Annotated in this window: 52 protein-coding genes and 7 pseudogenes (1 of these 59 running past the window's edge); 40 read left to right on the plus strand and 19 right to left on the minus strand. The window is 60.2% G+C overall.

What is annotated here, in order from left to right; translation table 11 throughout:
* Positions 1-278 (minus strand): IS630 transposase-related protein (locus CGZ66_RS39425; RefSeq protein ID WP_143748874.1); only part of this gene is annotated, 278 nt, incomplete at its 3' end.
* 308 nt (positions 279-586) lie between these two features.
* Between CGZ66_RS39425 and CGZ66_RS28130 the strand changes: the two are divergent.
* Positions 587-1,256: pseudogene (locus CGZ66_RS28130) on the plus strand (transposase); the annotation flags it as partial.
* On the opposite strand, the pseudogene CGZ66_RS28135 reads toward CGZ66_RS28130, so the two are convergent.
* Positions 1,255-1,691 (minus strand): annotated as a pseudogene (locus tag CGZ66_RS28135) (transposase); the annotation flags it as partial. The pseudogenes CGZ66_RS28130 and CGZ66_RS28135 overlap by 2 nt on opposite strands.
* Here CGZ66_RS28135 and CGZ66_RS28140 point away from each other — a divergent pair.
* From CGZ66_RS28140 to CGZ66_RS28255, 25 genes and pseudogenes are all read left to right on the plus strand, one after another.
* A pseudogene (locus CGZ66_RS28140) lies at positions 1,662-1,865 on the plus strand (IS256 family transposase); the annotation flags it as partial. The pseudogenes CGZ66_RS28135 and CGZ66_RS28140 overlap by 30 nt on opposite strands.
* A gap of 383 nt (positions 1,866-2,248) precedes the next feature.
* A complete protein-coding gene (locus CGZ66_RS28145; protein WP_095090099.1) occupies positions 2,249-3,211 on the plus strand; it encodes an NADH-quinone oxidoreductase subunit B family protein in 963 nt (320 codons plus the stop codon).
* A 58-nt stretch (positions 3,212-3,269) separates the two neighbouring features.
* Positions 3,270-4,868 carry a nickel-dependent hydrogenase large subunit gene (locus CGZ66_RS28150; protein ID WP_095090101.1) on the plus strand — a complete coding sequence of 533 codons (1,599 nt, stop codon included), beginning with the start codon at positions 3,270-3,272 and terminating at the stop codon, positions 4,866-4,868.
* Positions 4,869-4,966: 98 nt separating this feature from the next.
* The gene (locus CGZ66_RS28155; protein ID WP_095090103.1) at positions 4,967-5,281 is read left to right on the plus strand and encodes a hypothetical protein; all 315 of its coding nucleotides are present in this window, start codon (positions 4,967-4,969) and stop codon (positions 5,279-5,281) included.
* Positions 5,282-5,299: 18 nt separating this feature from the next.
* A complete protein-coding gene (locus CGZ66_RS28160) occupies positions 5,300-5,623 on the plus strand; it encodes a hypothetical protein (protein ID WP_095090105.1) in 324 nt (107 codons plus the stop codon).
* On the plus strand, positions 5,602-6,123 hold the full coding sequence (locus tag CGZ66_RS28165; RefSeq protein WP_245331252.1) for a hydrogenase maturation protease: 522 nt from the start codon (positions 5,602-5,604) through the stop codon (positions 6,121-6,123). The genes CGZ66_RS28160 and CGZ66_RS28165 overlap by 22 nt, the downstream gene beginning before the upstream one ends.
* Positions 6,108-6,431 (plus strand): hypothetical protein, encoded by a 324-nt coding sequence (locus CGZ66_RS28170; RefSeq protein WP_095090107.1) that lies wholly within the window; start codon positions 6,108-6,110, stop codon positions 6,429-6,431. The genes CGZ66_RS28165 and CGZ66_RS28170 overlap by 16 nt, the downstream gene beginning before the upstream one ends.
* 74 nt (positions 6,432-6,505) lie before the next feature.
* Positions 6,506-7,452 (plus strand): IS630 family transposase gene (locus CGZ66_RS28175; RefSeq protein WP_417568608.1). Its coding sequence is split into 2 segments (ribosomal slippage): positions 6,506-6,847 and positions 6,850-7,452, totalling 945 coding nucleotides; the frame shifts between segments, so codons are not numbered across the junction.
* A 147-nt stretch (positions 7,453-7,599) separates the two neighbouring features.
* On the plus strand, positions 7,600-8,610 hold the full coding sequence (locus CGZ66_RS28180; RefSeq protein ID WP_095090109.1) for a tetratricopeptide repeat protein: 1,011 nt from the start codon (positions 7,600-7,602) through the stop codon (positions 8,608-8,610).
* A 37-nt stretch (positions 8,611-8,647) separates the two neighbouring features.
* A complete protein-coding gene (locus tag CGZ66_RS28185) occupies positions 8,648-8,860 on the plus strand; it encodes a hypothetical protein (protein WP_095090111.1) in 213 nt (70 codons plus the stop codon).
* 18 nt (positions 8,861-8,878) lie between these two features.
* On the plus strand, positions 8,879-9,094 hold the full coding sequence (locus CGZ66_RS28190) for a hypothetical protein (RefSeq protein WP_245331253.1): 216 nt from the start codon (positions 8,879-8,881) through the stop codon (positions 9,092-9,094).
* A 1-nt stretch (position 9,095) separates the two neighbouring features.
* Positions 9,096-9,968, plus strand: a complete 873-nt coding sequence (locus CGZ66_RS28195; RefSeq protein ID WP_095090119.1) for a NifU family protein — start codon at positions 9,096-9,098, stop codon at positions 9,966-9,968.
* Positions 9,965-11,161, plus strand: coding sequence for an NHL repeat-containing protein (locus tag CGZ66_RS28200; protein ID WP_095090121.1), 1,197 nt, complete (start codon positions 9,965-9,967; stop codon positions 11,159-11,161). The genes CGZ66_RS28195 and CGZ66_RS28200 overlap by 4 nt, the downstream gene beginning before the upstream one ends.
* On the plus strand, positions 11,158-13,584 hold the full coding sequence (gene hypF, locus CGZ66_RS28205) for a carbamoyltransferase HypF (protein WP_095090123.1): 2,427 nt from the start codon (positions 11,158-11,160) through the stop codon (positions 13,582-13,584). Before CGZ66_RS28200 ends, hypF begins: the two co-directional genes overlap by 4 nt.
* A gap of 2 nt (positions 13,585-13,586) precedes the next feature.
* Entirely contained in the window at positions 13,587-13,868 is a 282-nt protein-coding gene (locus CGZ66_RS28210) for a HypC/HybG/HupF family hydrogenase formation chaperone (protein ID WP_095090125.1), read from the plus strand.
* A 96-nt stretch (positions 13,869-13,964) separates the two neighbouring features.
* Positions 13,965-14,657, plus strand: coding sequence for a D-sedoheptulose-7-phosphate isomerase (locus tag CGZ66_RS28215; RefSeq protein WP_095090501.1), 693 nt, complete (start codon positions 13,965-13,967; stop codon positions 14,655-14,657).
* Positions 14,654-15,811 carry a hydrogenase formation protein HypD gene (gene hypD, locus CGZ66_RS28220; RefSeq protein ID WP_095090127.1) on the plus strand — a complete coding sequence of 386 codons (1,158 nt, stop codon included), beginning with the start codon at positions 14,654-14,656 and terminating at the stop codon, positions 15,809-15,811. Before CGZ66_RS28215 ends, hypD begins: the two co-directional genes overlap by 4 nt.
* A complete protein-coding gene (gene hypE, locus CGZ66_RS28225) occupies positions 15,808-16,875 on the plus strand; it encodes a hydrogenase expression/formation protein HypE (protein ID WP_095090128.1) in 1,068 nt (355 codons plus the stop codon). The genes hypD and hypE overlap by 4 nt, the downstream gene beginning before the upstream one ends.
* Positions 16,875-17,213 (plus strand): hydrogenase maturation nickel metallochaperone HypA/HybF, encoded by a 339-nt coding sequence (locus tag CGZ66_RS28230; RefSeq protein ID WP_095090130.1) that lies wholly within the window; start codon positions 16,875-16,877, stop codon positions 17,211-17,213. The genes hypE and CGZ66_RS28230 overlap by 1 nt, the downstream gene beginning before the upstream one ends.
* Positions 17,213-18,340 carry a hydrogenase nickel incorporation protein HypB gene (hypB, locus tag CGZ66_RS28235; RefSeq protein ID WP_095090131.1) on the plus strand — a complete coding sequence of 376 codons (1,128 nt, stop codon included), beginning with the start codon at positions 17,213-17,215 and terminating at the stop codon, positions 18,338-18,340. The genes CGZ66_RS28230 and hypB overlap by 1 nt, the downstream gene beginning before the upstream one ends.
* A gap of 174 nt (positions 18,341-18,514) precedes the next feature.
* Entirely contained in the window at positions 18,515-19,522 is a 1,008-nt protein-coding gene (locus CGZ66_RS28240) for a HoxN/HupN/NixA family nickel/cobalt transporter (RefSeq protein ID WP_378920660.1), read from the plus strand.
* A gap of 691 nt (positions 19,523-20,213) precedes the next feature.
* Positions 20,214-20,429, plus strand: a pseudogene (locus CGZ66_RS40960) (hypothetical protein); the annotation flags it as partial.
* Positions 20,430-20,493: 64 nt separating this feature from the next.
* A complete protein-coding gene (locus CGZ66_RS40965) occupies positions 20,494-20,832 on the plus strand; it encodes a glycine cleavage T C-terminal barrel domain-containing protein (RefSeq protein ID WP_245331254.1) in 339 nt (112 codons plus the stop codon).
* A 67-nt stretch (positions 20,833-20,899) separates the two neighbouring features.
* A complete protein-coding gene (locus CGZ66_RS28250; RefSeq protein WP_095090134.1) occupies positions 20,900-22,069 on the plus strand; it encodes a trypsin-like peptidase domain-containing protein in 1,170 nt (389 codons plus the stop codon).
* Between the two features lie 296 nt (positions 22,070-22,365).
* Positions 22,366-22,824: a hypothetical protein gene (locus tag CGZ66_RS28255; RefSeq protein WP_206073790.1), complete on the plus strand. Its 459-nt coding sequence runs from the start codon at positions 22,366-22,368 to the stop codon at positions 22,822-22,824.
* Positions 22,825-22,829: 5 nt separating this feature from the next.
* On the opposite strand, the pseudogene CGZ66_RS28260 reads toward CGZ66_RS28255, so the two are convergent.
* Positions 22,830-23,041 (minus strand): annotated as a pseudogene (locus CGZ66_RS28260) (SMC-Scp complex subunit ScpB); the annotation flags it as partial.
* A 1,490-nt stretch (positions 23,042-24,531) separates the two neighbouring features.
* Here CGZ66_RS28260 and CGZ66_RS28270 point away from each other — a divergent pair.
* Positions 24,532-25,512 (plus strand): LysR family transcriptional regulator, encoded by a 981-nt coding sequence (locus CGZ66_RS28270; protein ID WP_095090136.1) that lies wholly within the window; start codon positions 24,532-24,534, stop codon positions 25,510-25,512.
* A gap of 71 nt (positions 25,513-25,583) precedes the next feature.
* Here CGZ66_RS28270 and CGZ66_RS28275 read toward each other — a convergent pair whose 3' ends face one another.
* The 8 genes and pseudogenes from CGZ66_RS28275 to xopAG form a co-directional block, all read right to left on the minus strand.
* Positions 25,584-27,194, minus strand: a complete 1,611-nt coding sequence (locus CGZ66_RS28275) for a hypothetical protein (protein ID WP_095090137.1) — start codon at positions 27,192-27,194, stop codon at positions 25,584-25,586.
* Positions 27,195-27,302: 108 nt separating this feature from the next.
* The gene (gene tssM / locus CGZ66_RS28280; RefSeq protein ID WP_245331255.1) at positions 27,303-30,116 is read right to left on the minus strand and encodes a type VI secretion system membrane subunit TssM; all 2,814 of its coding nucleotides are present in this window, start codon (positions 30,114-30,116) and stop codon (positions 27,303-27,305) included.
* A 57-nt stretch (positions 30,117-30,173) separates the two neighbouring features.
* Positions 30,174-31,460 (minus strand): type IVB secretion system protein IcmH/DotU, encoded by a 1,287-nt coding sequence (icmH, locus tag CGZ66_RS28285; protein WP_245331256.1) that lies wholly within the window; start codon positions 31,458-31,460, stop codon positions 30,174-30,176.
* Positions 31,450-31,740: a type VI secretion system-associated FHA domain protein gene (locus CGZ66_RS39430; protein WP_143748875.1), complete on the minus strand. Its 291-nt coding sequence runs from the start codon at positions 31,738-31,740 to the stop codon at positions 31,450-31,452. The genes icmH and CGZ66_RS39430 overlap by 11 nt, the downstream gene beginning before the upstream one ends.
* A gap of 26 nt (positions 31,741-31,766) precedes the next feature.
* Positions 31,767-33,104: a type VI secretion system baseplate subunit TssK gene (gene tssK, locus CGZ66_RS28290; protein ID WP_095090140.1), complete on the minus strand. Its 1,338-nt coding sequence runs from the start codon at positions 33,102-33,104 to the stop codon at positions 31,767-31,769.
* A 431-nt stretch (positions 33,105-33,535) separates the two neighbouring features.
* Positions 33,536-34,834, minus strand: a complete 1,299-nt coding sequence (locus tag CGZ66_RS28295) for a recombinase family protein (RefSeq protein WP_245331257.1) — start codon at positions 34,832-34,834, stop codon at positions 33,536-33,538.
* Positions 34,835-35,214: 380 nt separating this feature from the next.
* Positions 35,215-35,913 (minus strand): annotated as a pseudogene (locus tag CGZ66_RS28310) (IS5 family transposase); the annotation flags it as partial.
* 237 nt (positions 35,914-36,150) lie between these two features.
* Positions 36,151-37,725 (minus strand): XopAG/AvrGf1 family type III secretion system effector, encoded by a 1,575-nt coding sequence (gene xopAG, locus CGZ66_RS28315; RefSeq protein WP_280952831.1) that lies wholly within the window; start codon positions 37,723-37,725, stop codon positions 36,151-36,153.
* Between the two features lie 701 nt (positions 37,726-38,426).
* Between xopAG and tssA the strand changes: the two genes are divergently transcribed.
* The 9 genes from tssA (at position 38,427) to CGZ66_RS41395 (ending at position 48,029) form a co-directional block, all read left to right on the plus strand.
* Positions 38,427-39,416 carry a type VI secretion system protein TssA gene (gene tssA / locus CGZ66_RS28320; RefSeq protein WP_095090142.1) on the plus strand — a complete coding sequence of 330 codons (990 nt, stop codon included), beginning with the start codon at positions 38,427-38,429 and terminating at the stop codon, positions 39,414-39,416.
* 39 nt (positions 39,417-39,455) lie between these two features.
* Positions 39,456-39,989 (plus strand): type VI secretion system contractile sheath small subunit, encoded by a 534-nt coding sequence (tssB, locus tag CGZ66_RS28325; protein WP_095090504.1) that lies wholly within the window; start codon positions 39,456-39,458, stop codon positions 39,987-39,989.
* Between the two features lie 8 nt (positions 39,990-39,997).
* Positions 39,998-41,500, plus strand: a complete 1,503-nt coding sequence (gene tssC / locus CGZ66_RS28330; protein ID WP_095090143.1) for a type VI secretion system contractile sheath large subunit — start codon at positions 39,998-40,000, stop codon at positions 41,498-41,500.
* A gap of 131 nt (positions 41,501-41,631) precedes the next feature.
* Positions 41,632-42,168, plus strand: a complete 537-nt coding sequence (locus CGZ66_RS28335; protein ID WP_095090145.1) for a type VI secretion system tube protein Hcp — start codon at positions 41,632-41,634, stop codon at positions 42,166-42,168.
* Positions 42,169-42,222: 54 nt separating this feature from the next.
* Complete coding sequence (gene tssE, locus CGZ66_RS28340) at positions 42,223-42,726, plus strand: type VI secretion system baseplate subunit TssE (RefSeq protein WP_095090146.1); 504 nt, start codon at positions 42,223-42,225, stop codon at positions 42,724-42,726.
* Positions 42,726-44,612 carry a type VI secretion system baseplate subunit TssF gene (gene tssF / locus CGZ66_RS28345; protein ID WP_095090148.1) on the plus strand — a complete coding sequence of 629 codons (1,887 nt, stop codon included), beginning with the start codon at positions 42,726-42,728 and terminating at the stop codon, positions 44,610-44,612. The genes tssE and tssF overlap by 1 nt, the downstream gene beginning before the upstream one ends.
* Positions 44,576-45,649, plus strand: a complete 1,074-nt coding sequence (gene tssG, locus CGZ66_RS28350) for a type VI secretion system baseplate subunit TssG (RefSeq protein WP_095090505.1) — start codon at positions 44,576-44,578, stop codon at positions 45,647-45,649. Before tssF ends, tssG begins: the two co-directional genes overlap by 37 nt.
* 119 nt (positions 45,650-45,768) lie before the next feature.
* The gene (locus CGZ66_RS28355; protein ID WP_245331258.1) at positions 45,769-47,715 is read left to right on the plus strand and encodes a type VI secretion system Vgr family protein; all 1,947 of its coding nucleotides are present in this window, start codon (positions 45,769-45,771) and stop codon (positions 47,713-47,715) included.
* Positions 47,716-47,906: 191 nt separating this feature from the next.
* Positions 47,907-48,029 carry a hypothetical protein gene (locus CGZ66_RS41395; protein ID WP_280952832.1) on the plus strand — a complete coding sequence of 41 codons (123 nt, stop codon included), beginning with the start codon at positions 47,907-47,909 and terminating at the stop codon, positions 48,027-48,029.
* A 90-nt stretch (positions 48,030-48,119) separates the two neighbouring features.
* Here CGZ66_RS41395 and CGZ66_RS28360 read toward each other — a convergent pair whose 3' ends face one another.
* The 3 genes from CGZ66_RS28360 to tnpC form a co-directional block, all read right to left on the minus strand.
* Positions 48,120-48,698, minus strand: coding sequence for a UPF0149 family protein (locus CGZ66_RS28360; RefSeq protein ID WP_245331259.1), 579 nt, complete (start codon positions 48,696-48,698; stop codon positions 48,120-48,122).
* A 345-nt stretch (positions 48,699-49,043) separates the two neighbouring features.
* Complete coding sequence (locus CGZ66_RS28365) at positions 49,044-50,078, minus strand: IS110 family RNA-guided transposase (protein WP_095090149.1); 1,035 nt, start codon at positions 50,076-50,078, stop codon at positions 49,044-49,046.
* A complete protein-coding gene (tnpC, locus tag CGZ66_RS28370; RefSeq protein WP_280952839.1) occupies positions 49,972-51,042 on the minus strand; it encodes an IS66 family transposase in 1,071 nt (356 codons plus the stop codon). Before tnpC ends, CGZ66_RS28365 begins: the two co-directional genes overlap by 107 nt.
* A 134-nt stretch (positions 51,043-51,176) precedes the next feature.
* On the opposite strand from tnpC, the pseudogene istA (CGZ66_RS28375) reads away from it, so the two are divergent.
* Together istA (CGZ66_RS28375) and istB (CGZ66_RS28380) are read left to right on the plus strand one after the other, a co-directional pair.
* Positions 51,177-52,936 (plus strand): annotated as a pseudogene (gene istA / locus CGZ66_RS28375) (IS21 family transposase); the annotation flags it as partial.
* Positions 52,914-53,681 carry an IS21-like element helper ATPase IstB gene (istB, locus tag CGZ66_RS28380; protein ID WP_095090151.1) on the plus strand — a complete coding sequence of 256 codons (768 nt, stop codon included), beginning with the start codon at positions 52,914-52,916 and terminating at the stop codon, positions 53,679-53,681. The pseudogene istA (CGZ66_RS28375) and the gene istB (CGZ66_RS28380), both read left to right, overlap by 23 nt.
* Here istB (CGZ66_RS28380) and CGZ66_RS28385 read toward each other — a convergent pair.
* Positions 53,635-54,414, minus strand: a complete 780-nt coding sequence (locus CGZ66_RS28385) for an IS66 family transposase zinc-finger binding domain-containing protein (protein WP_245331262.1) — start codon at positions 54,412-54,414, stop codon at positions 53,635-53,637. The two genes, istB (CGZ66_RS28380) and CGZ66_RS28385, sit on opposite strands and share 47 nt — an antisense overlap.
* Before the next feature lie 70 nt (positions 54,415-54,484).
* Positions 54,485-54,661: an IS66 family insertion sequence element accessory protein TnpB gene (gene tnpB, locus CGZ66_RS28390; protein ID WP_095090153.1), complete on the minus strand. Its 177-nt coding sequence runs from the start codon at positions 54,659-54,661 to the stop codon at positions 54,485-54,487.
* 23 nt (positions 54,662-54,684) lie between these two features.
* Between tnpB and CGZ66_RS41785 the strand changes: the two genes are divergently transcribed.
* Together CGZ66_RS41785 and CGZ66_RS28395 are read left to right on the plus strand one after the other, a co-directional pair.
* Entirely contained in the window at positions 54,685-55,014 is a 330-nt protein-coding gene (locus CGZ66_RS41785) for a DUF5372 family protein (protein WP_167392284.1), read from the plus strand.
* 159 nt (positions 55,015-55,173) lie between these two features.
* Positions 55,174-55,596: a helix-turn-helix domain-containing protein gene (locus CGZ66_RS28395; protein ID WP_245331263.1), complete on the plus strand. Its 423-nt coding sequence runs from the start codon at positions 55,174-55,176 to the stop codon at positions 55,594-55,596.
* A 188-nt stretch (positions 55,597-55,784) separates the two neighbouring features.
* On the opposite strand, the gene CGZ66_RS28400 is transcribed toward CGZ66_RS28395, so the two are convergent.
* The 3 genes in view from CGZ66_RS28400 to istA (CGZ66_RS28410) are tightly spaced (each overlapping or abutting the next) and all read right to left on the minus strand, a layout consistent with a single transcriptional unit that may run on beyond the window.
* Entirely contained in the window at positions 55,785-56,033 is a 249-nt protein-coding gene (locus CGZ66_RS28400) for a hypothetical protein (RefSeq protein WP_095090155.1), read from the minus strand.
* Entirely contained in the window at positions 56,030-56,803 is a 774-nt protein-coding gene (istB, locus tag CGZ66_RS28405) for an IS21-like element helper ATPase IstB (protein WP_095090157.1), read from the minus strand. The genes CGZ66_RS28400 and istB (CGZ66_RS28405) overlap by 4 nt, the downstream gene beginning before the upstream one ends.
* Positions 56,796-57,296: the 3' portion of an IS21 family transposase gene (gene istA / locus CGZ66_RS28410; protein WP_095090507.1), read on the minus strand. It continues 999 nt past the right edge of the window; the window shows 501 of its 1,500 coding nt (coding positions 1,000-1,500); its start codon lies off the right edge, out of view — the gene reads right to left on this strand; its stop codon occupies positions 56,796-56,798. The genes istB (CGZ66_RS28405) and istA (CGZ66_RS28410) overlap by 8 nt, the downstream gene beginning before the upstream one ends.

Below are 57,296 nucleotides of genomic sequence, written 5' to 3' on the forward strand. Positions count from 1 at the left end.
TCTGCCGCAAGGCGATCGACGATCTCGGCAAGCGTGATGTCCCGCTCATCGGTCTCGACCAAGGCGAGAATGAAAGTCTCGTGCGCGTCCAGCTTCGATACCTTCGGCTTGCCCTGCCGCCCAGGTTCCAGATTGCCGCTCGAACGCCAGGCCCGATACCATGCACCAGACGTCGATATCCCGATGGCAAACCGCCGTGCCGCTTCTCGGGTCGACAGGCCTGCCTCTATCGCCTCGATAACACGCGTCCGCAAATCCAGGCTGTAAGCTCGTGCCATGCCGCTGCTCCTTCCGCAAATCACTTCGATCAGGGAATCAGAACAAGCCGTTCACTGCAAACAAACGACTCCGATTAAGGGAAAACCGCTCTAGGTGGTCGATCAGTACGGCACCACTGTAAGTCGAACCGTCGTCATCGCCGGTTTCCGCAATCGCGGGTATCGCCAGTCGGAGCAAAAAAGCCAGCCAAAATTCTAGGGCTTGGGCCGGAGCTATGGCGGAAACTGGGTGATGACGGTTTGAGGAGAGCGGCGTATCGAGGCGGGTGACGAAGCCTGCCAGAACCTCTCAAGGAGAGCGATACGCCATGAACAAGACTATCAACATTGTTCGCCTTCGTCAGCCCGACGAAATTGATGATCCACTGACGGATGTGCTTCGCAGCGGCGCGCGCAAATTGCTTGCGCAGGCGATGGAGATGGAAGCCGACGCGTTTCTTGCCGAGATGCGGGATCTCAAGCTTGGCGATGGCCGTGACCGGCTTGTCCGGCATGGTCACGGCCCGGAGCGGAGCATCCAGACGGGCATCGGTCCGGTGCCTGTCAGCCGGGTGAAGGTCCGGGATCGCGGCGCGACCGACGAAGCGGACCGGGTCCGGTTTTTCCTCATCGATCCTGTCGAAATGGGCGCGTCGGACGCGCAGTCTGGATGCGCTGCTTCCCGTTCTCCACCTGCGCGGCGTTTCGACGGGGGATTTTCAGGACGCTCTGGCGGCCCTCTTGGGCAAGGAGGCGCCGAACCTGTCACCCTCGGTGATCACGCGGCTGACGGCACAGTGGAACGCCGAATACGATCGTTGGCAAAAGCGCGATCTTTCGGCGCGCCACTATGTCTATGTGTGGGCGGACGGGATCTATCTGCAGGCCCGGATGGAAGACCATGCCGAATGCATGCTGGTTCTGATCGGCGCCACACCCGAGGGCAAGAAGGAACTTGTCGGCTTCCAGACCGGTATTCGCGAGGGTGCGCAAAGCTGGTCGCAAAGACGCTTTCGATGGGATTGGTAACCGACGTTCGCAGATGATCCCAGTGTTCGGCGAAGACGGCAATTGCCGTCTCGGCGGAGGCCCGGTTGGGAGCGAGATAGATTTCGCGCAGGTCTGCCTTCATGCCGGCCTGCACCGATTTCGGCACCGGGGAAATCGTAGAACGCCAGCAAGGCATTCTGATCTTTCGTCAGGCAGTCGACCGCTTTGGCATATTTCGCGTCATATTTTTCGACGCTTGTTGAGAACGTTGGCTGTCTTGTGCACCCAGCATCGCTGGTGTTTGGTGCCGGGAAGGAGCTCATCGAGCGCCTTCCAGAAGCCAAGCGCGCCGTCGCCCACGGCAAGATCGGGCGCGATCTTAAGGCCACGACGCTTGACGTCGACCAGCAGCTCGCGCCCGTTCGCCACCGCACGGTGCGTACCAAGGGCTCGCTGTCCTCGAAAACCGCCAGGCTGATGGTCTTCAAGCTGGTCATGGCCGCAGCCAGGACGTGGCGACGATTGAAAGGACAAAATCAGTTGCCGAAACTCATCGCAGGTGCCAGGTTCCTGGACGGAATCGAGGTCATCGAAACGAAGCCGCAGAGCGCCGCTTGATCAGCCTCGTCATCCAAATTCCAGCATAGCTCCTTGGGCCGATGGCGACAGTTCTTGGCGCTCCCGAGGAGCAGACCATCGGCCATTGGTGCAGCCGCTGCCGAGGCATCTGGTACGGCTATCTGCTTGAGGTCGCTTGCCCAGTCTGCGGCAACAGGCATGGCTGAGGGCCTTTCTGGCGCGGCAAGCCCTTGGCAGAGAGGTAACCTTCCTTGCACATGAAAATGAAGTATGCGCAAAGCACAGCCTCATTGCCGCAGCGCAATATATTGGTTGGCGGATTTTGCTGGCTTTTTTGCGTTTCCACAGATTGGCACGAAGGTTGCTTTTCTCCTTTTTGAACGGCTGCGCCAAAATGCAGCGTCGATCAGGATGAGGGAACTATGGCCAATCTTCTATGGCTCCAGGGCGGAGCCTGTTCCGGCAACACGATGTCGTTCCTCAACGCCGAGGAGCCAAGCACCTGCGATCTGGTGACGGATTTCGGCATCAATGTGCTTTGGCACCCATCTCTGGGCATGGAGCTGGGCGACAACCTTAAGAAACTGCTGAGGGCGCTGACCTCCGGCCAGATGGCGCTCGATATTTTCGTTTTCGAAGGCACCGTCGTGAACGCTCCAGACGGTACGGGCGAATGGAACCGCTTTGCCGGGCGGCCGATGAAGGACTGGGTTGCCGATCTCGCCAAGGTGGCGAATTTCACAGTCGCGATTGGCGACTGTGCGACTTGGGGCGGTATCCCTGCGACGGCCCCCAATCCGTCCGAAAGCAACGGGTTGCAATTCCTCAAGCGCGCCCATGGCGGCTTTCTCGGCAAGGATTACAAATCCAAGGCTGGCCTTCCGGTCATCAACATTCCTGGTTGCCCGGCCCATCCCGACTGGATCACCCAGATCGTGGTGGCGGTGGCCACCGGGCGTGCTGCCGATCTGACGCTCGACGAGTTCCAGCGGCCAAAAACCTTCTTCACGTCCTTCACACAGACAGGTTGCACGCGCAACATGCACTTCGCCTACAAGGTTTCTGCGACCGAGTTCGGCCAACGCAAGGGCTGCCTGTTCTATGATCTGGGCTGCCGCGGGCCGATGACGCATTCACCCTGCAACCGAATTCTGTGGAATCGGCAGTCGTCCAAGACACGCGCCGGGATGCCGTGCATGGGTTGCACCGAGCCGGAATTCCCGTTCTTCGATCTGGCCCCTGGCACTGTTTTCAAGACCCAGACGGTCATGGGCGTCCCCAAGGACATGCCCAGTGGCGTCGACAAGATTGGTTACGTCAAGCTGACCGCCGCGGCCAAGGCGGCGTCTCCGCGCTGGGCTGAAGAGGACATCTTCGTCGTCTGAGCCAGTTTTGTCCCAAATTCGCTAGCGATCAAACTTCATTTCAGAAAGGTCATCGACCATGTCCGCTGCTATACAGACACTTGATATTTCACCTGTTGGCCGCGTCGAGGGTGATCTCGACGTCCGTGTCGACATCAAGGACGGTGTTGTCGTCAACGCCTGGACACAGGCTGAACTCTTTCGCGGCTTCGAAGTTATTTTGCGTGACAAGGATCCGCAGGCAGGCTTGGTGGTGACACCGCGAGCCTGCGGCATCTGCGGGGCGTCGCATCTGACCTGCGCCGCTTGGGCGCTCGACACAGCATGGAAGACCGAAGTTCCGCGGAACGCTATTGTGGCGCGCAATCTCGGTCAGATCGTCGAAAGTCTGCAGAGTTTGCCCCGCCATCACTACGGTCTGTTTATGATCGACTACACCAACAAGAATTACGCCAAGTCCAAGTTTTATGAGGAGGCCGTCAAGCGCTGGGCACCTTTCACGGGCACCAATTATGAGATCGGCGTGACCATTTCGGGACGGCCAGTCGAGATTTATGCGCTGCTCGGCGGGCAATGGCCGCATTCGAGCTATATGGTACCAGGTGGCGTAGTGTGTGCTCCCACGTTGACGGATGTCACCCGTGCCTGTGGTATTCTTGAGCACTTCAAGCGTAATTGGATCGAAGCCGTGTGGCTCGGCTGCACGCTGGAACGCTACCAAGAAATAAAGTCCTACGATGATTTCATGGCCTGGCTCGATGAACGTCCAGAACATGCCAATTCCGATCTCGGCATGTTCTGGCGCATGAGCCTCGACATCGGCGCCGACAAATACGGCAACGGCGTCGGGAAGTATGTCAGCTGGGGATACCTGCCGCACGAAGACAAGTATCAGAAGCCGACAATCGAGGGCCGCAACGCGGCGTTGATCATGAAAAGCGGCGTCTATGACGGCCACGCCGACACTCACAAGCTGATGGACCAGAAATTCACCCGCGAAGACACGCTTCGCGCCTGGTATGATGAACCGGGCGGCGTGCATCCCTTCGACCGTACAACCAAGCCGACCCGAAAAAACACCGTCGACATGGCCGGAAAATACTCTTGGGCGACCGCCGTGAGACACAACGAGGACGGTCGCCTCGAGGCAGGGCCACTGTCGCGTCAATTGATTGCTGGTGGTAGGCATGGCGAGAGCTTCCAGCATTACGATCCACTGGTTCTTGATATGTACAAGAAACTCGGTGGCGCCAGCGTCATGCTCCGCCACTTTGCCCGGATGCATGAGGGATTGGCGCTTTACCGCCAGGCCGAGCACGCATTGCGCGAATTCAAACTCAACGATCCCTGGTACATCAAGCCGACGGAGAAGGATGGTCGCGGCTGGGGTGCGACAGAAGCAATACGTGGGGCGCTGTGTCACTGGATCGAGGTGCAGGGCGGCAAGATCAAGAACTACCAGATCATAGCGCCGACGACGTGGAACGTCGGTCCGCGCTCGCAGGACGGCAACAGAGGGCCGATGGAGGAGGCTCTGATCGGGGCGCCTATCGCCGACCCGACCGATCCGGTCGAAGTGGGTCACGTCTGCCGGTCATATGATTCCTGTCTGGTGTGCACGGTGCATGCCCATGACGCCAGCACTGGCGAAGAACTCGCGCGTTTCAGAACGGCTTGATTGGAAAAAGTTCTCCTTCAACAGTCGGTATCTCGGCGTCCCGCTTATCAGGATCGCCGACCATCCCGGATGGCGAAGCTCCAGACAAGGCGAGTGAAATGAATAATGAGCAGCAAAAAGCTATGCTGCGAAAGATGGCCCATTTCATGGATAATGGGCTGAAGACGCAGACCGAACCTTTTCCGGAAACGGAAAAGGAGTTCGCAGCTATCCTTGACGAACTGCGCGCTCTCAATCCCGACGACCTGGAAGCCAAGATGGTTATCAGCGGTTTCTTCAATCGTCCCTATGGGCCGGATCGGCAGCGCTGCATGGAGTGCCTGTACTATCTGGTGCATCGCGAATGGTGTGACTTGCCAGAGCTTGCCGTGCCCGTTGATGCGGACTGGTGGTGCCGGCTCTGGCGCATCTGACATTGTGGGGAGGATGCCATGGCGCAAACGGCAGCAACGGATGCTGAGGTCCTCGAGCAGATCCGCTCGATGCTGGCAGGCGGCCTCAAGACCGAGGTTTTCCCGAGAGGTGACACCCACGAAGAGATTGCGCAGATCATCGCCCGTCTGCGAGAATCCGATGGAAGTCTGGAATCCAAGCTGGTGATCGGCGGCTTCACGCTCGAAACGATCGAGCATGGCGGCATCGAGCAACCTTGCGAGACCTGTATGTACTATCTCTTGCATCGCAAGTTCTGCGAATTGCCTGAGTTCGCTGTTCCGGTCGAACCGGAATGGTCATGCAGGCTCTGGCGGATCTGAACGGTGGCGAGATGATCGCAATCATCGGATGCGGCAACCCTAACAGGCGGGACGATGGCGTCGGCCCAGTTGTCATCGACCGGCTGAAGGCGCGCGGAATAGAACACTTAGGCGTCAAATTGTTCGATGCCAGAACAGATGGAATGTCGGTCATGTTCGCTGCGCGGGGCTGCACGACTTTGATCGTTGTTGACGCTTCCAAATCCGGAGTCGAACCAGGAACCATCCACGAGGTGCCGGGGGTGGAACTGGAGCGGGCCTATTCACCGGGGCTGAACCTGCACGATTTCCGCTGGGACGCCGCCCTCTACGCCGGCCGGCAGATTTTTCGCGATGCGTTTCCGCAGGATGTGACCGTGTTGCTGATCGAGGCGTCTGAACTGGACCTTGGCATTGGTCTTTCCGACGTGGTGGCGTGTTCGGCTGAAAAGGTCGTAGGTCGTATCGAAGTCCTGGTTGCAGCACTTATACCGGGGCAACAAGCATGTCCGGTGTCTTAATCGAGCTTAGGCGCGGCGGGCTCTATCTGTCCTGCGAGGTCTATGAGCGCTTCTTCGCGGGGCTGGAGACCGTGGTCCTTCTGCGGCGAAAGAGCGACCTGGTTGTGCTGCCTGTGCGTCACCCGGCGGCGGGCGGTTATTTGCTGAAGCGGCGCAACGGAGTTGGGGATCGCGTTGTCTTCGCCCCCGATTTTTTTCGTGAACATGGGATCAGCGATGATGCCGACTGCAAACTTGAGGCCGACTGGGATGCCGAGCAGGTAGCGCTAATTGCCAGCGAATGTTTTGCTAGAGCGGTTTTCCCTTAATCGGAGTCGTTTGTTTGCAGTGAACGGCTTGTTCTGATTCCCTGATCGAAGTGATTTGCGGAAGGAGCAGCGGCATGGCACGAGCTTACAGCCTGGATTTGCGGACGCGTGTTATCGAGGCGATAGAGGCAGGCCTGTCGACCCGAGAAGCGGCACGGCGGTTTGCCATCGGGATATCGACGTCTGGTGCATGGTATCGGGCCTGGCGTTCGAGCGGCAATCTGGAACCTGGGCGGCAGGGCAAGCCGAAGGTATCGAAGCTGGACGCGCACGAGACTTTCATTCTCGCCTTGGTCGAGACCGATGAGCGGGACATCACGCTTGCCGAGATCGTCGATCGCCTTGCGGCAGAGCGCGGGGTCAAAGCCAGCCTGACGACGGTCCATGCGTTCTTCGCAAAGCGTGGCATCACGTACAAAAAAAGACAGCGCACGCGGCCGAACAGCAGCGACCGGATGTTTTGGCAGCGCGGGAAGAGTGGTTCGAAGGCCAACTCGATCTCGATCCGAGCCGCCTGATCTTCATCGACGAAAGTGGCCTCAATACCAAGATGGCCCGGCTACGAGGCCGCTCTGCGCGTGGACAGCGTTGCCGGGCGGCTGTTCCTCATGGGCACTGGAAATCCACGACCTTCACGGCCGGCCTGCGCCTCGACGGGATCGTCGCGCCCTGGCTCCTGGACGGCGCCATGGATGGCGAAGCATTCCTGGTCTACTTGCGCCGCGTCCTCGTGCCGACGCTTCAACCCGACGATGTCGTCGTGATGGACAACCTGCCTGCTCATAAAGTGGTCGGTGTCCGCGAAATCATCGAGGCTGCGGGGGCTTCCCTTCGCTATCTTCCGCCCTACTCCCCGGACTTTAACCCCATTGAGATGGCCTTCGCCAAGCTGAAGGCTTTACTGCGAAAGGCAGCAGCCCGGTCCATCCCGGAATTATGGGACGCCGTGGCCGTCGCCATCGATCGTTTCCACCCCAAAGAATGCGAAAACCTGTTCGCCCACGCCGGCTACGATGCCTAACCGTGATTATCCAGAAACTGCTCTAGCACGCATTTTGCATACTAAGTTTACTATTCGTAATTTATATAGACAGGTAAAGGAAAGTGCGTTAGCATTTTTGCCAATAAAGTAAGCTGCATCTCACGCGGTCAGTGGAGGAACCCAAGAATGAACGGCGATCGCGTTGGCGACGAAGTGCGGGCAGCGTTGAGTGTGGCGGACGATGCGGGCGCAAGTCCCTCGGAGCGAACCGAAATGCTCATGGAAATCGCCATGGGGCTGCAGCAGCGTCCGAAAAATCCCGAGCAGATCGCCGCCGCCGTTTTTCTCTACGACCGCGCCTTGGCGCTCTGCCCCGAGGACCAGCGCCTGCTTGACGCGCGTATCATGGCGCGCAAGGGCACGGCGCTTCTCGTCCTGCCGGAAGGCGGCACGCTGGCGCTGCAGCAGGCCCGCGAGGCTTTCGAGGCCGCCATCCCGCATTTCACCGATTTCGGACGTCCGGAGGAACTGGCCGAGACAGAGATGAACCTTGGTCTTGCCATCCAGAATCTCGCCGGTCAGCACAAGGCCCGCATCACCGACGCGATCTCGGCCTATCAGCGTGCTTTGCGCACCTTCGACAAGCTGCGGTTCCCCAAGGAATTTGCCATCGTGCAGAACAATGTGGCGACGGCTTTCCTGTCGATGCCGTTCACCGACTCCAGAGCCAAAATGCGGGAGGCGCTGGCCGTGCAGGCGTTCGAGGAAGGCCTGAAGGTTGTCAATCTGATCGATCATCCGACCGAGTACGCCATGCTGCAGAACAATCTCGGCAACGCACTGCAATATGCTTCATCGAGTCGTACGCTGGAAAATAATTTGCGCGCGCTTGACGCTTACGATGAGGCCCTGAAAGTCCGATCGCGTGAAACGATGCCCCTCGAATTTGCCAATACGATCGCCAACAAGGCGAACTGTGTATGGAACCTGCCGGACGATCCAGAGCATCCCGAACGTGGCAATCGAGTTAACCTGCTTCTCGCGCAACAGTATTACCAGGAATGTCGTACTATTTTCAGCCGTAGCGGCGAAGCAGAAAAATCTCGCTTCGTTGCCGAGGCCTGCGACCAGATCGGCCGCGAATTGCTTGCCGTGGCGCCCACGAACGGAACCGGCGCGCACGCGCAAACCGGGTGATGGTTATTTCATCAAGCATACGAAAGGAGAATGGCAAGTGACGGCAGTAGTACTCACAATAGGCAGCGTCGCATTGGCGCTTGCAACAGGGCTCGTGGCCTCGGGTATCGGCGGAGCCATCGGCGGCGTGGCGACCGGTGGCAAGGCTCTCGGCAACGAGCTGGCCGCTATGTTGGGCTCCTTCTATGGCCCGGTTGGCGGATTCTCCGGCGTGCTTGCTGGTATCGTCATCCTGGCTCTTGTCGGCTGAGGCGGCGCCATGTGGGAAATGGCCAAGAGCTCCATCCTCCTGTTTTTGCGCGGGAAACTGTTTTCCGAACCGTCCAAGGTCTATCGCCAATCGGCGATAGGCGCCGTCACAACAGCTGTGCTGGTCGTAGTGCTGGCCAAGCTCGGCCTGCCTGTAGCCGCAGCGACTGCGATCGCCGGCTTGATCGGGGGTGCGTTGCAGCCATATCTCTTCAAAGATCTGCGGTATCGGTGAGATGAACGCCGTCGACCTCATCCCGACTAAACGCGACGATCTCGCCGGTCTTGCCGGCGACATCCTGCGGGTCGAGGCGATCTTCGCCATTTGGGACGAGACCCAGCGTAGCGCCGTCGAAGCCTACCGGCGCGCCATCGAAGACCTGAACGGCGAGGCGCTACGCCGGCTGGTGAAGGCGCTGAAAGAAGAGCCTGCCGCGCTCGCGGCCATGAAGCAAGCGGTGACCGACGAGGTCGTCTACGCCGTGCTTCGCCGTCACAACATCTTGAAACCCAGCCTTAGCGAACGGGTGGGGGCAGCACTTGATGGCGTGCGCCCGATGCTCGCCTCGCATGGCGGCGATGTCGAACTGGTCAGCGTGAGGCCGCCGGCGATCGAGGTGCGCTTTGTCGGCGCCTGCGATGGATGCCCGGCTTCGGCCCTGACCTTTCATGCCGGCGTCAAAAAGGCCATCGAGGAGGCCTGTCCGGAGATCTCCGACATCATCCAGATCAAGAGCATGAGCAATGCGGCCGACAATGACAGCGTCCGCTTCGTCAGCCCGTTCGCGCTCGGCGCCGTCGGCGGCTGGCACCTGGTCTGCCGCCTCGACGAAATCCCGCTCGGCGGCATAAGCACCCTCGTCGTCGGCGGGCAGGACGTGATCCTGTCGCGACAGGATGCGATCGTGTCCTGCTTTCAGAATGCCTGTGCTCATCTCGGCATTCCGCTCGATAGCGGCGATGTCGAACAGGGCATCATCACTTGCCCGCATCACGGCTTCCAATACGACCTTTCCAGCGGCGAATGCCTGACAGCTCCGGAAGTGGCGCTGCAGTCACACGCCGTGCGCGTTATCGGCAATCGCGTCGAGGTGAGGCTATCATCGTGATCCGCATCTCGCTCTCGCCTGACTATCGCCGAGCCCTGCCGCCAGTTGGCATGGCACTGCCGCCGATGCTCGACCCAGCCGGCGCGCGCGTCGTACTTGGCAACCAAGTGGATGCCGACGGGCTGCCTGACTCGGTCGCGCCGAAACCGCATACGCTATTCGGGCCGCGGGGCGTCGGCTTCGCGCCGCACGAAGGGCCGTGCTTCGTTGCCGACACCGGCCATCATCGCTTGATGGTCTGGAACAAGGTGCCGGATCAAGACAATGCACCTGCCGACCTTTTGATCGGCCAGCCCGACTTCTTTTCCGAAGGCCGCAACGCGCGCGGCGTGGTCGGTGCGGCGACCTTGAACATGCCGACCGGCATTTCGACCGACGGCACGATACTCGCCGTCGCCGACGCATGGAACCACCGTGTGCTGATCTGGCGCACTCTGCCCGAGCATTCGAACCAACCGGCGGACCTGGTGCTGGGGCAGGCGGATTTTTTGAGCGGCGTTGCCAACCGTGGCGATGCCGTTGCGGCCGCCGACACGCTGAACTGGTGCTATGGTGTCACCGTCGCCGACGGACGGCTGTTTGTCGCAGACACCGGAAATCGTCGTGTGCTGGTCTGGAACTCGCTTCCTCAACGCAACGGCCAGGCCGCTGATCTGGTGCTGGGCCAGACGGATATGGTAACGCGCGACGACAACGCGTCGGGCTCGGGCGCCGCGGTCGGCATGCGGTGGCCGCACAGCGTGGCTGTCGATGACAGCCGGATCCTGGTGGCGGATGCCGGCAACAACCGCATCATGGTCTGGAACTCGATGCCCAATGTCGACGGCGCGCCATGCAGCTTCGTGCTGGGCCAATCGAGCTTCGACGGCAACGACCACAACCGTGCCGGTTACCATCCCAACTATCGCTCGCTCAACATGCCTTACGGGACGGTCGTTCACGACGGCCTCGTTTTTTGTGCCGACACCGCCAATTCCCGTCTGGTCAGCTATTCCCTTGATGATCTCGGGATGGACCGCGCCGCTTCCGGCCTCGCCGCCCAAACCAGCTTCTGCGACAAGGGCGACAATCGCTGGCGTTTCGCCGCACGCGATAGCGTCTGCTGGCCGTTCGCGCTGTCGGCGTCAGGTACAACGCTGGCGGTTGCCGACACCGGCAACAACCGCGTGCTGTTGTGGGAGGTGGCCGCATGAACACGCTGCTTTGCGTGCCGCGCACCGATCCGGCCGAAACGGTCGAGATCAGGCTGCGCGGTCGCGTGCAGGGCGTCGGCTTCAGGCCGACCGTGTGGCGGATCGCCCGCAAGCTCGGTCTCGATGGCGACGTTCTCAACGACAGCGAGGGTGTGCTCATTCGCCTGCGTGGCGCCGTGTCCGCCGTTTCCGCGCTGATCGACGAGTTACGAACATTGCCACCGCCGTTGGCCGAAATCACCGCTATCGAGACGCGTGGCTACGGTGGCACAATCGAGCCGGGTTTCGTCATCGTCGACAGCGTGGTCGGTGCGGCACGCACCGAAATCTCACCCGACGCCGCCATATGCGACGCATGCGCGGCCGAGATCGCCGACCCGTTCCTGAGCCGCTTCCGCTACCCCTTCACCAACTGCACCCACTGTGGTCCAAGGCTGAGCATCGTGCGCGCCGTGCCCTATGACCGCGCCACGACGACCATGGCGCCCTTCCCGCTCTGCGAAGCTTGTGGTACGGAATACCGCGACCCCGCCGACCGCCGCTTTCACGCCGAGGCGACCGCCTGTCATGTCTGCGGGCCGAAAGCCCGGCTGATCCGTTTCGACGGCCGCGCGCTCTCCTTTGAACAATATTCGATGCTCGACGACGTTGATGCCGCACTCGGCCTGATCCAGAAGGGCGAGATCGTCGCCATCAAGGCACTTGGCGGCTACCAGCTGGCTTGTGACGCCACCCGGCCGGAGGCTGTCGCCATGCTGCGCAAGCGCAAGCGCCGCGATGCAAAACCCTTCGCGCTGATGGCGCGCGATCTGGATGTGATCAGACGCTATGCCACGGTCAGCGACGAGGAGGCTGCCGCGCTGACAAGCCGCGAGGCGCCGATCGTGCTGCTTGCCGCCGACGGGCCGGAGAAACTGCCGGAGGCAATCGCGCCAGGTCTCGGCACGCTCGGCTTCATGCTGCCGTCGACGCCACTGCATCTGCTCCTGCTTCGCAGGATGACCCGCCCGGTCGTCATGACCAGCGGCAACCTATCGGACGAACCGCAGGTTATCGACGATGCCGAAGCGGCAAAGAAACTGTCTGAAATCGCTGCCTACGCCTTGATCCACAACCGCGACATCGCAAATCGCATCGACGATTCCGTTGTGCGCCGCATGGGTGGAAAACTGCGGGTGCTGCGCCGCGCGCGTGGCTATGCACCGGCCTCGATCGCGCTGCCGTATGGTTTTGAACAGGCGCCGGAAATCCTCGCCTATGGTGCGGAACTGAAATCGACCTTCTGTCTGGTCAAAGACGGACGCGCGGTGTTGTCGCAGCACCAGGGAGATCTCGAAGACGCGCTGACCTACGACGACTACCGCAATAACCTTGGGCTCTACCGGGATCTGTTCGACCATCGGCCGGTGGCGCTGGCGGCGGATCTGCACCCGGAATATCTCTCGGCAAAACTGGCGCGAGCGACAGCTGCCGCTGAAAACCTGCCACTGCTGGAAATTCAGCACCATCACGCTCACGCTGCCGCCTGCCTCGCCGAAAACGGCCGCGCGCTCGATGCTGCACCTGTTCTGGCTGTCGTGCTCGATGGGCTCGGCTATGGCTCGGATGGCGGCATCTGGGGCGGAGAATTCCTGCTGGCCGACTATCGCCGCTTCGAGCGGCTGTGCACCTTCAAACCGGTCGCCATGCCCGGCGGCGCGCAAGCCGTGCGCGAGCCATGGCGCAACCTCTATGCCCACCTGATGACCGAAATGGGCTTCGCCGCCTTCAAGATGAATTTCGAGGATCTCGACCTGTTCGCCGCCCTTTCTGCCAAGCCGCTTGCAACCATCGGCGCCATGCTCAAGGCTTCGCTCAATTCACCCAAGGCATCGTCCTGCGGCCGACTCTTCGATGCGGTCGCAGCCGCTGCCGGATTGTGCTTCGACCGGCAGGCCTATGAGGGCGAGGCCGCGGCTCGCCTCGAAGCCGTTGTCTGCCACAAAACCTTTGTCGAGGAAGGCGATCATCTCGCCTATCCCTTGCCGATCCCGAACCTGAAAGGCTCTGGGCTTCCTTATATCGAACCGCTCGGCATGTGGAATGCCATCCTAGGCGACCTCATCCTGAAAACCCCGGCCTCGGTCATTTCGGCCCGTTTTCACAAGGGCCTGGCGAAGTCGATCGCCGCTATGGCGCTGAAGCTGGCACGAGGTGATGAGGACGATGCCCCGCCGCGTTTTGACACGGTCGTGCTGTCGGGCGGATGCTTCCAGAACAAGGTGCTGTTCGAGCAGGTTCTCAGCAGGGTTGAGGCCGTGGATTTCAAGGTTCTGACGCACGCGAAAGTCCCTGCCAATGATGGCGGCATCGCGTTCGGCCAGGCGACCGTAGCCGCCGCTCACCTCATCGACGCCGGGCAAGTCCGGCAGAAAGCGAGCTGACCATGTGCCTCGGAATCCCAGGACGGATCGTCAAGATCGATGACCACCTGAAGAAGCTGGCGACGGTCGATGTCAGCGGCGTCAGGCGGCAGGTCAACATTGCCTGCATCGTCAACGAAACCCATTCCGTCGACGACTGCGTCGGCGACTGGGTGCTGATCCATGTCGGCTTCGCCATGAGCCGCATCGACGAGCATGAGGCCGCCGAGACCCTGAAAATTCTTACCGAACTCGGCGAAGTACAAGCCGAAATGGAGTCGATGAGGCTGTCGTCGGTGCATTAGACCGCCGTCGGCGCGCTTCAAGTTCTGTTTTTATGCACGTCGTTGTCCCAAAACCGCTCCGCACTTTTGGGCGGCATGCAAGAGGAGGACGCCAGAATGTCCAGCGAAAGCGAACTGAAAGCGCTCTATCCGTTCCTGCACGGCAAGGCGCAGGACCCGGAAAAGATGAATGCGGCTTTGCTGCATTCCGTTGCCGAGAAAGCGCGCGACACCCGCGAAACCAATGAGAGCTTCTTCGGCGGCCAGGCCGAAATCCTGGTCGCGGCCGCGCACACGCTGGCGGATGTCTACCGCAACCATGGCCAACTCTTTTCGATGGGCAATGGTGGCTCGAGCTGCGATGCTTCGCATGTCGCCGTCGAGTTCGTCCATCCGGTCACCGCCGGCCGGCCGGCGCTCGCCGCCACCAATCTCGTCGCCGACCTCGCCATGATCTCAGCCGTCGGCAACGACCTCGGTTTCGACCATGTCTTCGTGCGCCAGCTGCTGGCGCACGCCCGCAAGGGCGACGCCGTCATCGGCATTTCGACAAGCGGCAATTCGCAGAACCTGGTGTCGGCCTTCGCCAAGGTCAGGGAGATGGGCGTTCACACGATCGGTCTCGCCGGTGGCGACGGCGGTCGCATGAAATTATCCGGCACCCTCGATCATCTGCTGGTCGTGCCGTCGACCTCGATCCACCGCATCCAGGAATGCCACGTCGCTGCCTACCACATCCTGTGGGACCTCGTGCACACGCTGCTCGCCGACGAACGTGGTTCCGCCGCCGGAAAAGGAAGCGTCCAATGAAATACACCGACGAATTCCGCGACCGCGAAAAAGCAAAAATCCTGATCAAGGAAATCAACAAGCTCGCCGCCACGATCGAGATCGCTAGGACGCGTCCAATCAACATCATGGAAGTGTGCGGCGGTCACACACATTCGATCTTCCGCTATGGGCTTGAAGGCATGCTGCCCGACGCCATCGAACTGGTGCATGGGCCCGGCTGCCCGGTCTGCGTCTTGCCGATGGGCCGCGTCGACGACTGCGTATCGATCGCCGAACGGCCCGAGGTGATCTTCACAACCTTTGGCGACGCCATGCGCGTGCCGGGTTCGAAGAAGAGCCTGCAGCAGGCCAAGGCCGACGGCGCCGATGTGCGCATGGTCTATTCGCCGATGGATGCGCTGACGCTGGCCAGGAAGAACCCGGATCGTGAGGTTGTGTTCTTCGGCCTCGGTTTCGAGACCACCATGCCGTCCACCGCGCTGACCGTGCTGCAAGCTGAAGCCGATGGCATCGAAAACTTCTCGGTGTTCTGCAATCACATCACCATCGTGCCGACGATCAAGGCGATCCTCGACAGCCCCGACCTGCATCTCGACGGCTTCCTCGGCCCAGGCCATGTCTCGATGGTCATCGGCACCGCGCCCTACAAATTCATCGCCGACTTCTACAAGCGGCCGATGGTCGTCGCCGGCTTCGAGCCGCTCGACGTGCTGCAGTCGATCTGGATGGTGCTGAAGCAGATCAAGGATGGTCGCGCCGAGATCGAAAACCAGTATGCCCGCATCGTGCCTGAGGCCGGCAACAACGCGGCACTTGCCGCGGTCGGCAAGGTCTATGAACTGCGTGAATTCTTCGAATGGCGAGGGCTTGGCTCCATCGACCATTCCGGCGTCAAGGTGCGCGACGACTACGCCCGCTTCGATGCCGAGCGCAAATTCGCCATTCCCGGGGTCAAGATCGCGGACCCGAAATCCTGCCAATGCGGCGAGGTGCTGAAGGGCGTCATCAAGCCATGGCAGTGCAAGGTGTTCGGCATCGCCTGCACGCCGGAAATGCCGCTCGGCGCGCTGATGGTTTCGTCCGAAGGCGCTTGCGCCGCCTACTACCAGTATGGCGGCGTCAAGAAGCACACGGCGGCCCGGCCCGATGCCAGCGTGGCGGCCGTGTCATGAACGTGCGGCCACCGCCACCCAAGCGCGTGCTGGGGGGCGTTTTCATCCCGACCGTGACGCTTGCCCATGGCGGCGGCGGCAAAGCGATGAAGGATCTGATCGACGACGTGTTCATCAGCGCCTTTGCCGGCGCGGCACCTGAGGTTCTGGAGGACCAGGCCCGTTTCGATCTGACAATGCTGGCGACTCATGGCGACCGCCTCGCCTTCACGACAGACTCTTTCGTGGTGGATCCGCTGTTCTTTCCGGGCGGCGACATCGGCAAGCTTGCCGTCTACGGCACCGTCAACGACCTCGCCGTCGGCGGCGCAAAGCCGCTCTATTTGTCCTGCGCCGTCGTCATCGAAGAAGGCATGCAGGTCGAGACGCTGCGCCGCATAGCGCTGTCGATGGCCGAGGCCGTGCGCGAGGCCGGCGTCAGCATCGTTACCGGCGACACCAAGGTCGTGCAGCGCGGCGCATGCGACAAGATCTTCATCACCACCACCGGCATCGGTGTGATCAGGCCAGGCCTCGAACTCGGCATTGATCACGTGAAGCCGGGCGATGCCATCCTGGTCAATGGGCTGCTCGGCGACCACGGCGCGGCGATCCTGTGCGCACGCGGCGACATGGAGCTGGAAACCTCGATCGAAAGCGATTGCGCGGCCTTGCACGGGTTGATCGAGGTGCTGCTGGCAGCCGCACCCGGCACGCGTTGCATCCGCGATGCGACGCGCGGCGGTGTCGCCACGGTCCTCAACGAGATCGCCGACGCCTCCGGTGTGTCGATCGAGATCGACGAAGCTTTGACGCCGCTACGCGAGGAAGTGCGCGGCTTCTGCGAGATCCTCGGTCTCGACCCGCTCTATCTCGCCAACGAAGGCAAGATCGTCGTCGTCGTGCCACCTGAGGAAAGTGCGGCGGCACTTGCCGCTCTCTCCGGCCATGCGCTGGGCCAGGGGTCATCGATCATCGGCCATGCCGTGCGCGGCGAGGCAGGGCGCGTCACCATGCAGACGGTATTCGGCGGCCGGCGCATCGTCGACATGCTGGTCGGCGAACAATTGCCGCGGATTTGCTGATGCACGAGCTCGGCATCACCCGCAACATCGTCTCAATCGTCGAGGAAGCGGCGAAGGGCCGCCGTGTCAAACGGGTGACGCTCGACGTCGGGCAATTCTCCGGCGTGATGCCCGACGCTATCCTGTTCTGTTTCGACATCGTCGCCAAGGGCACGCTGCTCGATGGCGCGCTTCTCGACATCCAGAAGATAGCGGGGCGGGCGCGTTGCCGGAGTTGCGGCGGGGCCTTCGACACCACCACGCTCTACCAGGCCTGCGCCTGCGGCTCCCGCGCCATCGACCGGCTGGCGGGTGAAGAGCTGAAAATCCGGGAAATGGAAATCGAGGAGGCTCCCTGATGTGCGGAACCTGTGGTTGCGGCTCGAAGGACGAAACGCGAATCCTCGACCTCCAGACCGGCAAGGAAACGGCGCTGGGCAACGCGCATGATCATGCCCGTCCGCATGACGACGGCATGCAGCATCGGCACGACCACGGTCATGAGCACAGCCACACTCACCCGCACGACCACGACGACGGTCACATCCATGATCACGAACATCCGCACTGCCACTCTCATGCGCATAGCCACGGCCATGAGCAAGGCCACGACCACCGGTCGGACCACGTGCATGAGCATCACCATCATCACGATAATGCGCATGGCGATGCGGAATTGCATGAAGCCGGTCACGATCATTCCCACGGTCATCACGACCACGCCGATGGCCATCACGATCACTCGCATGATCATGGCCATGACCATGACCGTGACCGTGACCATGACCATGACCATGGTCACAGCCACAACCAAGGCCACAATCTGGTGGTCGAGCTTGAGGCGCAGATACTTGCCAAGAACGATATGCTCGCCGCGAAGAATCGGGGTTGGTTCGCCGGCCGCGAAATCCTGGCGCTGAATCTGGTCTCCTCGCCCGGCTCCGGCAAGACGACGCTACTCGAGCGCACCATCCGCGACCTTAAGGACAGGATGCCGATCTCGGTCATCGAAGGCGACCAGGCGACTGCCAATGACGGCGAGCGCATCCGCGCCGCCGGTGCCGCCGCTGTCCAGGTCAACACCGGCGCCGGCTGCCATCTCGAAGCCGATATGATTGCCAAGGGCCTTGCCGAGTTGAAGCCGGCAGTCGGCTCTGTGGTCATGGTCGAGAATGTCGGCAACCTCGTCTGTCCGGCAATGTTCGATCTCGGCGAGCGCGCCAAGGTCGTCATCCTGTCGGTGACCGAAGGCGACGACAAGCCGCTGAAATACCCGCATATGTTTCGAGCGGCGGAGATCATGGTCATCAACAAGACGGACCTGTTGCCGCATGTCGATTTTAATGTCGAGGAGGCCATCGCCAATGCGCAAACGGTCAATCCGCAGATCAGGGCGATCCAGGTCTCGGCGAAAACCGGCGACGGGCTCGCCAGCTGGTACGACTGGCTGCAGGGTGAGGCGGCTCAAGCGCGGCTTGCAGGTTAAGCGATATCACAATGCCTCGACACGAGGCTTGCCATCACATCATCGGATCGAGAGGACGAAGTCATGAAGGACACGATCGTATCCGCTTTGCCGCCGACACAACATGCGCCGGCGGGTCATGGACTTCCCAATCCCTTCGACGATCGGCCAACTCGGGTGAGAACCAGGGCGGCGATGACCTACGTCCTGCTCATCGCCGCCAACATCACGGCATGGGTATGGGCGTGGATCGCCTTTGCCGATCGGCCAGCGCTGCTCGGCACCGCACTGCTCGCCTATATGTTCGGCCTGCGCCATGCCTTCGACGCCGACCATATCGCGGCGATTGACAATGTCGTGCGCAAGCTGACGCAGGAAGGCAAGGCGCCCTACTCGGTCGGCCTCTTCTTCTCGCTCGGGCACTCGAGCATTGTCATCGTGGCCTCCATCGCCATCGCCGCAGCAGCGACAATGATGCAGTCCAGGCTGGACGAATTTCATAGCATAGGCGGCGTCATCGGCACCGGCGTGTCAGCGCTGTTCCTGCTGGTGATCGGCATTGCTAACCTGTTTATCCTGAGAGGCATCTGGGCGGCGTTCTCTCGCGCGCGGCGCGGCGAAAAGGTCGTCGACGAAGACCTCGATGCGTTGCTTGCCGGTCGCGGCTTCATCGCCCGCATCTTCGGCCCGCTGTTCGGCATCGTCTCGCGCTCATGGCACATGTATCCGATCGGCTTCCTGTTCGGCCTCGGCTTCGACACCGCCACTGAAATCGGCCTGCTCGGCATTTCGGCAACCCAGGAGGCGCAAGGAATGTCGTTCTGGTCGATCCTTGTCTTTCCAGCACTCTTCACCGCTGGGATGTCGCTGATGGACACGACCGACAGCGTCCTGGTGACCGGCGCCTATGGCTGGGCTTTCGTGAATCCGATCCGCAAGCTGTGGTACAATCTTACCATCACGGCGGCGTCCGTGGCCGTGGCGATCTTCATCGGCGGCATCGAGGCGCTTGGCCTGATTGCCGACAAGCTCGGCCTCGAAGGTGGGATCTGGGGCTTCGTCGGCGCGATGAACGACAACCTCGCCAATTTCGGTTTCGCGGTTGTCGGCATCTTCCTCGCCAGTTGGCTGATATCCACTGCGGTATACAAGGCGAAGGGCTATGACAGCTTGTCGGTTCGGCAAGCCCGATTGGATCGATGACTTGCAACAAGTTGATCCATGATGTGAGGTTCGTCGGCATATAGGCAGGCATTGCGCCGGCGGATGGCCGGGGAAGGCCCTGGAGCCACAGGAAGACCTCCATGGTCTTCCATGCGTCTTGCCCGCCCGAGCCAAGCCGATTTGGGGTCAGCACGGCGTTGAGGCCAGAGCGCCCGCCGATCTTCTGACGAGAGCGCGACTGCCTGCGTCCTCGTCGCGCACATCCGAACCCACGCGACGCCTCGCAAGGCCTCGTCGTATCATCAGGATCCAAGTATCCAGGATCATGAAGGACAATTAGCCCAAAGCCTAAAAGCTAATTTGACTAACTCTAGACGAACTGTTGAAGACATTTTCCAGTACTTTCTCATTGCGCACGCGCTGATAACCTTCTCGATCCTTCGCAAACGCGCGTGCTGGCCGCGCGGTCACGCTAATATAATCTGTCGGTCGTGACAATCGCGGGCATCAAGGAGCGAGCGGTTTCGGTCGGCGTTGGGCGCAGTAATAAGCAGCCACAACATTATTTCGAAATACTTCGCCTTTGAAATCGGATTTTGTTCACCTGGCGCTTTAATCCGGGCGGAGGGCGATGAAATGCATCGCTTCGAGAAACGAAACACAGTAAAACAGACCACAGCCTAGTCGAAGCTTTTAATCTTGTCAGGCACGAGCACAAGTGGATTGCTTAATGGCGCGCACGCAGACAAGGAGAGCATGGGTTATCGCCAACCGGCTGACGTACATCGGAGAACTGGGCTGGGAGCTCCATATTCCCACTGAGATGGCTCAGCACGTTTTTGATGTCTTGTGGGAAGCCGGTGGCGAGCACGGGTTACGTCCGGCAGGCTATCACGCCCTGGAGCACCTCCGCTCCGAGCGAGCATACCGTGAGTACGAGCTTGACCTAACCCCGGTCGACACACTGCTCGAGGCCGGACTTGGGTTTACGATCGACTGGTCAAAGGCCTGTGGTTTCCAAGGCAAGGCCGCCACAGAGGCCCAGAAGGCGGCAGGCACGCCGCGCAAGCCGCTTCTGTCGTTTAAGCTGCGGGATCCAAAGCCCCCTACTCTTTCGCGAGGAGCTAATCCGCTACGATGGTGGCATTGTCGGCTACATCTCCTCTGGGGTCCGGAACTTTACCCTGGGGTCATCGATAGGACTCGGCTACGTCAACCACGCTGGTGGAGTCAGTCGCGGGTGGATCGACTCGGGAAGCTGGCAGATCGAAATAGACGGCGAGCTGTTCGACGCCGACGCATCCCTGCAGGCTTTCTTCGATCCCAAAGGCCTCAGGACGAAGATCTAGCCCCGCAGGCTGCAAGGTCCGAACGTACTCGGCCCTGTCCAGCTGTATCGCCGTCAGTGCTGCAGTGATGGCGTCGATTTGCGCCATCCATCCAGCTTGGTCGCAATCATCGGATGTCTCATCATCGGGCACGGCGTTTTTCGTCAGCGCCGACGGATGGCTGGTCACTAACGCGCACGTCGTCGACGGTTGCAAGAGCGTAACGGTGGTCGGCCGAGGTGAGGTCACCGACCTTAAGGTCGACGTTCAAAAGGACTTGGCTGTTGACAAGAGTGCTGGCGCCGTACCGGCTGTCCTCAAGTTGACGAATTCTGAGCCGCGGCTGGGAGAAGACGTCGCGGCGTTCGGCTACCCGCTAACGACCGCCCTGTCGAGTTCAGTGAAGATCACGACCGGCAACGTGAACTCGCTACTCGGAATCGGTGACGACTCCCGCTACCTGCAGATTTCTACGCCAATTCAACCAGGCAATTCCGGCGGTCCCCTCGTAGATCGAAGCGGTGCGGTCCTCGGTATCACGACGGCGGTCCTAAACGACCGCGCGACCGGCACAGATAATGTGCCCCAGAACGTCAACTTCGCCGTCAGGGGAAGTGCGGTTCGATCGTTCCTTCAGAGCCGAGGCGTGGCATTCGATGCCGTCGATGCCATCGGGCCGCACCTGGAGACTGCGGATCTCGCAGAGAAAGTCGCACCAGCTGTGGTGCTGGTCCTCTGCCATAGTCGTGAGAGTGCTGCTGTCACCGACGCGGCGCCCGCTACGAGCAGCCCCGCCCCCGAGCCCTACGTGGCGTCGCGACCCTTCCGCAGCGTTGACGATTACGACGTGATTGGTTTTGACTACGCGACGCTGCGAAACGTTTCCGAGGCTCAATGCCACGCAGCCTGCAATGCTGATCGTTCTTGCCGAGCTTCGACCTACAACAAGCTGGCTCGATTTTGCTTTCTGAAGAGCGACGCCAAGTTGCTCGTGAAGAACCCGGATGCGTCGGCCAGCGTGGCCGAAGAACTGAGTTCTAGCGTGCTGGTGTCCACGTTCGCCGTCGCTTCTGGTCGTGACATGGTGGGCGGCGACTACGCGCGCATAAAGACAGATTTCGTGGGATGCTACATTGTGTGTGAGGCCAATCTGCAATGCCGCGCCTTTGCGTTCGTGAAGAAGAAGCCTACGTGCTGGCTGAAGGATCGGTTGGGGTCGCTTTCGGCAGAGCTGGGCGTCGATCTCGGCGTCAGGTGAACCCGCCTCGCTCGCGGCGCGCGCCTTCCGCCTCGTCAAAGACCCGGAGCTAGACGATGATTCGTGCCTTCCTTGTCGTGACGATCGCGACCCTCTTCGAAAAAGCCGCTCGCTATCGTCCTCGCAGGCCACAACGGTTCAGGAAAGTCCACGATGTGGCGGAAAGTCCTGTCGGATCGTCTGCAAATTCCACTCATCAATGCTGACCGGATGATGCTGTCGATTCTGCCTGAAACGGGCAGCGATGGGGCTCTTGTTCCCGGGCACAATCTCTCAGGGATACCGATAGAAGCTGGATGAAGGTGGCGCAGGATGGCGTTCAAGCTTTCGTCGGCCATGCGATGCAGTCCAAAGTTCCCTTCGCTATGGAGACGGTCTTTTCGTATTGGGAAGAGCTTCCGGATGGCATCGTTCATTCCAAGCTCGATCTCATCCGTGACATGCAGGCAGCAGGCTATTTTGTTCTGCTGCTATTCGTCGGCCTCGCCAATGTCGAACTTTCAATCCTGCGCGTTCAGACTCGTGTCGCGGAACATGGGCATGACGTTGAGACGGAGCGGCTGCTGCGCCGGTTCCCGAAAACCCAAAGAGCCATCGGGGCAGCGTCAATGATTGCCGATGCATCGGTGTACGTAGACAACAGTCGAGGAGGGGTTGGCCTTCACGGTCTGCCGTGTGCAAGTGGGCGAACAGTGCCTGTACGATCTGAGGCAGACGGGCCGCTCGGTACCATCGGCGATCGCACAATGGATTGATATCGTCAGCCCGCAAGCATGAAACGCAACAGCTTCTCCTTTGACAGCAGCCCGGCATCCTCGAGCGCCTCGAAATCCGGCAGTCGCGCAGCGTCTCAAGCCCGAACTCCAGCAGGAATTCTTTGGTGGTGACGTAGGTGTAGGGCGCGCCGGGTGTTGGGCTGCGCGGACCGGAGGCGATCAGACCGGCACCGCGCAGATGGCCGATCAGGTCGACCGCTATTGCGGCGACGGGTATGGAGACAGAGTGGGCCAACTCTTTGCGAGGTCGATACCAACTGTGGCAAGCTCGGACATAGATGGCTCCTCTGCTAGGGACGATAACATCCCGACTATGGCGCAATACGACGCCGGGAGAAACTCAAGGCGCTGCTGCGCAAGAAGGCGGCCAGAACCTTCAACGCCCTCTCAGACGCTCTCGGCGAAATCTGCCACCTTTTTGACCCGACACAGTGTCGAAACTTCTTCAAGGCTGCCGGATATGAGGCCGATTAAGCGCGACACGCGCTTTAATCGGCGTCCGCTGCCAGGGGCACGCAAGCTGCGGCGATATTTGGAGAAGTTCAGCTGCCGATCTCATCCCGAACTTCGCTGAACGCCACCGTTCTCGGGAGGTCGTTCAAGCCCTTCGTTGAGTCAACCATCAATCAGGCAATCGCCAAGCGGTTTGCCCAAGAAGCAACAAATACAATGGACGCCGCGTGGCGTCCAACTGCGAACGCGCATCCTCGACGGCACGCTCGACAGCGACTTCAAGCGCTGGCGAGAAACGGCTGAGACCAGAAAATGCACCCAAGCTGGCCGCCTGACGACCCCCAGCTTTTTCATGCTCCCCTTCCTGATCAGCACTCGCCAATACGCGTCAGTCGCAACATCTCCTTCAAAAAAATTCATAGACTCTTAGCAATTCCAAACGGCTGGGCAGGGTAGACCTATCGCAACATCTTAGGTCAGCGGGTCAACGCCATTGTGCCATGTAGTCTCCGGCCGCCGAACGCGGCAAGTCACTTTAAACAGGACGTCAAGAAGGATGCTCACCTCTGTAAAGGAGCGTATATATCATACTTAATATAATGATACGGCTATCAAATAATTATCAAATGTACAAGCCGTGAATCCAAATAGAAAAGGTGTCTAACAAGTTGCCTTTCTTTTTATCATTCATGATTATTACCAATGATGACACTGTCAATCGCCTAAGGACGGCGGCATTTATTATGCGACGCGCAAGCAGAGACGATAGATCCACTCACTCATCCAGGCACTCAGACGAGACCGCTCTATTCGGAACTAAGTCTGTGACTTTCGCTGAGATTTCAGATGAGGACCACTGCCTCGTCAAGCGGAGGCGAATTGGCTGCTGCAATCGTTACTTGCGGCCGCGAGCGAGAATTGTCGGAACAAGGCCAAGCTCATGAATTGCCGTCTCGCCGTCCCGGTGACCACGCACGGCCCGGTTGATCGGAGGGGTGAGGATTCGACCAAAGGCAACTGCGGCCAAACGAATCGGTTTGCAATTCCGGCTTCGCCGAAACGCGGATTGTGCTGTGCTGACCCCGGTTTCTCCCAAGAGCCTCAGTGGCACCGACATGCAGAGCCGATGCCCGCGAGGAAGCTCGCAGAACACTACCCTCCCAAGAGGAGAGACAAACGGCTGAGCCTGCTTGCGGCTGGAAGAAGGCAAAAGAGTACGTGGGATCGCAGCTAATGAAACGTCGTAACGCCGCGCGGCAACGGCAGATGCCGAACCTTGCATCGATCGACCTGAACCTGCTGATCGTGCTTGAGGCGCTGCTGGAGTACCGTAACGTAACTCGTGCGGCCCACCACGTTGGCCGAAGCCAACCGGCAACCAGCCGGGCGTTGGCAAGGCTGCGCGGCCTGTTCGATGACGATCTCCTGGTTCGCGCCTCAACCGGATTGACTCCGACGCCGCTCGGCGATCGCCTCGCCGAAATGCTGCCGGCAGCGTTAGATTCGATCAGTGAGATCGTAACGAGCCGCTCCGCCTCCCCGGAAAGGCGGTGGAAGGCAACGATCATGTTACCCGACCATCAAGCGCTGCTCTTGCTGCCGCGGCTGTACGAGCGCGGCATTCATCTCGACATTGCCACCGATCGGCTCCTCAGCGATGCCGCGAGCCGGCTTGAGCAGGGTGAGATCGACCTGGCGATCGGGCAGATTGACGCCGCTCCCCCTGGCTACATGCGGCGCAGCCTGTACACCGACCGCTTTGCTTGCCTGGTACGCCACGAACACCCAGCCGTGACACGGGGATGGACCAGGGAGAATCTCGCGTCGCTCCGCCACGCGGCCATCTCCTCGAACTTCAACGGCGGTTTCGGCCTGATCTATGATAGCCTGGCTAGGTTAAGCTTGCCGGACCAAGACCCAATGCTGGTTTCCGACGTGCTGACGGCTGCCCTAGTGATCTCGACAACCGACATGGTGCTAATCGTACCGCAGCTCGTTGCTGCGCGACTCGCCGCCATGCTGCCGCTGACGGTCGTCGACCCGCCTGTGCAACTGCCGACCTATGAGATTGGGTTGATTTGGCACGAGCGTTGCCATCACGACCCGGGCAATAGTTGGCTGCGCCGCGAGATCGCCGCCGCGCTGAGCCCCCACAACAAAACCGTCGAAACAAACCGAGGCCCGACGGCCGAATGTTTCGTCACATCGCAATAGCGTTGAAGTCGGGCATGCCAGTCAGGGCCAGGATGGCGCGTTCGGTTGCAGATTGATAAAGCCGTCGTTCTCTAGGGCGCGGATGTTGCGTGCGAGGATTTGATGCGCTTTAGGCCGTTGATGATGTCGGCGAGCCCCGCCCGCAGCGTCTGCCCGATGGTGCCCGGGCCGAGGTCCATTGGAGGATTATCGAGCAATGCAACAGTCGCGTTGCTGTCGAGATAGCTGAGCTTGCTATGGACTGTGGCTTCGAGGCGCTCAATCGCGCCTGGCATTGCCTCGCCTTCTTCCTCGATGAGGGCGGTGAGTTGATCCGAGAGCTCATCATTGAACTGCAGGAAGATGTCGTCGACACGCCTCCAGCTTCCGCCACGGGTTTCCACATCGATCAGCCGGTTGATCCTGCTCTTTACGTCGTCCCTCAGTGTCAACGCAGTGCCGAGACACGCCTCCCATGTGTCCTTGATGTTTTCGACCAAATTCACGATGACCTTCTTGCCTTTCTGATGGTCGGTCACTTTGACGCCAAGCAGATCAACGAGGTGATCATCGTTGCCAAGCCGCTGCTCCACCACGGCGATCAGACGCTCGACAATCTCGCGCCTGCGGGCTGCATCGCCTTCCTTGGGCCATTGCGACGACACTATCATCGCGATTTTTTCAGAATTCGCCTCCGCCAGGGCAAAGGAAAGCTGTCGCTCTTGGGCCTTGGCCTTGGCCAGGCGAAACAAGGTCTCTATCACCTCGTCCTGTTTGAGGGAGTTGGTCGGGACTCTGTTAAGATCTATGCCGTTTACCGCGATCTCTTCCGGGCCGGAGCCGTGTGTCTCGTCCTGGACCACGCCGTCGGCCGTCTCGTCCACGTATTGGAGATTTCGCAGATTCTCAGGACATGCCAACATCAGCATTAACCGGCTGGTGGAGTTGTGCAGCTTTGCCTCCTGCTCGTCCGGGGGCGTCGCAGCCAGCATCGGCCCAAGCCAATCGGTAACTTTCTTAGTCAATCGGGCCAACTCGGCGGTCTGGCCCGCGCCGATTTGCTCGCTCAGACTTAGAACGTGATTGGAAATTGTTGCCGCCGCGCTGGCAACGCCCTGCTTCAGCACGTCCGAAAGAGGCCGCTGCGAATGCCCTTCCGCTTCGCTCCGGTCTATCCCCTCCCCGTTTTCGACACGTTCCGAAAGGGTATCCTCGGCGTTCTTGACGGTGTTCGTCGGTTGTTCATCGTCGTCTGCCGGGAGATATTGAGAGTTCGTCATGACAGTGCCTTCAAATAACCGAACGTCTTGTTCCGTTAACACTCCAGCTTCTTCCATGTCGGGTAGCCTCAGGCCGAAGCCCCTGAAATACTCTTTCATCCTCCTTTTCACCTGCTGGAATCCGGCTTTGCCTCCGCGGGCAAGTCGCAGAAGGATAACGCCGTCTTCGTTCATCTTGCCTGTGCCGCGCTGCAGAAGCGCAAAGCCGTCTGCTTTACCATCCTCACCGGTTTCATAAGGCATTTTTTTCAGGATTCCGACCAGACTATTGAGCCCGCTCTTCTTCACCAGCACGACAGCTTTCTCCTCCGGATCCCCGATTGTGCCAACGGCAAAACAGAACTCCACATCGGCTTTGCCTTTGGTCTGTTCGATCAGGTTCAGGAACGTCAGTGCTCTTTGCCTGTTATGGGCCTTAGCCATTGTTTGTCTCCAGTTCATCCTGTCCTTGATTATGGTGTGTCGGGTGAAGGGTGGGACAGGATCCGCTCACCCATCAAAGTAACTGGCGTCTTCAGCTCGCCTCTGAGTTCATTGTTTGATAGGCTCGGGCAGATTGGTGGCTCCCGACTCAATTTGGCGGATCGCAACGCCCGCCTGATCGTCTTTTTCCAAGCAGTCCGAACCCGTCAGCCCTTGGGTCTGGCTGAGCGAACGATACAGTTCGCCGAGATTCTGGAGCGCACTGTCGATCGGCGCCTGCCCGCTCACCTGACTATTCGGCAGTATGTCGACGCGTTGGTGCAGCCACCTAAGATGATCGTCCATATAGAGCCGGACGTAAGCTTCAGGCTTGTCCGCGACCGCTCGCGAGCGGATCAGTTCCGCAACGTCAGTTGGTGGTGCCTCGCTCTTTGCGACGCCGTTACCTTTCGTCATTCCGTCCTCGGGGGCCGGTCGCTGCTCGAGCCTTAACTTTTGCGCCGTCGCGACAAGGAACCGCAGCATCGGCGACGTCGGCGCGGTCGGCGTATCCAAGGTTCGCAGCGCGTCATCCATGGTGCCAATTGGGCGCAGAGACACATCGCCAATGAGCTGGTCCCGGCGGAACGCGAACTCCCGGGGGTGGAGGTCTGCCGCCGGGCGCCGCAGCTGCTGGCTCACGTCACCGGCCGCGGCCGGCGCGACTGCCTGTGCATCGAGCACCCAGCTTTCTGCAGCGACAGCGTCAGCCACCTGCGGCAGCAAGTGCAGGAAAGTCCCGTAGAAACCCATTCGTGTATAAAGGCCAGGAATTTTAGCACTGAGCGGCTGTCCCGATTTACGGACCAGGACGGTTTCCGCTAACGGCGCGGCATGGTCGTCCAGACTCGAAGTGGGCGGCTGCGAGGCCGCGGGACTGGTCGCGATGATGTCGAACACGCCGCGGGGCATCGAGACGGCCTGCAGTTTCGCGCGGCTCTTCTCGATCAGTTCACTATTAAGCGCTACATGAGGTAGTGGCGGGTCCAGGAGGGCGTCGAGGTGATCAGCGAGCGCGTGCCGAAGATCGGCGTCCGCTTCGGCCGGAAACATCACGCGCCAGTCAACAGCCATCCAGTTCTTGACGACCTCGCGCTGGAGCGGAGCCTGCTTACCCAGCATCAGGTAGACATTCAGTACCTCGTAGAGAAACAAAGGATCGTGTGTTTCCGCAAGTAATGTTTCCAAGCGGGAGATCAGCCGTGGCAGCAGGACAGTATTGAGAGCGCGGTGGTACGCCGCGCGCGCTTGAAGCGAGATTTTCTTGCTTTGGTCGAGACCCAATCCCGCGAGGCGATCGCCCGCCGTGTCGCCGTCGGCATTGCCGCCCCTGATATTGCGTAGCCGCTGGAGCAATGGCAGGATGGGTCGAAGCTCGCTGTTATCAACCCGGTCGAGGTTCAGCTTCTTGGCCTCTGCGGCATAGCTGTCAGCTGTTAGACGAACGCTCTCGATCAGCGTGACGTTTCGAACATAGGTGACCGTCCAGAAGACGCCAGCGGCGATCATGGCCGCCGCACCGATCGCATAGACGCCATATCGGACCCGCCGCTGACGCCGGAGGAAGCGGGGATCGGCATCGACGAGCTCAGCTTCGGCGAAAACGACATCGCGGAGCAGCCGGCCGATGAAATAACTGCGCCGCGGGCCAGGGAGCCCAGGACAAGGCGGCCTAGCGACCTCGAATATCTGAGATCTGGCCTCCGCAACACGATCAAACCGCGTGCCGACTTGCGTCCCGCTTACGAAGTAGACGCCGCGGAGCATAATCGGCTCCTGAAACGGATTCCGGGCGAATGCCTCCTGCAAGAACTGCTCGGTCACATACTTCAGGCTAGCAACCTGCTGTGGAAAGTCGAATATGAGTGCGCGACCTTGGGGGTTACTTTCTTGCTGCATTCGTTCAAGCAGCCGTTCGTTCAGGCGGCCAACCAGCGCATCGTATGCTGGTATGTAAGACTCCATCGGATCGCCGTCGCCCTCCGAAGGCTCTCTCGCGAATGTGAATCCGCACACGGCCTCCGTCCCCTCGCCACCAAGTTCACCGAAGAACTCGACAAATCCCGCCGCCAGATCACTCTTGGTGAATAGAACATAGACCGGCAGCTGCAGGCGGAGCTCCCTGTTTAGTTCAAGGAGCCGCTGACGGATGCAACTGGCTTGGTCGACGCTCACGTCGTCGGATGTCGAGTTCAGGTCGCTGATTGCGATGGTTACCAAGACCCCGTTCAGCGGCTGGCGCGGCCGATAGCGACGGAGCAGCCGAAGCAAGCCGCGCCAAGCCGCTTTGTCCCGCTCTGAATCGCTTTCATGAATCGTGTAGCGGCCGGCGGCGTCGATCAGCACCGCTTCGTCGGCAATCCACCATTCGCAGCTGCGCGTTCGCCCGAGGGCTCTCCGGCTGGACCTGTCCGCCAGCGGAAAGCTGAGCCCGCAATTGACGATTGCGGTGGTCTTGCCCGATCCGGGGGGGCCGATGACCAGATACCATGGCCGCTGATAGAGCCAGCTCTTGCCGACGATTCCGGCCAAGCGGCGCCCCTTGAGGATAGTAAGGGTCTCGCGGAGACGAAGGAGTGTCGTCTGCAGCTCCTTTTCAGCAGCCGTGCCAGCTCGGACCACGTCGGGGTCGGAACTCGCGGGATTCGCCTTCTTTCGCTCTGCCCCAGTCCCGTCCAGCGCGTCGGACACTTGTGATTGGACGAGGTCTTCGAAATAAGCCCGAACCCCGTCGAGTTTAGACTGAAGCGCGACGCCCACGGCATATCCGAGAATCACCATCGACGCCGCAATTTGACTGCCGAGGTCGTCGAGTGGCGTAGATTCACCGACCGAGATGTGCGGTCCGAGGATGAAGATTAAAGCACAGGCGATGCCCGCCAAGCTGACACGCACCCATAGCGACCGAAGCGTCTTTCGGATTGACTTCATGGCTGCCTCTCAGCGTGTCTTCCTGATGATGATTTCGATGCGACGGTTCTGCGCGCGGCCTTCGGGCGTATTGTTCGGCGCGATCGGCTCCGCGCGGCCTTTGCCTTCCTCTCGCACTCGCCCTGCGTCGCTCATCATGGATTTGATAATCTCGCCAGCCGCCTTGGCACGGGCAAGCGAGAGGTAGTGGTTTGAAGGAAAGACGAGCGATTGGATGGGCATGGCATCGGTGTGCCCGATCAGGACGACCGTTCCTGCCTCATCATTAAGAGATTGGCCGATCCGCAGAAGAAGCGGCACGAATGTTTTTTTCACCTTCGGACTCGCAGAATCGAACATCCCTGCGGCGTGGATGGTGACGACGACCTGCTGCGCGTCCTCGCTCACAGTGACGAGTCGATCATGGATTTCGGGCTCGAGAAAGTGACGCAGTCGATCGCCGCGCAATGCAACGGCTGGTTGCGGTACGATCCTCACCACGCTCCCTGTGCCGTTCGGCGGCAATTTCGCGAGATCGTTGAGGACTGTGTCAGCGCGGGCATTTAGTGCAAACAGGAGCCCGGTATAGATCGACAGGAGGACACCCGCCAAGAGCGCTACGACGACCCAGATCGGAACGAATTTGCGGCGCAGTTTCCGATCTTCACAGTCCCCGCGCCAGTGCAGGGACAGGTCGCGCTCCAAATCACCGCGGCCTCGGCGGATCAGACGGTAAACGTCTTCGCAAAGTACGCTGAGCTCGGCGGCTCCGCGCATAGTGACCCGGTGTCGGCCCTTAAAGCCCAACCTTATGCAGTAGTAGAGCAGTTCTAGGAGTTCGAGATTGGCGCGCGGTTTTTTTCTCAGGTGCGCCATCACGTCGAAAAAACGGTCGCCACCGAAGGTATCGCCAAACAGTGATCCGACCATGCTCCGTGTCATCCAGACGCTGTGGCTGCCCCAGCGTGTGTTGAGAACAACGTCATCGATTGTCGCGCAAAGGGCGTATTTGCAGATCTTGATCGCTGGGGAGGACAGTCCAAGCGGCATGATACGACGCTCAAAGGCACCAATCTCTTGCAACACTTTCAGGCGCAATCCCTCAACGTCGGAATGGCTGCCACCGCGCTTGAGTTGAGCGCAAAGGCCCAGCAGCGCCGCCGCGGCCGCGATCAGCGGATTAGGTTGATGGAGCGCAAGCGTCTCCCAGAAAGACTCGTTTGGTGCCGCCGCCGGCGGCGGAGGGATTTCCAGCGGCTTCTCGGCTGGCAAACGGGCCGGTGGCTGGTAAATTGGGATCGTTTTTTCAATCAACATCACCCCCCAGCTCATGCCTCTCGGAATGGGCGCTCTCGTCACGGCCCTGTGCCGGGTGCAGGTCGCCGACGCCCTCGCGATACGCGGATTCGAAGTGGGCGTCGAAGCTTCGGAGCTTATCAGTTTCGATGCTTGAGACGACTTCATCCAGGACACGGCCGAACGCATCCCAGCTTGCCGCCTTATGTTTGCTGGGCCAGATTGAACGGGTCCGCCCCAGCGCCCTTTCGATCGCTGATGGGGAGAGACGTTCACGGACACAGAACAGAGCCTTCTGCATAGTGGGCGCCCCAGGAAACTGTTTTGCTAACAGGCCCGAATGGCCCACAGTGCCATTTCGAGCTTGGGGAAGTCGCCGGCGACGTGCAGGGTCAACGCGGCGGAGCGAGGCAAGTCCATCCAGCAGCGGCTGTGCGGATCGACCTCGAAGTAGGTGAATCCAGCATGGAACGGAATCTGACGCGGCGCGACCGATATGGGATTGATGGTGATGCCCGGCAATGCGACTTTGACGAGTTCTTCGATCTTCTCGGCCGGCCCGATCTTGACATAGCGCGGGAACTCGCGTCGGAGTCGCTCGATCTCGACATCGGCCCGAGCGGCCAGCACGAAGCTTGCGGTCGTAAACAGCGACCGATCGGTCACCTCGGCGATATGGAACCCATATTTGTGCGGCCGTAGCGGCACCGGCTCCGCCGTCTGTTCGGGTATGGCGTTTAGTGACGACCGAATAGACTGGATCACAGGCAAAAAAGTATGCGCGAGAGCGTGGTGCTTGTAGTCACCGAAGGTCTGAGTACGTTTCTCAACCAGGGCAAAGGTGGCTAGTTCGCCCGCCAGTTGGAGCATGACGCCATACAGTGATTCCGGGTTTACGACCGCTGCCTTGGAAAGGTGGGAGAAGTAGGGCTCGTAACGATTGATCGCCTGTAGCAGAAGGAAATCGGCGATTTCCGCGATCCCATGCGTCCCCGAGTGCGAAACTCGCGCGGCCAAAGCCTCACCACGATGGTGAAGCAGGCCAGTGATCTCGGTGATGTAGTTCGAGAGGACGTGGGAGCTGGCACAGTCGGGAGTTGGCGCGACGTGCGCCTCATCGAGAATGACTTGCCGGTCGGCCCGGACTTGCATGATACGGGCGATCGGGAGGCAAGTGAAGGCTGACCGATCCGCCGCGTCCGGCAAGAGCTGAAACCGCAGCTGCGCCACCTCAATGGAGGCGCTGCCCCTTTCGCCGGCATTTGTGTCGATGATATCCTGACTTACGCCCGCGAAGCGGATCGGCACGTCAGCTTCCGCTCGCACGTCGGTTTCAACGGCCCCGCTTCGATGAAGCGGTACCGCCAAATGGATGAGCGAATCCCGAAGGTACTCCGGAACATCGTATGGAGTTGGCTGGTCGGCGTCATCGGGGATGCTGAACGGCGTGCCATCCTCCAAGACGCCACATGCCGTTTCGACAGCGATCTTGCCGAGAGCGAGTAGTTCGCGATTGATGCGGAGCTCAGTGATGCCCCAGCCATAGCCATGTAGAGCGGCAGTCCTGCCGCGCAGCAACTTTTCCACGTAACGGTCGTTCTGCTGAAAGTGCTGCGGTCGAAGAAACAGGCCTTCCGACCACACCACCCTGTTTTCTAAAGACACCTTAACTGCCCCGCGTCTGACGCACCGATGATTCAACCGCAGCGGCAATTTAGCAGGCTTCTACTGCTCCCTAACATGCGTAGCCGATATGCAACCATTCGCGGCCCGAATGCAGTGTCTGGGGTCGCCAAAAGAGGCTGCTGGCTGCCGCGATTTGCCATACAGGGCTCTCGGATTGAGATAACGGATGCCGTTTCTAATGCGACATCGCCAATTCCAATCTGATGCCGCGTGCGGATTGCTGAATTCGGGGGCGGGCAAGCGTCGATCTAGCCCTTCTGGCGTGCCGCGAGTGGTGGGCCGGAGCGGCAACCGAAACCGCCCAACTGCGTGTTGGTGCTTACGCGTCCACGTGACGGCCAGCGAGCTGATCTTCAGTGTATTAGCGCCGGCGGACGCTGACGGGTGCGAACAAGATCACGTATCTAACACTACTTTGGCAGTTTAGGTTTGACGGCGTCTGCGAGCAGCTTCTCACAGGCGATCTCCTCCGGCTCACGGACTTCGTCACGGGCCGCAAGGAGGCGGCGACGGTATTCCTCGGCCATGCGGCGCGGATCCTCCAGGAGACCTTTGACTTGATCCCACACCGCTTCTTCCAGGTGATCGCCGCGCACCTGCGGGTTGTCGCAAACGGGGTGGCCGCTGAAGCGATAACCGTCCGTACCGATACAGCGATAGTAGCGCAGCGTGTCCGTCGGGTCGTATTTGCGGGCGCGAGGTGCGCGCTTGCCATAATAGGCGTAGCCGCAACGCCGGCACACCGCGAGGCCCTGCAGCAGCCAGTCCGAGCTCGGCGTGCGTTGGCGCTTGCGCTTCCGGTTCTCCTCAAGCTGAGCATGGACCGCCTCGAATTCGGTCGGATCGACGAGCGGGGGAACAGGAATTTCGATCCACTCTTCAGGCGGTACGGGAACGCGCGAAGTGGCGTGCGGCGAGGGTTGTGAGTGGCCGCGGATCGGCCGCAACCGCGGTCGTGGCGGCACGTAGCGGGCTCGCCCGAAAGCGGCCCGTCCGATATAGGCGGGATTGGCGAGCATGCCGCGGATCGTGGAGGCGTACCAATGCGTCGTTCCTGTCCGCGTCCGGCAGCCGATCTGCTCGAGCCGGCGGCATACCCCTCGCAAGCTCATGCGATCCAGGCCGACCCATGCGAAGATCAGTCGAACAATGTGTGCCTCCTCCTCCACGACCTCAAAGCGTGCCAGGCCGCCACTCTGGTCGCGGCTCACATAACGGTAGCCGAAGGGAGCACCCGTCAGCGCGCTGACGGAGCCGGAGCGTGCCGCGTGACGGCGACCACGCCGGCTCCGCTCGAGGATTTTGGCCCGTTCATATTCGGCGATCACACCCTGAACCTGAAGCAATAGATCATCCTCGGCCGTGCCACCAATGGGGCGGTTGAGGAACACGATCTCCACACCGGTACGACGAAACTCGTCGATCAGCAGCGCCTGATGGGCATAGCAGCGGGCGAGCCGATCGGGGGCGTGGACATAGAGACGGTCGACTTGGCCACCGGCAACCGCATCCCTCAGCCGTTCCAGCGCCGGTCGAAGCAATGTCGAACCACTGTAGCCGTCATCCACGTAGCTGTAACCTGGCTCAAGCATGAAGCCGTCGGTGGCAATGCGTTCCTGCAACGCAATCACCTGACTTGCAATCGTGTTATCGCGCGCCTGCGCCTCGCTCGACACCCGCGCATAGAGCGCACATTGCGTCTCGGTCATTGCTCACCTCCCGATCTCGTCATCGCTTTCGTCACCTTCGATGAGGGGTCCGCTCGACGCTTCTGCCGTTGCTTCGTGCGCCGTATCGTCGGCACAAGATGGGCGTAGGCCTCGAGCAGATGTTGGGGGCCGGTTCTTGTCGCTTCGAACGACACCTGCATGCGCAGCACAGGGCGATCCTTGCGCCGGACCATGTGCGCCTCCATCGGCCGGCTCGCAGCTCGGCCGTCGATGGCGCATTAAATCCCCAGTTGGCTCTGATTCGGCCGCGACAAATCGACTCGCATCCCAACCGCGGCGAACCTCAACAAGCGACCGCATACGGCGTGGACGCTCAATGCGCACCGACCACTCGAAACCAAACTTGGCAACATTGTACAGCGGACCACGACCCATCGGCGCGGCAGGACTTCGAAGCCGTTGGCGCTGTCCGACCGCTTGACGATCTCCATCGTGAACGTTCCGAGCTTTTGCAGGGCGCCGCGCAGTTTCGGCCCCGCATAGTCGCCATCGGCAAAGACATGGCGCAGCCACGGCCAGCGCTTGAGGATGGATTTCAAGACGGCCGGCGCGCCGTCGCGGTCTTGAATGTCGGCGGCGTGAACGACCACGCCGACCATCAGGCCCAGCGTGTCGACGACGATGTGGCGCTTGCGGCCCATGATCTTCTTGCCAGCGTCGAAGCCTCGTATTCCGCCGCTTTCGGTGGCCTTGACCGTCTGGCTGTCGATGACGCCGGCAGACGGGCTTGCTTCCCTGCCTTCGCGTTCGCGCGCCGCCATGACGAGTTCATTGTTGATGGTGCGCAGCAGTCCTTCGTCACGCCAGCGCCAGAAGTATTTCTGCACCATCGAGAACGGGGGGAAGTCCTTGGGCAGAAGCCGCCATGCTCCGCCCGACGAAGCCATGTAAAGCAGCGCGTTCACAACCTCGCGCAGGTCCGTCTTGCGGGGGCGGCCGATCCGGTTCGGCGCCGGCATCAGCGGCTCGATCAGCGCCCACTCCGCGTTCGTCAGGTCGCTTGCGTAGCGCGGGCAGCGCCGTTCATAGTGAGGGCGAGTGGTTTCGGTCCAGGGCATCGTGATCTCCGTCGAATCTCAGCAATCCGACTGAATCACAACCCGCTGAAATCACTCACTTCTTTTTGGAGCAGATACTTAGAGCCGCGGCGGTCCACCAAATGCCTTCTGGATCAACGGCGAAGCAGCGGAATCCGACGCTGCACGCATCGAACCACCTGCGAATGATCGCCAAGCAACATCGAATGCCGTCGAGGCCGGTCCTTCCCAATGGTATCGGTTAAAGCGCGGGCCTGTCTACGTAGAAGGCCCGACACTATCACCAATACGCTTCGAGAGGTTCCTTCCACCATAAAACTCTTCCGCTGCCTTTCGGCAGACAACCGTGTAGAACTCATCCGCATCCTCGATGGTGTAGCCAGCGCCCGCGAAACAGCCGCGCGCTATCTCGTGAAGCGTATGCCGCATTGAACCCGTGTCATCGTACACTGCGTTGACGCACGCAATGATTACCATGACCTCTTCCTTCGAGAGCCGCTGCCGACCACTCATTAAACGAGCGTGGTTGATGCAGGCGACGGCATTGGCGCATGTGAATGAATCGCCCAGTCCAGAGCAGTCCTCGAAACCATTACCCTGCTCGTTCAACTTGAAATGCGCGATGGGCAGGTATTTCATGTCCGCGATTTGCGGATGGTTCAGATCCGCGACCACTGCGGGCTCCTGACCCGATCGGATCTCCTGGAGCCGGGTTTCGAAATTGTGCAGCCACGGACCCACCAAGCTAGTGTTGCGCTGCAGCTTGTTCTTGTCGGGTTTCTCGAACATCAGAGTCGAATCGAGCTTCTCAGTCTCCACCGGTGACAGGAAGCCGTGCTCAACCAGAGTCTTCATCACGACCTTTTCGGCATGGCCCCAGTGCGCAGCATAGACCTGTCTAAAATTAAGAATGGCTTGGCCGGCCGCGAACTGAGCTTCCTCGCCAAGCCCGCAGTCCTTGTCGAGGAGTGCTTCGAGTGTCTCGTTGCATCGCTTGAGAGTTACGCCCTTCTCGCTGCGGATGGTATCGTGGAAGTGCCGGGCACCCTTGTTCACGAAGGGATGAGTGATTGACCTTGACGTGTAGCCGTAGGCACCGGTCTTCTCGTTGAGTACGCCTGTCAAAGCGTACTTGTTCTTCTGATCGTACAGCTGGCTCTTTGTAAGGTCCGGATCCTTGGGGACTTGCGGCGGCCTGTACTTGGTCACGCACTCATTTTTAACAAGATGACCCTTCATGCACGCCAGGTTCAGAATGAGTGACGCGCGCGCCTGCTCATCGTCCACGAGGCGCGCGACGTGCACGCGGGTCGCCGCCCGGTAATCAATCAACGTTGCAAATTGATTGTTGCCACAGGTACGGATTCGATCCGCGGTGCGCTCACTCGAACGCTGGGTTTCGGCGCCGGCGGCGTGATAGCTGTCATAATACTCCCTCGCTTTCGCGTGAGCGGTCCTGAGCCGCTCGTTGCTGGTGAAGCCCATTTTCCCGTCATGCAACGCCGTGGTGGACAGGAAGAAGTTGTTGGCGACTTCGTTGTAGGCGTAGCCCGCACCCGCGAGGAACAAGCCGTACTTAACCGCGCGCGCGGAAAGGCTCGATCCTTGCCCCGTTCCGCCTTTCCCCGCTCCTTTCCTGCCGAGCTCTCCCTCCGGATTCAGCAGTGCAGAATGCCTTGCAGGGGGTGGCGCCGTGCTCTGGGAACCAACCTCGGTGAGTGCACGAACCCAAGCGTAAAATACACTCCTCGCACTCGGATCCCCAGCCACTCCGTCAAGAAGCCGCTGGGTCCCCGTTAATGCGCCTTTAGGTTCTCTATTTCCACCCCTCATGTCGCCCTTACGACGCCTCCGCTTCGCCGCTTTTTGATCTGCCGCACAGATCGATGTCGCGGTTACCAAACACCTGGCGCGTCAGCTCGCCCTTAATTTCGCGGGCGATCTCGTTACGGATGTGAATCCGAGCTCCCGCTCGGCGTCAGCGTCGCCGGCACCGGTCAAACCTGCTCTGGCCAGTCATCGCTGCAGGCGTCTTGTTGCCTCTTCCCGATTCTCATTTTCTCTTTGATCCTCTTTTGCAACCCATGCGTCCAGGACGTGGTCCAGCTCCGCTTCCCCTTGGGTCATGCCTTCGATCCACCATTCCGTGGTCACTGCCGCCACTCCATACCAGGATAGTGAGCGTCCCATGCTAGTGCCTGGCAGCCGCCCCTTGCCATGCACAATCAATATTCCATGATGCACGGCGACAGAGTTGCTCTCGGTCAGGCTCGACGACCAAGCAGCCTCGTGGCCGCCCCTTTTTGCAGAATTTGACGCACGCAACCGCTCACCCCAGGCATTCACTGCTCCTCTACATGCGCAGCCGATATCAGCCACAGGATGAAGCGTGGACTCCGCGCTTCAGCATACCTGCATATCAATCACGCATGCGAAATATCCCGGGATCATCATTAAAATGAGCGAAAGGGCCCAAGGCACTCCGGGATCGGGGTAGCACGGACCCAGTAAAAGTCACGACGTCCAGGGTTGTCATGCTCGATGCAGAATATCTATTGAGGCCGGTCAGCGAGGGCAACGCGTGCGGGGACGCTCTCGATTACGACTTAAGCTTCCTGGAATTTGAGATGGCGTCGCAGGGGAGGCCTGCCCAGCATATCGGCGGCTCTCTCAAGGCGGAAGAGGCTCCCAATTGGGAAGAGGTGTGGCGGCTCGGCCTCGACCTTGCTACGCGTACCAAAGACCTTCGCATCGGCGTCTTGCTGACACGCTCCGCTGTCAGCCAGTTCGGCTTCTCTGGACTGGCCAAGAGCCTTGAGCTTCTCGTCGCTTATGTCGAGATTTACTGGCCGGAGCTACATCCGCGGCCGGATGCAGACGACGGCGGCGACCAGACCGTGCGTCTCAATGCTTTGGCAAATCTGTGCGATCCCTCCGGGCTTATGGCGGACATCCGCCGCGTTCCTCTCACCGCTTCCAGGCGGTTCGGAGCATTTGCGCTCGGTGACTGGATGTCAGCGCAGCAGTCTCAGCCATGTGAAGTTGATACCACGACCATCAAACTCGCCTTTGGCGACACCGATCCTGGCCAGTTCGACCAAACAAGCGGTGATCTCGACGCCAGCCTCTCGGCGGTCATCGATTTGGATGGTAGCGTTAAGCGGCGCGTCGACATGGCCGAAGCCGTCCGTTTCCAACCTCTAACAGCGCTGCTTCGCCAAGGCAAGGAACTGGTCGATGCCCATAGACGCTCCGAGCCCGTGGCCGCAATGCCCCTGTCGGAGGATTCTGGCGACGCCCCATATCCGGGAGAGATCCGCGACCGAGATGACGTCGTCAATATCCTCGGCCGCGTTTGCCGCTGGTATCAAGTTAACGAGCCGGCCAGCCCCGTACCAGCGCTGCTCGAGCGGGCGAAGCGTCTCGTGTCGAAGGACTTCATGGCTCTAGTGGCAGAGCTGGCGCCGGAGGGTGCTGCGCACTACCGCTCCATAGCCGGCCTGATTGCCGACGAGGGTACTTGAGGCATCGCAACTTCATAGCCGACAAGGAGAATGGAACACATGGCAAAGGAGAGCAGTCAAAAGTTCATTTCGCGAAATCGCCCTCCTCGCGTCCAAATCGAATACGACGTCGAGACCTACGGCTCGCAAAAGAAGGTGCAGCTTCCCTTCGTGGTCGGCGTCATGTCTGATCTCGTAGGCGATCCTGCCGCGCCGTTGCCTCCGCTTGCCGAGCGCAAGATGATGGAGATCGACATTGACAACTTCGATGATCGGCTCAAATCGCTGAAGCCCAGGGTGGCGATGCGGGTAGCGAACCTGTTGACGGGCGAAGGCCAGCTTGCCATCGAATTGAGTTTCGAGCGAATGCACGATTTCTCGCCTGCGGCCGTGGCGCGTAAGGTCGACAGTTTGAACAAGCTGCTTGAGGCGCGAACGCAGCTTTCTAATCTTCTAGCCTACATGGACGGCAAGAACGGTGCCGAGCGGTTGATCGCCAATTTGCTCGCCGACCGGTCCCTGCTCAGCGCCCTGAGCGGCGTGCCCGAGGCTGAACATAAAGCGCCTCAGTTGCCACCCACAGAGACGAAGTAGAATTGATCATGACGTCCACAGATACAATCTCCGCCGTGTTGCAAGACGCCACTGTTGCTACGTTTGATCCGGACGGTTTCAGCAGCTTGCTACAATGCGAGTTAAGGATCTACTCGGACCAAGCCCGTGATGCCGTGGATAGCGCAGTCAGAACACTGGCCGAGCAGGCGCTTGGTAACACGTCCCTGATCAGCGACGACATCGTGGCTACTATCCAGTCGATTATTGCGTCCATCGATGACAAGCTGTCCACACAAGTCAACGAGATCCTCCATCACGAGGATTTCCAAAATCTGGAATCAGCCTGGCGGGGCTTGCATCACCTTACGGTGAACACCGAGACAGACGAGACGCTAAAGATTCGCTTTCTTCCCGTCTCCAAGAAGGAGCTTTCTCGTGCCCTGAAAAAATACAAGGGCGTCTCCTGGGATCAGAGCCCGCTATTCAAGAAAATCTACGAAGAAGAATATGGGCAGATCGGCGGTGAACCCTATGGCTGCCTGATTGCCGACTACTATTTCGACCATACCCCGCCAGACATAGAATTGCTATCGGGACTCGCGCAAATTGCTGCGGCAAGCCACTCCCCTCTCATTTCTGCTGTCTCCCCGCATCTGCTGCAGATGGACTCTTGGCGCGAGCTCTCGAACCCACGCGACATCACGAAGATTTTCCTAACGCCCGAGCACGCCACTTGGCGAGCATTTCGCGAGAGCGAAAACTCGCGATACGTGGCGCTGACGCTGCCGCGCACCCTCGGGCGGTTGCCCTACGGGACCAAGACCAACCCGGTCGACGAATTCGCCTTCGAGGAGGAGACGGACGGCGGCGATAGCCAAAGGTACCTCTGGACGAACGCAGCCTATGCCATGGGGGTAAACATCACACGCTCGTTTAAGCTCTACGGCTGGCTCTCCAGAATACGCGGTGTAGAATCCGGTGGCCTCGTCGAAGGCCTGCCGGTGCATACCTTCCGAAGCGACGACGGCGGCGTTGATCTAAAATGCCCCACTGAGACCGCGATCAGCGACCGCCGCGAGGCCGAGCTCTCCAAGAACGGCCTTCTGCCGCTGCTGCACCGCAAGAATACCGATCTTGGCGTATTTATTGGCGCTCAGACCGTCAACAAACCGATCAAGTACGAAGACTTGGACGCGTCAGCGAATGCTGAGCTCAGCGCTAGGCTACCCTACATTTTCGCAATCTGCCGCTTTGCCCATTATTTGAAGTGCCTGGTTCGGGACAAGATTGGCACGTTTAAAGAGCGCCATGAGGTCGAGGAGTGGCTCAACCAATGGATCCAGCGTTACGTCCACCCCTCGCCCGAGCTGGGGAGCGAAGAAAGCAAGGCACAACAGCCGCTCTCCTCAGCCAAGGTCGAGGTGGACGAGGCTGAAGACAATCCTGGTTATTACACTGCCAGATTCTATCTGCGGCCGCATTACCAGCTTGAAGGCTTGACCATCTCTCTGAGGCTGGTGTCGCGCCTGCCGTCTGCCCGAAAAGGCTGAGAGGGTACGTCCTTCCATAAAGGAAGTGGCGAAGGCAAATTTGGTCCGCAGAGGGCCGTTCGCCGCACCCGGCAGCTCTATATGACAAAACCGCCCGGCCCCAGTGTCACGATACCGAAGGAGAATTCGTCATGGCGTTCGACGCAGTCATGAAGTTCAACACAGTGTCCAAGGATGGCATTCAGCCCAAAGGGGAATCTCTTATCCTGAAGGATGGTTTTACGCTTGCCGACGAATGGAGCTTCTCAATCGAAAACAAGCTCAACATCGGGCCTCACACTGTCGGCGCTGGGACAGGCAAGGCTGAATTCGAGGTTTTCACTATTAAGAAGCAGGTGGATAGCGCCTCATCCGCGCTGTACGTGGCCTGCGGTCGAGGCGCGCATTTTAACGACGTTGACTTAAAGCTCTTCAAGTCGACAGGCAGCGGACTTCTCACAGCTGATTCCAACCTATTCTTGCACTGGAGTTTCAACATGCTCGCGATCGAGAAGGTCGAGTGGGCCTATGCGGAAGACGCTCCGGAGGAGACGATCACCTGCCGGTTCGGCGCCTGCAAGATGATCTATTACAAGCAGGATATGCATGGCGCTCTAACCAAGGCAGGCGAAGGGATCTGGAACCAGGTCTCGAACAGCGCCGAGTTCAATAAGCTGGTTGTCAGCTGACGGTGGCGAAATTGGCAGTCGCCTCGTCGAAAATTGCGATTCTGGAGATCGAACATGACCAGGCATCTTAGGCGGGATCTGGTGCAGCCTTCCCTCCTCGACAGGCTCACTGACGATGAGCCGAACAGCGCGTGCGAAACGCAGGACAAGCGCAGTTTCTCAATTCGCCAACTACAAGAGGTGATTCTACGCGACGTGTCCTGGCTGTTGAACACGAATCAATTGGCTTCAAGCGTGGCACTCCACGCATACCCCCTCGTCGCGGCCAGCACACTCAACTACGGGGTCCGGCCTCTCAGCGGGCACATCCGCGAAGGCATCGATTCGAGCGCCTTGGGAGACGAAATCGCCGAGAGCCTGCAGCGATTCGAGCCGCGGCTCTTACCGCGCAGTATTAAGGTGATGGTCCTCAACGACGGACAGGACTGCAGCTCCTTTCGCTTTAAGATTGCGGCCTATCTGTGGGCGCTGCCTGCTCCGCTGCCGATGACAATGCGCACGGAGGTGGATCCCGAACTCCAAGTTGTCCGTGTTGGTTTGGATCCGGAGACAAGCTGATGGATCCCCGGCTTCTCGGATTGTACAACGATGAGCTGGCCTACATGCGCGAGATGGGGGCCGAATTTGCTCGCTCCTTCCCGAAGGTTGCCGGACGGCTCGGGATGGAAGCAGAAGAGGTCGCCGATCCTTATGTCGAGCGGCTGCTGGAAGGCTTCGCCTTCATGGCCGCGCGGGTGCAGCTGAAGCTGCAGTCACGTTTCCCGAATTTCACGCAGCACCTGTTGGAGATGGTGTATCCGCACTTTCTACCGCCGATACCGTCGATGACGATCGTGCGCTTCGAACCGGATGCGGAAGCCGGACCGATCGAGAATGCATACGTCGTGCCGCGCGGAACCAAACTTTTCGGCCGACTCGCTCCGGGCGCCGTCACCCATTGCGAGTTCCGCACGGCTCACGACGTCCATCTATGGCCGATCATGGTGAGCGCCGCCGACTACTTCGCGACGCCCGGGCAGATCTCCTCCCTGGATCTTCCGGCCCGGCAACAGGTGAAGGCTGCCTTTCGACTGCGGCTTCGTACCACCAACGGCATGCCATTCAATCGACTCTCACTTAAGGCCCTGACACTACACCTTCTCGGGCCCGGTGGCATCGGTGCGGCGCTTGCCGAGCAGCTGATCGCCGACACACGCGCCATCGTTGCCCGTCCCGTCGGCCGGCCAATCACTTGGCAGGAGAGAATCCCGCTCAATATGCTGCGGCAGCGTGGTCTCGAGCCGAACTGCGCGCTCCTGCCCGAGGTCCCACGCTCCTTCGACGGTTACCGTCTCCTGCAGGAGTATTTCGCCATCGCGGAGCGGACGTTGTTCGTCGAGGTGAGTGGGCTTGCCGACGCCGTGTCCCTGTCAACGACGGAAAGCCTCGAGATCGTGTTCGCGCTTGGCCGAGTCGAACCACGGCTGGAACGTCATCTCGGACCTGAGAACATCGCTCTCTTCGCGACCCCTGCGATCAATTTGTTCGAACGCCAAGCTGATCGAATTCACGTGAGGGAAAAAGACCATGAGCATAATGTAATCGTAGACAGGATGAGGCCCCTCGACTTTGAGGTTCACTCCATCCTCGCAATGAGTGGCTACGGAGAGAGCAACGGAGCAGCCCCCGCCGAGTTCCTCCCCTTCTACAGCATCAGCGCGCACGGCCGGGAGGAGCAGCACTCCAGGTACTACATGCTCCGGCGGGAGCAGCGGCAGATGTCGGAGCACCAACGATCGAATGGGGCGCGAACTGGCTATATCGGCAGCGAGACCTTCGTCTCTCTGGTCGATCGCCGGGCGGGTCCCTATTCGGCGGGACCTCAGCAGTTGTCGGTGCGCTGCCTGTGCTCGAACCGGGATTTGCCGCTGCTGTTACCGATCGGCCGAGACGAGACCGACTTCACCCTGGAAATCGGCGCTCCGGTTACCGCCACCCGGTGCATATCGCCACCGAGCCGACCAGGCCACTCCTTCGCCAACGGCGATTTCACCTGGAAACTGATCAGCCACCTTTCGCTGAACTACCTTTCAGTCAGTAATTCCGACAGGGGTGGTCACCAAGGCGCAGAGGCGCTGCGCGAACTCCTGCGCCTCTACATCGATCCGGACAATGCGTGCGCCTCACGGCAGATCGACGGCATCCGGGAGATCCGGTCACAACCTGCGATCCGGCGGCTGCCTGGCGGTGGACAAGCCGCCGTGGCACGTGGAATCGAGGTTGGCATCACCCTGGACGAAGCGGCTTTCGAAGGCGTCGGCATCTTTCCGCTCGCCTCGGTACTCAACCAGTTCTTCGCAAAATACGTTTCGATCAACAGCTTCACGGAGACGGTCGTCTCGACGTTGCAACGAGGGGAGATCATGCGATGGCCGACGATGACCGGCCGCCGGGCGATCCTCTGATTGCGGACGCTCTCGGCCAATTCCTCAGCGCCGTTGCAGCCGAACCGCATGGTTACGACTTCTTCGAGGCTCTGCGGCGGGTCGACGCGATCTGCTCAGATCGACCTCGACTGGGGGAATCGGGCCGGCCGAGCCTGGATCGGGTGCGGATCGGCCAAGAGCCCTCGCTCGCCTTTCCGACGCGACCGATCGCGGGCGTGACGGATGGAGGGGAGACTGATTTTGCGCGAATCTCCACTTACCTCTTCGGATTGTTCGGATCCAACGGTCCTCTCCCGTTGCATTTGACGGAGTATGCTCTTCTCAGACAGCAAAACGCCGCGGATGAGACGCTGGTCAGGTTTGCCGATATCTTCCATCACCGTATGGCCTCGTTCTTCTTTCGTGCCTGGGCGGAGAGTGAGCCGACCGTAAGCCACGACAGGCCACACGAAGATCGCTTCGCGCTTCAGCTCGCCTCCCTCGCCGGCTTTGGCATGACCGCCCTGCTTGCACGAGATGCTATGCCCGATCTGGCCAAACTCCACTTCACCGGCCGTCTCGCCTCACACACCCGCAATCCCGAGGGGCTTGCCGCCATCGTCGCGAGCTTCTTCGAGGCGCCGGTCGATACACGTGAGTTTGTCCCGCAATGGGTCAAACTGCCCCGCGTCTCGCTCTGCCTCCTGGGCCTCGACCCGCGCACGGGCAGGCTGGGCTGCACGGCTACTGCCGGTAGGAGGATCAGAGTGCACCACCACCGCTTTCGTCTCATTGTCGGTCCGCTCAGCCTGGTTCAGTACGAGTCGCTTTTGCCCGGGGCTCTCGGTCTTAGGACCATGGCTCAGATCATCCGCAATTATATTGGAGATGAACTGGACTGGGAGGTCAATCTTGTCCTCCGCCGCGAGGAGATGCCGGAAGTGCGGCTGGGTCGCCGCGGCAGGCTCGGCTGGACGAGTTGGATAGGCAAGCGGGAGATGCGGCGGGACGCCGATGACCTAACGACTACCCCGCCTGATCAGCGGCTGGAGCAATTGTGTCCAATTCCGCCGTAACTGCTTGAGCGTGGCGCCCACACCGGTTCGACGACGCTTTCCATCACATTTTGCTAGCGGGTCTTCGGTTGGGTCTTTTCCACTTACGCCAGATCGCAGCGAAACCAAGGAACACAATGATGGTCCGATCAAAAATCGACAATCTCCTGAAGCGCAATTGTTCTGCTGCGGTCACCTTGGCCGCGTTCGACCCCGATGATGTTTTTCTCCGACGGCTCACAGGCACCGAGCGGCTGGGGCAACTCTTCCACTACGAGGTGAGGCTCGTCAGCCGCCATCCGATCCAGAACTTTGCTACGATTCCCGGGCAAAGCTTGGCGGTAGGCCTTAAACTCAAGGGCTCTGCAATGCGCTTCTTCCACGGCATCGTTACGGAGTTCCAATACTTGGGGCACGATGACGGAGCAAACCTGAACTACGTGGCGCAGATGCGACCTTGGCTTTCGCTTCTCGATTATCGCTCCAACAGTCGGATCTTTCAAAACAAGACCAGCATAGAGATCATCACCACGATTTTTCGGGAACACAAAGGAAATTTTAAGAACCAGACCACCGGACGATTCCCACAGCGCTCCTACTGCGTCCAGTACGATGAGACGGATCTGGCCTTTGTCAGCCGACTGATGGAGCAGGACGGCATCTACTACTATTTTGAACATGCGGAGGACCAACACGACCTAGTGCTGGTCGACAACGCCGCGAGCCACATCGCCTGCGCGCCCGAGATCGTGGAGACGCACCACAACCTCAGGCCTGCGCCAAATCTACATCGGGACGACGTCATCCTGCGTTGGGAGGAGGTCGTGTCGCTCCAGCCGAACAAGGTCGTTCTCAAGGACTACAACCATGAGAAGCCGAGGGCAGAGCTCACGGCCGTCGCGCAAGTTCCTTCCGTGAAGATCGGAGGCATTCCAGCTTGCAAGCCTGTGGAAGGCACCTTCATCCGATCTCCCGAGGCCGGGCGCTTCAGGCCAGTCAATACCTCAACAGCCTTTGGCGGCGGCTCCACGGCAATTCGGGAGACCTTCGTCTATCCGGGACGCTACACCGAAAAAGCGGACGGGGATTTCTATGCTTGCATCCGCGCCGAAGAGCTCGCCTGCAACGCTTATCGTGCGCGGGTCGAATGTACGGCACGCCAGATTAGAACAGGGTTGATCTTCAAGGCTGCGAATCCCTTTTACTATGGCGATGTGGGTGCGCGCCCAACGCCCAGTGATCGGTTTTTGGCGGTCGCGAGTGATTTCACTTTGGTCGCAGAGTTGGGGGACATTCGCACCGAAGCGGACGCCGCGGGTCGGGAGAGAGAAGTCGTATATCGTAGCACGGTGGAGATTATCCCCGCGACCACCCAGTATCGCCCGCCGCGCCGCACGCCCGAGCCGGAGATTCGGGGACCGCATACGGCGGTCGTCGTGGGCCCAAAGGGAGATACGATCGCGACGGACCAGTTCGGCCGCATCAAGGTGCAGTTCTTCTGGGACCGCGAAGGCAATAAGGACGACACCAGCTCCTGTTGGATCAGGGTTGCCCAGAGCTCGGCGGGTAAGGGCTTCGGCCACGTCATCATTCCCCGGATCGGCCAGGAGGTTGTCGTGAACTTTATTCACGGCAATCCAGATTGGCCCCTGGTGACCGGTGTCGTCTACAACGGCTCTAACCTGCCTCCTGAAACCCTGCCGCTGGACAAGACCTGCTCGACTTTCCGAACGCACACCGATCAGGGCGCCGTCAATGCCTACAACGAGCTGCGCTTCGAGGACAAACAAGGTTGCGAAGAGGTCTATCTGAAGGCAGAAAGGGACCATACCGTGGAGGTTGGTAATTCCTATTGCATCGATGTCAAGGGTCAGTACCTCCTGACTTCAGCCGGCAACTGCATCGAGGTGACGCCCGATAAGATCCGCCTTGTGGCAATGGGCAAAACCGGTCAGCAGGCGATCGAAATCAGCGGCAAGGGTATCAGCATCGCCGGTGCGACGATCGGCTTTTGGCAACGACTCCCAGGCTCGGAGCCACCGTTTCCATCCCACCGACGACACCAGGCCCGCCCACGCCAGCGATGATGAAGGCCATGCGGCACCCGTGACGGAGCCCGCGCTCGGTAGGTTCCTCTCAGGAGTGCGAACTGCCTGGAAGGGGGCGACGAAACCCGTCCCACCGCGTGGCTGAAATCAAAACAAAAGCGAGAACGGCGGCGACCTGATCCATTTGCAGGAGTTACCGAGGAGTTGCTTGGCTGGTTTGACGAAGAACCATGGCGGCGAGCCGGGAACGCAGGCAGCAAACCAAGGTGAAGATATGGCGCAAGGAAAAGGTTCACGCGATGGCATTTGATACGCCGCCGGCGGTCGCGACCATCAAGATAATGGTCAACTGAGCGGTAAGCGATGCACCAAGGCACCTTGCCCAAAATCGTCTTGTGGCTCGTCTATGGTAGGTCGCTCGTTGGCCGGCGCGCCGGCGCCGATCACTGATGGTAGTGGGTGACGTAGTGGAGTTCGCGGAGGGCTGGGATGACGAGGGCGATGTCTTTGTAGGCCTCGTGCTCGATGAAATGCGCGGTCTCGGGCCCCGGTCGGGGCTTGCCAAGGGCGGGCCTGCCCTTTTTGTCGATGCAGTAGATCAGGATCGGCAGCAGCAGGCCGTGGTTGGGGTTGTCGAGGTCGAGCAGCCGTTTCCAACATTTGATGTTGAGGTTCATGGCCGCGTGGTACCCTTGGCACCACGGCCGGGGGTCGATGCCGCCGCCGGGCTTGGTACCGAAGCGGGGCGCATAATCCTGCGGTCTGTCGAAGAGCGTCTCGTTGATCCGGTTGTGGATCCTGGCGAGGCTTGCAAACACGGCATGATCGTTTGCAGAGCCTTTGGCCAGGACGTCGCGCGGCAACCCCATGAGCGGGCACATCCAGTCTTGCGGGTCCGCGAACCGCGGCCCGGTGACCGCCGCCGTTACGAAGCCATCCAGCGCCGACATGGTCCGCACCAACGGGCGGCGGGCGGTCTTGGCGGCCATCCAGGCCTCGAGCGCCTCGTCCGACAGCGCCATGTCATCGATCGCGCTCATGCCGCCAAGGAGAGCGGCATCTCTTCGCGGCGCCCCCAGTTCCATATGTGGACGGCTCCCGCTTGCAAGTGTTTTTTACAGATATTTTTGATCGGATCGCTTGCTTCCATATGTGCGGCCTTTGTGTGTGGTCGCACATGACCACTGGCCAAGATGGTTTCCGCAACGCATGTTCCTAACACGGCAACGACCTTGAAAGGCCAATGGAACTGACGGAGTATCACGCGTCTTGGATCGATCGATCGCACCATCTGCTTTTCTCTTGCAAGTTCACAGCATCAGCTCAACACAGTAGCATTCTATTCTGCTCACCGTGATGACCAATTCCTATGTTGCTTGCGTTTGCTCCTCTGTCCGCCGATACGCCTCGCCGCTCACCATGAGCTTCCACGCAATACGGGCGATCTTGTTGGCGAGCGCCACCGCAACCAGCTTTGGTTTCTTCCTTTGCAGTAGTTCGGTGAGCCATCGGGAAGCATGCCTGCTTCGACCTGCTCTGACGTGCTGAAGAAGAGCAGTCGCGCCAACCACCAATATGCTCCTCAGCATTTCGTCGCCAGCACGTGTGATCACCCCCAGTCTGACCTTGCCTGCAGTCGAATGGTCTTTGGGCGTGAGGCCTATCCAAGCGGCAAAATCGCGACCCGACTTGAACGTTCGGGGATCTGGGGTCTTCATCATCAAAAGCGATGCGCCGACCGGCCCGACACCCGGAATTTCGGCCAGGCGCCTGCTGCATTCATCGGAGCGATGCAACGCGGTCAGTTTTTCCTCGACGGCTTTCGTTTCGGTAAGCAAGTCGCGATACTCAACGCCATGCATGGCAAAAAGCTCGCGGGCCAATTCAGGCAGGGATTGATCCGCCGCAATCCGCTCCAGCAACGGTTCGATTCGGCACATGCCCTTGGCCGCGACGATGCCGAACTCCATGGCAAACCCGCGTATGGCATTGGCGAGCTGCGTTCGATTGCGAATGAGTCTCTCTCGCACACCGACCAGCATTAACGCCGCCTGCTGGTCCGCGGTCTTCACCGGCACGAAGCGCATCGTCGGTCGGCTCATCGCCTCACACAAAGCTTCCGCGTCCGCCGCGTCGTTCTTGCCGCGTTTCACATAAGGTTTCGCCAACTGAGGCGCTATCAATTTCACCTCATGACCGAACGAACTTAACAGCCTCGCCCAATGATGAGAGCCTCCACAGGCTTCGAGTGCGATAGTAGTCGGCGGCGTTTTCTCGAAGAATTTCACCATCTCCCTACGCGAAAGCTTCTTGCGAAGGACTGGTTGCTCGCCTGCGTTCACGCCATGCAATTGGAAAACGCTCTTTGACGTATCCAGGCCAATTCTGATAATCTCTTCCACGGACGGTCTCCCTCGATTGAGCTTTCAACGAACTCATTCTGGCACATTGCGATGCCGTTGGGAGCCGTCCACCCCAACACGGCATCAGCTCGTCCCAGCGCGAGGCTGGCCAGTCGTTCTGGGTGCGCTCGGCGACATCGGCCATGTAGGCTTCGGCATCAACCCCGCAGAGCTTGCAGGTCTCGATGATGCTGAGCACGACCGCGGACCGCTCTGCCGCGGCGAGGCTGCCCGAGAAAAGCCAATTGCGCCTGCCGACCGTAAATCCACGAATCGCCCGCTCCGCGATCAGGTTGTCGGGCTCGAGCTGGCCATCGTGGAGGAAGCGGTTGAACGCGCGCCATCGCCTGGTGCCATAGGCGAAGGCCTTCGCGATATCGGCATGGCGCGACAAACCGTTGCCCTGGCGCATGAGCTGTCGTCGCAGCGCCCGGACCAGTGGTCGGGTCCGGCTTCGTCGTGCGGCCAATCGCTCGGCGGGTGGGAGCCCCCGTATCTCTTCCTCGATCCGGTAGATCGCCTGGATACCGGCCATCGCCGTCGTGCTGAGTTCGGTCGGCTGGCTGTCGTGAACGTCGAATATCTTGCGACGCAGATGGGCCAGGCAGGCAGCTTCTCGAATGGCGCCGCCCTTGTAGATCTGGTTATAGCCGCTGAAACCGTCGGCCTGGAGCGTGCCGGCAAATCCGGCGAGCTCGGTCATGACGCTCTCGCCAGCGCGTCCCATGGTGGCGCGATACCAGGCGATCGGCGGCTCCTGCGAACCCGAGTTGCGGTCGTCGGCGACGTAAACCCAGAGCGCGCCTTTGTGCGTCTTGCCGGTGCCGGGCGCCAGGATCGGAAGCCGCGTGTCGTCGGTGTGAATCTTGGTGCGGGTACGGCCGATCTCGCGGATGCGATTGTAGATCGGATCGAGCAAGGCGGCGGCGTAGCCGGCGCTGCGCGCAAGGGTGGATCGCTCGATATCCCCGTGGGTCGGTCAAAATCCCCCGGGTGTGGTCACTTGAAACTCCCCCACCCGATGATCACCGGCAGCGCTACTGAACAGCGGTAGCCGGTAAGGCAGGACGTTTATTTTCATCCCCTTTCTATAGCGAGGGGACCGGGAGTTGAACGTCTTGAAGGCACATCTGCAAAGCACCGTACTAACATTACTTGATCGCAACACCAGCCAGCGCGAGATTCAAAGGCTGACGGGTGTCGATCGCAAGACGATTCGGCGTTACCGAGCGCAGCGGGCTGGTGCGGAGGCAAATTCCCCCGGGGAAGTGACCACCGGCTCGGCAAGCGCGGAGGACCAAATTCCTCCACCCCGACCACCGGCTTTTGGGGTGTCGGGAGCGACGGTCACCAGAAGCCTGGCCCGCTCGGCCTGCGAAGTGCATCGGGCGTGGATCGAAGAACAGGTCCGCCTGAAGCGAAATGCGCAGGCGATTTACCAGGACTTGGTCGATCAGTTTGGCTTTCCGTCCAGCTACCAAAGCGTCAAGCGGTTTGTGCGCACGTTGCGACACAGCGATCCCAAGCAGTTTGATCGTCTAGAGTTCCTCCCCGGCGAGGAGGCTCAGGTCGACTATGGCGAGGGCGCGCTGACGATCGATCCCAAGAGCGGCCGGTACCGTCGTCCCCGCCTGTTCGTGATGACGCTGCGCTATTCGCGGCGCAGCTTCCGGCGGGTGGTCTGGCAATCCAGCCAGCAAGTCTGGGCGCAGCTTCACGAAGAGGCGTTTCGGTATTTTGGCGGGGTGGTCAGCTATGTGGTGCTCGACAACCTTAAGGAAGGCGTCCTCAAGCCCGATCTGTACGAGCCCGAGCTCAATCCGATCTACAGTGCGATGCTGGCTCATTACGGTGTCGTCGCCGATCCGGCCCGCGTGGCGGACCCCAATCGGAAGGGGAGCGTCGAGAATGCGATTCAACATACCCAGGGGACCGCGCTGGCCGGACGGCGCTTCGAGACGCTGGAAGCGCAGAACGAGTTCTTGAGGCACTGGGAGGAGAACTGGGCTTCCAAGCGCATCCACGGCAGCACTCGCCGTCAGGTCGACGCCATGTTCCAGGAGGAGAGGCCGCACCTGCGGCCGCTGCCTGTCGCACCCTTCCGCATCTTCACTGAAGTCGTTCGGACCGTCTGCGACGACACCACCGTACGCGTCGACAGCAGCTATTACGCCGCGCGGCCCGCGGCCATCGGCAGTCTGGTCGTCGTGCGCATCTACACTTCCACGATCGAGATCCGTGATCGCCACACCCATGCGCTGCTGCGGATTCATCCCCGGATGACGCACCCCGGTTCTGTCGTCCTGCCAACCAACGAACGGCCGTTCAATCCGTCACGGCAAACCGCCGTGCTGCTGGCGAACGCCGGCCGCATCGGCCCACAAACCAAGGCCCTGTGTCAACATATGTTCGATGCCGAGGGACGCCCCGGACAGCGCGCGATGTGGGGCATTGTCGGGCTGAGCCGGAAGTATCCGACACGGCTGGTCGAGCAGGCCTGTGCTCATGCCATCAGCAACCGCATCTACCGTTACAAGCACGTACGCGCGACTGTCGAGCGGCTGTTTGAGCAGGCGCTGCAACAGGTTGAAGAAGCCCCACAGCCGGTATCGCAGCTCACCCAGGATCATCCACTGATACGCGCGCCCGCCGAATATGGCGACCTCTTCAGCCGTGCTGTGCGGCACGATGCCGGCAACAATGGCCGGCAGGCTGGGGCTGACGACGACCGCGCCTCTCCACCTCGCGCTCGTGGCGCCTGCGCAACCCCGACCAGCTTCGCCGCCACGAGCGCTCCCGCTATCCCTTCTCACCTCAAACTGGAGACCCAACCCCATGATGACCATACCCGAAATTGAACGCTGCCTGCGACAGTTGCGCCTGTCGGGCGTCCGCGACACGCTGCAGACGCGCGTGCTGCAGGCGCAGGGCGCAAACCAACCCTTCCTCGAGACCTTCTCCCTGATCCTGCAGGACGAACTGGATCGTCGCCAATCCCGCCTTATCGAGCGGCGATATCAGCAATCCGGGCTCGATGAAAAACTGACGCTCGCCGAGTTCGACTGGGCCTTCAATCCCAAATTGCCGCGCCAAACTTGCTTCCAGCTCCACACCCTGGCGTTCGTCGCCGCCGGCGAGAACGCGATGCTGGTCGGCAAACCGGGCACCGGGAAATCCCACATCGCCAAGGCGATTGCCTATCAGGCGATCCTGCACAGCCACAAGGTCCAGTATCTCGAGACCGATGACTTCTTCCACCGCCACGCTCTGAACGCCCCCGCGCAACGCGAGGCCCGGATGCGAACAATCATCGACTGCGATCTCCTCGTGCTCGACGATCTGTTCCTCGCACGGGCCATCCCCGACGAAGCCGGCGCATGGCTGCAGACCCTGATACATCAGCGCTACAAACTGCGTCGCAGCGTCATCGTCACCTCCAATCGGGTCGTACAGGACTGGGGGACATATCTGCGAGACAACACCATGAGCACGACGATACTCGATCGGCTGATGCATCATTGCCATCTGCTTGAGTTCGATGGACGCAGCTATCGTCTCAAAGAAGCCGCTGAGGCCCTTGCTCGGGAAACAAAGTCAAACTAACAAATACACCCTCTGTCCTGTCTTGCGGGTGGGGGAGTTTGACTGACCCTACCCGGGGGAATTTGAAGTGACCCGCGGGGATATCGACGCCCTTGGCGGCCATCATCTGTGCCTGACGGTAGAAGGGTAGATGATAACCCCACTTGGCCATCATGATATGGGCGAGCGCGGCATAGCTGAGCTTGCCGCGTGCAATGGCCTTGGCTGGTGCCGGCGCCTGGATGATTTTATCGCAGGCCCGGCAGCTGTACTTGGGTCGAATGGTCTCCATCACCTGCCAGGCCTGGGCGACCAGATCGAGCATCTCCTCGCTATCTTCGCCCATGGCGCGCAGATCGCCGCCGCAGCCCGGACAGCATGCGCAAGAGGGTTCGCGAACGATCCTCTTTCGCGGCAGGTTGGGGTTGAGCTTGCGCACCGGCAACACCCGGACCTTGTCGGTGTCGGCGACGATGGGCAGCTCGATATCGGGCACGCCGACGGCGAAATCGGTCTCGAGATCTTCGAGTTCGAGCAGCATCTGGCCCAGCTTCTCGGACGAGCGGCCGAAGGCCTTGCGGTTGAAGCGATCGATCTGCAGCTGCAGGCGCTGGATGCGAAGTGCGGCCTCGGCGCGCTCCCTTCGCAGTTGCTCATCGCGTTCGGCGATGGTGATGTCACGGGCAGAAACGGCCGCCTCCAGAAGGGCGATCCGGGCGAGGAAATCAGCGATTGAGGGGGTCTGTTCCGACACCCAAATTAAATACGAAAGAGCTCCGTTACGGAAGCAGAATCGACACAAAATCAATGAGAAACGAGCAAAATCAGCCAGCCAAACGCGGTCGATAAATCTTGCTCGGCCGGCGCCAGTCGATCCCGTCCAGAAGCAGCGAAAGCTGCGCCTTGGTGAGCGACACGGCGACCTGATCCTTCGTGGTTGGCCAGGCGAAACAACCATCGGTAAGCCGTTTGTAACTCACTTGGAAATGCAGGCGGTTCATCGTCCCCGTCGCAGTTTGTGACAGTGACTCACCCCTTTCATCCGTATTCCGGGCAGCGAGGTGCCTGCGTTGGGAAGCGCGGTAACCGAGGGGGCAAGCTATTGCTGCTGCGCTTTGACGATGGCCGGATTTGCACTGTTCCGCCGCAATGGACCGATGCAGCAGGCCCCAGCCTTGAGGTTATCGCGGGAAACGGGCGCGCACTGTGCAGCCTCACCGACCTACTGGAACTCAGCGGTCTCGTAGAGCGCCTCATATCGCAAGGGAGATGCGCAACGCCGCAAGATTGTAAGGGAAATTTTGCCGATGTTGCAAGGAAAATAACGCCGCAAAACCCATGGGAGCTTCGCTGAATGTGCCGTATTAGCAGAGATTATACTCGATTTGTTGACAGATATCCGCTTGACGGTTTAGCCATACGCGACATATTTATAATTACGTCAATTGAGTCGACATCGGGGGCGGCGCAGGTGTCGGACAGCGTCAAACACAGGCAATCGAAAGGCAGCGCTTTGGCCGAGGATGGCACGCTCAATCCAGCCCCGGAAAAAATCGGCGATCAGAAGTTCCGGGAGGACGGCTTCTTCGATCCGCGCGACATCGTGCAGGTGAAGTACGAGATGCTGCGGCGCGTATCGGTCGACAAAATGTCGGTAACGGAGGTGTCCGACGAATATGGCGTCTCCCGGCCGACCTTCTACCAGGCCAAAGCCGACTTCGAGGACGCGGGTCTGGCCGGCCTAGTACCGAGGAAGCGCGGCCCGCACGGCCCGCACAAGATCCAGAGCGAAGTGCTGGCCTTCCTCAGGGCCCAGGTGGTTCCGGGCGAGCCCATTCGGGCACGCGAACTGACGAACCGGCTCCGGACAGAGTTCGGACTCGATGTCCACCCCAGAACAATCGAGCGTGCGCTCGGCGAAAAAAAAACGGTGTAACCATCAGTGGCGGTGCGCAATTGCATTGCGCGATGCAGTCCCGCGCCACGGAGCGATACGAAATACTGCGCGCCGCCGCGCTTGGCGCCGCGCTCCCTCTGGAGTGTTAACGGCTGCGAGAAAGCGCGGACAAATGGTGCCGAGGATTGTGGAGGAGAAAGCGGCCCGATGGGGCCGCTTTGTATTTTTTACCAGGAGGGATCGAGAGGATGGGGCTTTTGCCCTGTCTGCTCGTCGCTGGAAGGGTGCTGATCGTCAGGGGCTTGTTGGTGACGGACAAACTGCTGGATGTGGGGAGCGTAACGGCTCCAGATGCAGTCTCGCAGATCGTCGAGGAGTTCGAAGACGGCGGCTGCTTGCTCGGGTGTCCATTCGGCATTGACGATGAACTGGATTCCACGCCCGAGACCGGACGGCTGATGAGGATTTCCGGTCATGCTGCAGGCTCCTTTTCGTCAGCGGGGTGGCTGGTGCGTTGTTGACGCTGCGCCTTCGAGCGCTCGGAGGCTTCCTTGAAGCGGTAAGAATCGCCTTCGATGGGAATGACCTCACAATGGTGCAAAAGGCGATCGACCAGACTGACGACGCAGGCGGCATTGGGGAAGACCTCCGACCATTGCGCGAAGGGCTTGTTGGTGGTGACGATGGTCGAGCGTTTCTCGTATCGGCGGCTGATGAGATCGAACAGCAGATCGGCATGACGGTTGGAATAGGAGAGATATCCGACCTCGTCGATGACCAGGATATCGGGCGCCGCATAGTACTGCAGCTTTCGGCGGAGCATGGAATCGCTGTCGATGGCGGCGAGCTCGCCGAGCATTTCGCTGGCGGTGCGGAAGAGGACCGAATGGCCGGCGACCAGCGCCTGGTAGGCGACGTTAAGAGCGAGCGTGGACTTGCCGACGCCGTTAGGGCCGATAAGGACGATGTTGGCGGCCTCCTTGACGAAGGACAGCGTCATCAGTTCCTCGATGGCGGCGCGATCGATACGACGCGGCCATTTCCAGTCGTAATCGGCCAGTTGCCTGAAGTGGCCAAGCCTGGCGGCGCGCATGCGTCGCCGCAATGAGCGGTCGGAGCGCTCTTCTTCCTCCCATTGAAGCACGGCGGCCAGCCACGGCGCGTCGGCGATTTCGTCCCAGTGGGCGATCAGGCCATTGAGGCGCAGCGCCCTGGCGCGGTTGAACAGGATGCCGGGATTATTCATCGTCGTTGCCTGCGGAAGTGAGTTGATCGTAACGGTCGAGCTTGTGGGGCTGTACGACCGTATCCTTTTTGCGGACATGCTCCGGCAGCCTTGTTTCGACCGGCGGTGGAGCGCCACGCGCGATCCGGCGGCGTTCGAGCGCGACGTGAACCGATCTCGAATGAGAGGCCCCGGCCTGCAAGGCATCTTCGACGGCGGCCTGGAGTTCGGTGGCGCCGTAGAGGTCGAGCAGTTTGAGCATGGCATTGGTGATCGCGCCGATATTGGCGCCGCGCTCGGCGGCGTGGATCATCAGTTTCTGGCAGGCCGGCACGGCGCGCGTCAAACTGTTGAGGCCCCGATGCTGGCGCGCTTCGCGCTTGACGGCGACGAGCGCCTTGAGGTGCCGGGGGTCTTCGATCTGCTGGTCCCGGTCGTAGCTGCGGCGGTGGCTGGCGATCATCGTGGCGGCATCGAATATCCGGACCTGGGCGAGATCGGCGCGCACGGTGAG

The sequence above is a fragment of the Mesorhizobium sophorae genome (assembly GCF_002270415.1).
Lineage (GTDB): Bacteria > Pseudomonadota > Alphaproteobacteria > Rhizobiales > Rhizobiaceae > Mesorhizobium > Mesorhizobium sophorae.

Bases quoted from the DNA above. Each gene is read 5' to 3' on its own strand.
- CGZ66_RS28180 (WP_095090109.1), top strand. From the start codon at position 7,600: ATGAACGGCGATCGCGTTGGCGACGAAGTGCGGGCAGCGTTGAGTGTG.
- tssG (WP_095090505.1), top strand. From the start codon at position 44,576: ATGGCCGACGATGACCGGCCGCCGGGCGATCCTCTGATTGCGGACGCT.
- tssF (WP_095090148.1), top strand. From the start codon at position 42,726: ATGGATCCCCGGCTTCTCGGATTGTACAACGATGAGCTGGCCTACATG.
- CGZ66_RS28190 (WP_245331253.1), top strand. From the start codon at position 8,879: ATGGCCAAGAGCTCCATCCTCCTGTTTTTGCGCGGGAAACTGTTTTCC.
- istB (WP_095090151.1), top strand. From the start codon at position 52,914: ATGATGACCATACCCGAAATTGAACGCTGCCTGCGACAGTTGCGCCTG.
- CGZ66_RS28145 (WP_095090099.1), top strand. From the start codon at position 2,249: ATGGCCAATCTTCTATGGCTCCAGGGCGGAGCCTGTTCCGGCAACACG.
- hypF (WP_095090123.1), top strand. From the start codon at position 11,158: ATGAACACGCTGCTTTGCGTGCCGCGCACCGATCCGGCCGAAACGGTC.
- CGZ66_RS39430 (WP_143748875.1), bottom strand. From the start codon at position 31,740: ATGCAGAAGGCTCTGTTCTGTGTCCGTGAACGTCTCTCCCCATCAGCG.
- istB (WP_095090157.1), bottom strand. From the start codon at position 56,803: ATGAATAATCCCGGCATCCTGTTCAACCGCGCCAGGGCGCTGCGCCTC.
- CGZ66_RS28355 (WP_245331258.1), top strand. From the start codon at position 45,769: ATGGTCCGATCAAAAATCGACAATCTCCTGAAGCGCAATTGTTCTGCT.
- hypD (WP_095090127.1), top strand. From the start codon at position 14,654: ATGAAATACACCGACGAATTCCGCGACCGCGAAAAAGCAAAAATCCTG.
- tnpB (WP_095090153.1), bottom strand. From the start codon at position 54,661: ATGAACCGCCTGCATTTCCAAGTGAGTTACAAACGGCTTACCGATGGT.
- hypB (WP_095090131.1), top strand. From the start codon at position 17,213: ATGTGCGGAACCTGTGGTTGCGGCTCGAAGGACGAAACGCGAATCCTC.
- CGZ66_RS28335 (WP_095090145.1), top strand. From the start codon at position 41,632: ATGGCGTTCGACGCAGTCATGAAGTTCAACACAGTGTCCAAGGATGGC.
- tssE (WP_095090146.1), top strand. From the start codon at position 42,223: ATGACCAGGCATCTTAGGCGGGATCTGGTGCAGCCTTCCCTCCTCGAC.
- CGZ66_RS28295 (WP_245331257.1), bottom strand. From the start codon at position 34,834: ATGACCGAGACGCAATGTGCGCTCTATGCGCGGGTGTCGAGCGAGGCG.
- hypE (WP_095090128.1), top strand. From the start codon at position 15,808: ATGAACGTGCGGCCACCGCCACCCAAGCGCGTGCTGGGGGGCGTTTTC.
- CGZ66_RS28215 (WP_095090501.1), top strand. From the start codon at position 13,965: ATGTCCAGCGAAAGCGAACTGAAAGCGCTCTATCCGTTCCTGCACGGC.
- CGZ66_RS28250 (WP_095090134.1), top strand. From the start codon at position 20,900: ATGGCGTCGATTTGCGCCATCCATCCAGCTTGGTCGCAATCATCGGAT.
- xopAG (WP_280952831.1), bottom strand. From the start codon at position 37,725: ATGAGGGGTGGAAATAGAGAACCTAAAGGCGCATTAACGGGGACCCAG.
- CGZ66_RS28165 (WP_245331252.1), top strand. From the start codon at position 5,602: ATGCAGGCTCTGGCGGATCTGAACGGTGGCGAGATGATCGCAATCATC.
- CGZ66_RS28255 (WP_206073790.1), top strand. From the start codon at position 22,366: ATGAAGGTGGCGCAGGATGGCGTTCAAGCTTTCGTCGGCCATGCGATG.
- tssC (WP_095090143.1), top strand. From the start codon at position 39,998: ATGACGTCCACAGATACAATCTCCGCCGTGTTGCAAGACGCCACTGTT.
- CGZ66_RS28360 (WP_245331259.1), bottom strand. From the start codon at position 48,698: ATGGCGCTGTCGGACGAGGCGCTCGAGGCCTGGATGGCCGCCAAGACC.
- CGZ66_RS28160 (WP_095090105.1), top strand. From the start codon at position 5,300: ATGGCGCAAACGGCAGCAACGGATGCTGAGGTCCTCGAGCAGATCCGC.
- CGZ66_RS41395 (WP_280952832.1), top strand. From the start codon at position 47,907: ATGGCGGCGAGCCGGGAACGCAGGCAGCAAACCAAGGTGAAGATATGG.
- CGZ66_RS28210 (WP_095090125.1), top strand. From the start codon at position 13,587: ATGTGCCTCGGAATCCCAGGACGGATCGTCAAGATCGATGACCACCTG.
- CGZ66_RS28240 (WP_378920660.1), top strand. From the start codon at position 18,515: ATGACCTACGTCCTGCTCATCGCCGCCAACATCACGGCATGGGTATGG.
- CGZ66_RS28230 (WP_095090130.1), top strand. From the start codon at position 16,875: ATGCACGAGCTCGGCATCACCCGCAACATCGTCTCAATCGTCGAGGAA.
- CGZ66_RS28155 (WP_095090103.1), top strand. From the start codon at position 4,967: ATGAATAATGAGCAGCAAAAAGCTATGCTGCGAAAGATGGCCCATTTC.
- CGZ66_RS28195 (WP_095090119.1), top strand. From the start codon at position 9,096: ATGAACGCCGTCGACCTCATCCCGACTAAACGCGACGATCTCGCCGGT.
- tssA (WP_095090142.1), top strand. From the start codon at position 38,427: ATGCTCGATGCAGAATATCTATTGAGGCCGGTCAGCGAGGGCAACGCG.
- tssB (WP_095090504.1), top strand. From the start codon at position 39,456: ATGGCAAAGGAGAGCAGTCAAAAGTTCATTTCGCGAAATCGCCCTCCT.
- CGZ66_RS28150 (WP_095090101.1), top strand. From the start codon at position 3,270: ATGTCCGCTGCTATACAGACACTTGATATTTCACCTGTTGGCCGCGTC.
- CGZ66_RS28170 (WP_095090107.1), top strand. From the start codon at position 6,108: ATGTCCGGTGTCTTAATCGAGCTTAGGCGCGGCGGGCTCTATCTGTCC.
- icmH (WP_245331256.1), bottom strand. From the start codon at position 31,460: ATGTTGATTGAAAAAACGATCCCAATTTACCAGCCACCGGCCCGTTTG.
- CGZ66_RS28400 (WP_095090155.1), bottom strand. From the start codon at position 56,033: ATGACCGGAAATCCTCATCAGCCGTCCGGTCTCGGGCGTGGAATCCAG.
- CGZ66_RS28275 (WP_095090137.1), bottom strand. From the start codon at position 27,194: ATGGCTAAGGCCCATAACAGGCAAAGAGCACTGACGTTCCTGAACCTG.
- CGZ66_RS28270 (WP_095090136.1), top strand. From the start codon at position 24,532: ATGAAACGTCGTAACGCCGCGCGGCAACGGCAGATGCCGAACCTTGCA.